At 68.4% G+C, this 55,748-nt stretch carries 53 protein-coding genes, 2 pseudogenes and 1 riboswitch (2 of these 56 cut by a window edge); of the genes and pseudogenes, 32 read left to right on the top strand and 23 right to left on the bottom strand.

Going from position 1 to position 55,748, the window contains the following annotated elements; genetic code table 11:
- Positions 1-262, top strand: partial view of an RNA-binding protein gene (locus tag K5880_RS17380; protein ID WP_297655165.1) — the 3' portion only. Its footprint begins 71 nt before the window's first position; only the last 262 of its 333 coding nucleotides appear in the window; its start codon lies beyond the left edge, outside the window; its stop codon occupies positions 260-262.
- 58 nt (positions 263-320) lie between these two features.
- Here K5880_RS17380 and K5880_RS17375 read toward each other — a convergent pair whose 3' ends face one another.
- From K5880_RS17375 to K5880_RS17355, 5 genes are all read right to left on the bottom strand, one after another.
- Entirely contained in the window at positions 321-785 is a 465-nt protein-coding gene (locus tag K5880_RS17375) for a DUF1801 domain-containing protein (protein ID WP_297655162.1), read from the bottom strand.
- A complete protein-coding gene (locus K5880_RS17370) occupies positions 782-2,095 on the bottom strand; it encodes a DUF2254 family protein (RefSeq protein WP_297655159.1) in 1,314 nt (437 codons plus the stop codon). Before K5880_RS17370 ends, K5880_RS17375 begins: the two co-directional genes overlap by 4 nt.
- A gap of 74 nt (positions 2,096-2,169) precedes the next feature.
- Positions 2,170-3,144, bottom strand: coding sequence for a tripartite tricarboxylate transporter substrate binding protein (locus tag K5880_RS17365; protein ID WP_297655156.1), 975 nt, complete (start codon positions 3,142-3,144; stop codon positions 2,170-2,172).
- A 42-nt stretch (positions 3,145-3,186) separates the two neighbouring features.
- The gene (locus K5880_RS17360) at positions 3,187-3,549 is read right to left on the bottom strand and encodes a hypothetical protein (RefSeq protein WP_297655153.1); all 363 of its coding nucleotides are present in this window, start codon (positions 3,547-3,549) and stop codon (positions 3,187-3,189) included.
- Positions 3,546-4,910, bottom strand: a complete 1,365-nt coding sequence (locus K5880_RS17355; RefSeq protein ID WP_297655150.1) for an acyclic terpene utilization AtuA family protein — start codon at positions 4,908-4,910, stop codon at positions 3,546-3,548. The genes K5880_RS17360 and K5880_RS17355 overlap by 4 nt, the downstream gene beginning before the upstream one ends.
- Positions 4,911-4,974: 64 nt before the next feature.
- On the opposite strand from K5880_RS17355, the gene K5880_RS17350 reads away from it, so the two are divergent.
- The gene (locus K5880_RS17350) at positions 4,975-5,865 is read left to right on the top strand and encodes a LysR family transcriptional regulator (RefSeq protein WP_297655147.1); all 891 of its coding nucleotides are present in this window, start codon (positions 4,975-4,977) and stop codon (positions 5,863-5,865) included.
- A gap of 46 nt (positions 5,866-5,911) precedes the next feature.
- On the opposite strand, the pseudogene K5880_RS17345 reads toward K5880_RS17350, so the two are convergent.
- The 3 genes and pseudogenes from K5880_RS17345 to K5880_RS17335 all read right to left on the bottom strand — a co-directional run.
- A pseudogene (locus K5880_RS17345) lies at positions 5,912-6,052 on the bottom strand (VOC family protein); the annotation flags it as partial.
- 19 nt (positions 6,053-6,071) lie between these two features.
- Positions 6,072-6,842, bottom strand: coding sequence for an ABC transporter permease (locus K5880_RS17340; RefSeq protein WP_297655144.1), 771 nt, complete (start codon positions 6,840-6,842; stop codon positions 6,072-6,074).
- Entirely contained in the window at positions 6,839-7,807 is a 969-nt protein-coding gene (locus K5880_RS17335) for an ABC transporter ATP-binding protein (protein ID WP_297655141.1), read from the bottom strand. Before K5880_RS17335 ends, K5880_RS17340 begins: the two co-directional genes overlap by 4 nt.
- A gap of 55 nt (positions 7,808-7,862) precedes the next feature.
- On the opposite strand from K5880_RS17335, the gene K5880_RS17330 reads away from it, so the two are divergent.
- The gene (locus K5880_RS17330) at positions 7,863-8,957 is read left to right on the top strand and encodes a PA0069 family radical SAM protein (protein WP_297655138.1); all 1,095 of its coding nucleotides are present in this window, start codon (positions 7,863-7,865) and stop codon (positions 8,955-8,957) included.
- Positions 8,958-8,961: 4 nt separating this feature from the next.
- Here the strand turns inward: K5880_RS17330 and K5880_RS17325 are convergent, their stop codons facing one another.
- The 3 genes and pseudogenes from K5880_RS17325 to thiC form a co-directional block, all read right to left on the bottom strand.
- The gene (locus K5880_RS17325; RefSeq protein ID WP_297655203.1) at positions 8,962-9,153 is read right to left on the bottom strand and encodes an oxidoreductase-like domain-containing protein; all 192 of its coding nucleotides are present in this window, start codon (positions 9,151-9,153) and stop codon (positions 8,962-8,964) included.
- A 54-nt stretch (positions 9,154-9,207) separates the two neighbouring features.
- Positions 9,208-9,429 (bottom strand): annotated as a pseudogene (locus tag K5880_RS17320) (DUF1653 domain-containing protein); the annotation flags it as partial.
- A gap of 19 nt (positions 9,430-9,448) precedes the next feature.
- Positions 9,449-11,359 (bottom strand): phosphomethylpyrimidine synthase ThiC, encoded by a 1,911-nt coding sequence (gene thiC, locus K5880_RS17315; protein WP_297655135.1) that lies wholly within the window; start codon positions 11,357-11,359, stop codon positions 9,449-9,451.
- 108 nt (positions 11,360-11,467) lie between these two features.
- Positions 11,468-11,579, bottom strand: a riboswitch (TPP riboswitch).
- A 110-nt stretch (positions 11,580-11,689) separates the two neighbouring features.
- Here thiC and K5880_RS17310 point away from each other — a divergent pair.
- The 6 genes from K5880_RS17310 to K5880_RS17285 all read left to right on the top strand — a co-directional run bounded on the left by K5880_RS17310 (position 11,690) and on the right by K5880_RS17285 (position 17,108).
- Positions 11,690-12,991 (top strand): GTP cyclohydrolase II, encoded by a 1,302-nt coding sequence (locus K5880_RS17310; RefSeq protein ID WP_297655132.1) that lies wholly within the window; start codon positions 11,690-11,692, stop codon positions 12,989-12,991.
- On the top strand, positions 12,988-14,265 hold the full coding sequence (locus K5880_RS17305; protein WP_297655128.1) for a URC4/urg3 family protein: 1,278 nt from the start codon (positions 12,988-12,990) through the stop codon (positions 14,263-14,265). Before K5880_RS17310 ends, K5880_RS17305 begins: the two co-directional genes overlap by 4 nt.
- Positions 14,266-14,298: 33 nt before the next feature.
- Entirely contained in the window at positions 14,299-14,934 is a 636-nt protein-coding gene (gene upp / locus K5880_RS17300; protein WP_297655125.1) for a uracil phosphoribosyltransferase, read from the top strand.
- Positions 14,935-14,947: 13 nt separating this feature from the next.
- Positions 14,948-16,069, top strand: coding sequence for an MBL fold metallo-hydrolase (locus K5880_RS17295; protein WP_297655122.1), 1,122 nt, complete (start codon positions 14,948-14,950; stop codon positions 16,067-16,069).
- Between the two features lie 272 nt (positions 16,070-16,341).
- On the top strand, positions 16,342-16,578 hold the full coding sequence (gene dfrB / locus K5880_RS17290; protein ID WP_297655119.1) for a trimethoprim-resistant dihydrofolate reductase DfrB: 237 nt from the start codon (positions 16,342-16,344) through the stop codon (positions 16,576-16,578).
- Positions 16,579-16,637: 59 nt separating this feature from the next.
- Positions 16,638-17,108 (top strand): MAPEG family protein, encoded by a 471-nt coding sequence (locus tag K5880_RS17285; RefSeq protein WP_297655116.1) that lies wholly within the window; start codon positions 16,638-16,640, stop codon positions 17,106-17,108.
- A gap of 51 nt (positions 17,109-17,159) precedes the next feature.
- Here the strand turns inward: K5880_RS17285 and K5880_RS17280 are convergent, their stop codons facing one another.
- Both K5880_RS17280 and K5880_RS17275 read right to left on the bottom strand, forming a co-directional pair.
- Positions 17,160-17,459 carry a hypothetical protein gene (locus K5880_RS17280; protein ID WP_297655113.1) on the bottom strand — a complete coding sequence of 100 codons (300 nt, stop codon included), beginning with the start codon at positions 17,457-17,459 and terminating at the stop codon, positions 17,160-17,162.
- Between the two features lie 68 nt (positions 17,460-17,527).
- Complete coding sequence (locus K5880_RS17275) at positions 17,528-17,728, bottom strand: hypothetical protein (protein ID WP_297655209.1); 201 nt, start codon at positions 17,726-17,728, stop codon at positions 17,528-17,530.
- 373 nt (positions 17,729-18,101) lie between these two features.
- Here K5880_RS17275 and K5880_RS17270 point away from each other — a divergent pair, with 373 nt between their 5' ends.
- Positions 18,102-18,320, top strand: coding sequence for a YdcH family protein (locus K5880_RS17270; protein ID WP_297655110.1), 219 nt, complete (start codon positions 18,102-18,104; stop codon positions 18,318-18,320).
- A gap of 28 nt (positions 18,321-18,348) precedes the next feature.
- Here K5880_RS17270 and K5880_RS17265 read toward each other — a convergent pair whose 3' ends face one another.
- Entirely contained in the window at positions 18,349-18,930 is a 582-nt protein-coding gene (locus K5880_RS17265; RefSeq protein WP_297655109.1) for a TetR/AcrR family transcriptional regulator, read from the bottom strand.
- 103 nt (positions 18,931-19,033) lie between these two features.
- Between K5880_RS17265 and K5880_RS17260 the strand changes: the two genes are divergently transcribed.
- Positions 19,034-19,621: an NAD(P)H-dependent oxidoreductase gene (locus K5880_RS17260; RefSeq protein WP_297655106.1), complete on the top strand. Its 588-nt coding sequence runs from the start codon at positions 19,034-19,036 to the stop codon at positions 19,619-19,621.
- A 14-nt stretch (positions 19,622-19,635) separates the two neighbouring features.
- On the opposite strand, the gene K5880_RS17255 is transcribed toward K5880_RS17260, so the two are convergent.
- Positions 19,636-20,979, bottom strand: coding sequence for a YihY/virulence factor BrkB family protein (locus tag K5880_RS17255; protein ID WP_297655103.1), 1,344 nt, complete (start codon positions 20,977-20,979; stop codon positions 19,636-19,638).
- A 224-nt stretch (positions 20,980-21,203) separates the two neighbouring features.
- On the opposite strand from K5880_RS17255, the gene K5880_RS17250 reads away from it, so the two are divergent.
- Entirely contained in the window at positions 21,204-22,025 is an 822-nt protein-coding gene (locus K5880_RS17250) for a DUF72 domain-containing protein (protein ID WP_297655101.1), read from the top strand.
- A 57-nt stretch (positions 22,026-22,082) separates the two neighbouring features.
- Here the strand turns inward: K5880_RS17250 and xdhB are convergent, their stop codons facing one another.
- Positions 22,083-24,467, bottom strand: a complete 2,385-nt coding sequence (xdhB, locus tag K5880_RS17245; RefSeq protein ID WP_297655099.1) for a xanthine dehydrogenase molybdopterin binding subunit — start codon at positions 24,465-24,467, stop codon at positions 22,083-22,085.
- Positions 24,464-25,957, bottom strand: coding sequence for a xanthine dehydrogenase small subunit (gene xdhA / locus K5880_RS17240; RefSeq protein ID WP_297655097.1), 1,494 nt, complete (start codon positions 25,955-25,957; stop codon positions 24,464-24,466). The genes xdhB and xdhA overlap by 4 nt, the downstream gene beginning before the upstream one ends.
- Positions 25,958-26,051: 94 nt before the next feature.
- On the opposite strand from xdhA, the gene K5880_RS17235 reads away from it, so the two are divergent.
- The 9 genes from K5880_RS17235 (at position 26,052) to guaD (ending at position 36,521) form a co-directional block, all read left to right on the top strand.
- A complete protein-coding gene (locus K5880_RS17235) occupies positions 26,052-26,996 on the top strand; it encodes a LysR family transcriptional regulator (RefSeq protein ID WP_297655095.1) in 945 nt (314 codons plus the stop codon).
- A 37-nt stretch (positions 26,997-27,033) separates the two neighbouring features.
- Entirely contained in the window at positions 27,034-28,575 is a 1,542-nt protein-coding gene (locus K5880_RS17230) for an ABC transporter ATP-binding protein (protein WP_297655092.1), read from the top strand.
- On the top strand, positions 28,562-29,617 hold the full coding sequence (locus K5880_RS17225) for an ABC transporter permease (RefSeq protein ID WP_297655089.1): 1,056 nt from the start codon (positions 28,562-28,564) through the stop codon (positions 29,615-29,617). The genes K5880_RS17230 and K5880_RS17225 overlap by 14 nt, the downstream gene beginning before the upstream one ends.
- A gap of 1 nt (position 29,618) precedes the next feature.
- Entirely contained in the window at positions 29,619-30,539 is a 921-nt protein-coding gene (locus K5880_RS17220; protein ID WP_297655086.1) for an ABC transporter permease, read from the top strand.
- Between the two features lie 74 nt (positions 30,540-30,613).
- On the top strand, positions 30,614-31,768 hold the full coding sequence (locus tag K5880_RS17215) for a BMP family ABC transporter substrate-binding protein (RefSeq protein WP_297655084.1): 1,155 nt from the start codon (positions 30,614-30,616) through the stop codon (positions 31,766-31,768).
- Positions 31,769-31,898: 130 nt separating this feature from the next.
- Entirely contained in the window at positions 31,899-32,924 is a 1,026-nt protein-coding gene (locus K5880_RS17210) for an aromatic ring-hydroxylating dioxygenase subunit alpha (protein WP_297655081.1), read from the top strand.
- A gap of 29 nt (positions 32,925-32,953) precedes the next feature.
- Positions 32,954-33,958: an adenosine deaminase gene (locus tag K5880_RS17205; RefSeq protein WP_297655200.1), complete on the top strand. Its 1,005-nt coding sequence runs from the start codon at positions 32,954-32,956 to the stop codon at positions 33,956-33,958.
- 119 nt (positions 33,959-34,077) lie between these two features.
- Positions 34,078-35,166, top strand: coding sequence for a BMP family ABC transporter substrate-binding protein (locus tag K5880_RS17200; protein WP_297655078.1), 1,089 nt, complete (start codon positions 34,078-34,080; stop codon positions 35,164-35,166).
- A gap of 74 nt (positions 35,167-35,240) precedes the next feature.
- A complete protein-coding gene (gene guaD, locus K5880_RS17195) occupies positions 35,241-36,521 on the top strand; it encodes a guanine deaminase (RefSeq protein ID WP_297655073.1) in 1,281 nt (426 codons plus the stop codon).
- 139 nt (positions 36,522-36,660) lie between these two features.
- Here the strand turns inward: guaD and K5880_RS17190 are convergent, their stop codons facing one another.
- From K5880_RS17190 to K5880_RS17180, 3 genes are read right to left on the bottom strand one after another with little or no spacing between them, the layout of a single operon-like run.
- On the bottom strand, positions 36,661-37,665 hold the full coding sequence (locus K5880_RS17190; protein WP_297655070.1) for a cytochrome d ubiquinol oxidase subunit II: 1,005 nt from the start codon (positions 37,663-37,665) through the stop codon (positions 36,661-36,663).
- A 19-nt stretch (positions 37,666-37,684) separates the two neighbouring features.
- Entirely contained in the window at positions 37,685-39,049 is a 1,365-nt protein-coding gene (locus K5880_RS17185) for a cytochrome ubiquinol oxidase subunit I (protein ID WP_297655067.1), read from the bottom strand.
- 19 nt (positions 39,050-39,068) lie between these two features.
- Positions 39,069-39,659, bottom strand: a complete 591-nt coding sequence (locus K5880_RS17180; protein ID WP_297655064.1) for a GbsR/MarR family transcriptional regulator — start codon at positions 39,657-39,659, stop codon at positions 39,069-39,071.
- 115 nt (positions 39,660-39,774) lie between these two features.
- Between K5880_RS17180 and dcd the strand changes: the two genes are divergently transcribed.
- The 3 genes from dcd to K5880_RS17165 all read left to right on the top strand — a co-directional run bounded on the left by dcd (position 39,775) and on the right by K5880_RS17165 (position 42,842).
- Positions 39,775-40,341 (top strand): dCTP deaminase, encoded by a 567-nt coding sequence (dcd, locus tag K5880_RS17175; RefSeq protein WP_297655062.1) that lies wholly within the window; start codon positions 39,775-39,777, stop codon positions 40,339-40,341.
- 69 nt (positions 40,342-40,410) lie between these two features.
- A complete protein-coding gene (locus tag K5880_RS17170) occupies positions 40,411-41,298 on the top strand; it encodes a neutral zinc metallopeptidase (protein WP_297655060.1) in 888 nt (295 codons plus the stop codon).
- 68 nt (positions 41,299-41,366) lie between these two features.
- On the top strand, positions 41,367-42,842 hold the full coding sequence (locus K5880_RS17165; RefSeq protein ID WP_297655058.1) for a DEAD/DEAH box helicase: 1,476 nt from the start codon (positions 41,367-41,369) through the stop codon (positions 42,840-42,842).
- A 49-nt stretch (positions 42,843-42,891) separates the two neighbouring features.
- On the opposite strand, the gene K5880_RS17160 is transcribed toward K5880_RS17165, so the two are convergent.
- Positions 42,892-43,728: a symmetrical bis(5'-nucleosyl)-tetraphosphatase gene (locus tag K5880_RS17160; RefSeq protein ID WP_297655056.1), complete on the bottom strand. Its 837-nt coding sequence runs from the start codon at positions 43,726-43,728 to the stop codon at positions 42,892-42,894.
- Positions 43,729-43,737: 9 nt separating this feature from the next.
- Here K5880_RS17160 and K5880_RS17155 point away from each other — a divergent pair, with 9 nt between their 5' ends.
- Entirely contained in the window at positions 43,738-45,051 is a 1,314-nt protein-coding gene (locus K5880_RS17155; RefSeq protein ID WP_297655054.1) for a hemolysin family protein, read from the top strand.
- 217 nt (positions 45,052-45,268) lie between these two features.
- On the top strand, positions 45,269-46,681 hold the full coding sequence (locus K5880_RS17150; protein WP_297655052.1) for an FG-GAP repeat protein: 1,413 nt from the start codon (positions 45,269-45,271) through the stop codon (positions 46,679-46,681).
- Positions 46,682-46,685: 4 nt separating this feature from the next.
- Here the strand turns inward: K5880_RS17150 and K5880_RS17145 are convergent, their stop codons facing one another.
- Positions 46,686-48,971, bottom strand: a complete 2,286-nt coding sequence (locus K5880_RS17145; protein ID WP_297655049.1) for an ATP-dependent DNA helicase — start codon at positions 48,969-48,971, stop codon at positions 46,686-46,688.
- A gap of 33 nt (positions 48,972-49,004) precedes the next feature.
- On the opposite strand from K5880_RS17145, the gene K5880_RS17140 reads away from it, so the two are divergent.
- The 6 genes from K5880_RS17140 to K5880_RS17115 all read left to right on the top strand — a co-directional run bounded on the left by K5880_RS17140 (position 49,005) and on the right by K5880_RS17115 (position 53,526).
- Positions 49,005-49,796, top strand: a complete 792-nt coding sequence (locus K5880_RS17140) for a hypothetical protein (RefSeq protein ID WP_297655046.1) — start codon at positions 49,005-49,007, stop codon at positions 49,794-49,796.
- Between the two features lie 82 nt (positions 49,797-49,878).
- Positions 49,879-50,400, top strand: coding sequence for an Mpo1-like protein (locus K5880_RS17135; RefSeq protein ID WP_297655043.1), 522 nt, complete (start codon positions 49,879-49,881; stop codon positions 50,398-50,400).
- Positions 50,397-50,927: an N-acetyltransferase gene (locus tag K5880_RS17130; protein ID WP_297655040.1), complete on the top strand. Its 531-nt coding sequence runs from the start codon at positions 50,397-50,399 to the stop codon at positions 50,925-50,927. Before K5880_RS17135 ends, K5880_RS17130 begins: the two co-directional genes overlap by 4 nt.
- A gap of 49 nt (positions 50,928-50,976) precedes the next feature.
- Complete coding sequence (locus K5880_RS17125) at positions 50,977-51,456, top strand: Rrf2 family transcriptional regulator (RefSeq protein ID WP_297655037.1); 480 nt, start codon at positions 50,977-50,979, stop codon at positions 51,454-51,456.
- Complete coding sequence (locus tag K5880_RS17120) at positions 51,422-52,330, top strand: NAD(P)/FAD-dependent oxidoreductase (protein WP_297655034.1); 909 nt, start codon at positions 51,422-51,424, stop codon at positions 52,328-52,330. Before K5880_RS17125 ends, K5880_RS17120 begins: the two co-directional genes overlap by 35 nt.
- A 47-nt stretch (positions 52,331-52,377) precedes the next feature.
- Positions 52,378-53,526 (top strand): aromatic ring-hydroxylating dioxygenase subunit alpha, encoded by a 1,149-nt coding sequence (locus tag K5880_RS17115; protein ID WP_297655032.1) that lies wholly within the window; start codon positions 52,378-52,380, stop codon positions 53,524-53,526.
- 22 nt (positions 53,527-53,548) lie between these two features.
- On the opposite strand, the gene K5880_RS17110 is transcribed toward K5880_RS17115, so the two are convergent.
- Positions 53,549-55,748: the 3' portion of a transglycosylase domain-containing protein gene (locus K5880_RS17110; protein ID WP_297655029.1), read on the bottom strand. Its footprint extends 683 nt past the window's final position; 2,200 of the gene's 2,883 nt are visible here — the last part of the coding sequence; its start codon lies beyond the right edge, outside the window; it ends in the stop codon at positions 53,549-53,551.

Raw genomic sequence — 55,748 nt, 5'->3', positions numbered from 1 at the left:
CGAATTCGGTTCCGTCACCAGCGCCAAGGTGATGATGGAACGCGACACCGGTCGTTCCAAGGGCTTCGGCTTTGTCGAAATGGGCAGCGATGCCGAGGCGCAAGCCGCCATTTCCGGCATGAACGGCCAGTCCCTGGGTGGCCGCAGCGTCACCGTGAACGAAGCCCGTCCGATGGAGGCCCGTCCTCCCCGCACCGGCGGCTACGGTGGTGGCGACCGCTCCGGCGGTGGCGGCTACGGCGGCGGCCGCGGCAACTACTGAGCCACGCCCGGCTCGGCGGACCCGGTTTCGCGCCAGGTCCCGCAAAGGTGAAAAGGCTTCAGCGCTTCGGTGCTGAGGCCTTTTTCTTTGCTGCTGCCTGCGGTGCGGCGCGCGCGCGCCGCTTCTGCAGGTGGTAGGTGAGCGAGGCGGCAATGCACAGCGCCAGCGCGTCTTGCGGCATCCTGCCCTGGACCGGGAGCAGCAGGGCCCGGTTGCCTTCGAAACGGAATTCCTGCGGAAACAGGGTCCTGAACGTGTCCACCAGCGTGGTCTGGCAGTTGAAGTACATCGCGCAGTGCCCGGGGTCGTTCGGCTTCCAGTCCAGGCGAACGGTGCTGCCGGCCTTGCTCCGGGAGACATAGGCCGGTTCGCCCCATTTGAGTGTCTCCTCGATCTCGCCCACCCCCTCGGTGTCCGCGGCGGTGCGGAAAATCAGTTCCCTCAGTGCCATGAGTTGGCGGCGTGCCGGGTGCGGGTAGTTGGCGAACCGGGCCTCGACGCCTGCGTGGGCAAAAGGCGTCATGGGCATCCTGTCGCAGTGCGATCCGGTGTTTCCATCGGCACCTGCTGGTCCAGCTCGCGCGCCAGTTTCCGCCAGCCCTGCAGGTCGACCGCATCGGCGCCAGCGCGTTCGGCCCGGGCCAGGGTGTTGCGCACCAGCGCCCGCGCCTGGTCGATCACCCCGGGAGGCGCGTTGAGCATGAGCGCTTCCAGATGCCGGAGCAACTGGTGGATGACTTCGTCGTGGTCCAGGCCGTTGCGCGCAATCGGTTCGTAGGCCAGCACCACCAAGGCTTCGAGAGGCGCGGCCACGGCGCTGACGCGGTGGAACCGGTCGGCATCCGGATCGGGCGGCGTGGCCAGGGTGCGCACGAGCAGCCGGGTCTGGCTGCCCAGGACCGCGATGGCGGTGCCGGGGTCGTTGACCGCGGGCGAGAGCGCGCGCTGCGCGATCTCGGCCAGCACGATCAGGCCGTAGCCGGCGTCCTGCTCGATGGTGCGTTCCGGCCCGACGACGAAGGCGTCGCGCACCGCGCTGGCCAGCGGCTCGCCGGGTGGTCCGGGCGCGTCCGGGGATGCGCTCAGCCACGCCAGTGCCGCAGCCGGGTGGACAAGATCGCCCGGGCGGGCGGACACGTGCACGCGGGCCTCGTGTGCCTCTGCCAGGGTCTGCAGGGCCTGGACGTCGACGAACTGCACGTGGCCGGTGCGCGTGGCATGCACGGGCCACGCACCCTGCGGCGGGCCTTCGGCCGCCAGCGCGCCGGACAGCGGTTGCCGGGCATGCTGCTCCAGCGCCTGCCAGGCCGCGCGTTCCACCGTGGCGATGGTGTGCGCCACCTGCCCGATGCGCGAGAGCACGTCGATGTAGCTCATGAAGGAGACGATCACCCAGGCCAGCACGCCAAGCGCGCTGGCGAACAGCACGAGCCGGCCGGCCGGACCGTACTGCCCCACACCCATGGCGATCACGCCCACCATCGAGAAGATGAAAGCCGCCAGGAACACCGCCACCGCCTTCTGCGAACGCGGCTCGGCCACCACGAGGCGGGTGGCGCGCGGCGTGCCGGCGTTCGCGGCCGAGGCGTAGGCGCTGGCCAGCACCGACAGGGCGAAGGTGCTTACCACCAGCATGCTCGACGCCATGATGCGCAGCAGATCGTCCACCACGTCGGCGTTCACCCGGGGCAGCCAGTCCACGGGCACCCACTGGTCGGCAATGGCCGACGCGACGGCCACCGCCACGGCTCCCACGCTCCACAGCGCGGGTCGCCACCACAGGGTCTGGTGCAGACGCCCCCAGAGAAGGCGCAGTCGGTCAAGGTCGGGCATGCGGCAAGCGTACCCGAAGGGTGGCGGGCGAGGGCGCGACGCCCGCCGCCGTCAGGCCATGTCGGCCTGCACCGTCATTCGGCCTCGATGCCTGCGGCCTTGATCACCCGGCCCCACATTTCGGTCTCGCTGGCCTGGAATTTCGCCAGGTCGGCGGAGGATGTCGGGAACACCTCGCCACCGCTGCTGGCGAAGAACTGTCGCACCGGCTGGCTGTCGATGGCCTTGTGCAGCAGGCCGTTGAGCCGGGCCACCACGGGAGCCGGCGTGCCGGCCGGCGTGTAGGCCGCGAACCAGTAGCCCATCTCGTAGCCTTTGACCCCGGCTTCGCTGATCGTGGGCACGTCGGGCAGCGCGGCCATGCGCCGGGCCGAGGTCACACCCAGCGCGCGCACCTTGCCGGTGGTGATCTGCGGCATGCCGGTGGAGGCGTCGGTGAACATCATGGTGATCTGGCCGCCCAGCAGGTCGGTGATGGCCATCGGGTTGCTGCGGTAGGGCACATGCAGGATCCTGACGTCGGCCATCTGCTGGAACAGCTCGCCAGCGACGCGGCTGGACGAACTGCCGCTGCCGAACGACAGCTTGCCGGGCGACTGTTTCGCGGCGGCCAGCACGTCGGCCACGCTCTTGTACGGCGCGTCGGCCCGCACGACCATGATCTGACCGCCCTTGCCGATGCCGGTGATGGGCGTGAAGTCCTTCACCGCGTCGTACGGCAGCTTCTTGTAGAGGTGCTGATTGGCCGCGTGCGTGGTGTTGGTGGTGATCATCACCGTGTGGCCGTCGTTGGCCGCCTTGGCCACCGCCTGCGCGGCGATCATGCCGCTGGCGCCGGCCTTGTTGTCCACCACCACGGCCTGCCCGGTCTGCTCGCTGACCGACTGGCCCAGCGCGCGCGCCAGAATGTCGGTGGCGCTGCCGGCGGCGAACGGCACCACGAAGGTGATGGGCTGGGTTGACGACGTGGCCTGGGCCATGGCGCCCGGCAAGGCGAGTGCCGAGGCGATGGCGACCGCGGCGTGGCGGCGGGTGAATCTGTGTGTCATGTCTGTCTCCTTGTTGGATGGGGATGGGAAACGGAAACTGCCTCAGTCCGAGGGACCGCGCAGATGGGAAACCAGGTGGGCGGGAATCTCGAGCTCGAGTTCCAGCAAATGGAATGACAGCGCCTTGCCGTGGCTGTCCAGGTTCAGCGCGTCGTTCACGCCGCCGTCGAGCACGTCGTCCAGCACGAAGTTCATCGCATGCAGGTTGGGCAAGAGGTGGCGCACCACCTGGGTGGGGGCGCGGTGACGGAAGTGCGCGGCCACGCGCTCGGGCGTGATCTGCGCTTCGATGAGGGGGTAGAGCGCATCGCTCCAGGCGATCACGCTGATGTTGGAGCGGTCGCCCTTGTCGCCGGTGCGGCCGTGCGCGGCGCGCCAGAGGGGGACGGTGAGGGCGGTGCTCATGGTGCCGTGTCCTCCAGCAGGTCAAACCCCGTGGGCGCGTGCTCGCGGTCCAGCGGGCAGGAAATGGTGCCCAGCGTGGGGCGCAGGGCCGTTCGAACACCGCCTCCACCGGCCGGTCCGCAGGTGTAGAGCGCATTCACCTCGCGCATCAGGCGTGTGGCCATTCCCTTGTCGGCATGGCGCGTGGCCACGCGCAGGCGCACATCGGTGGCCGATCCGGCCGGGGTGTTGTGCAGCCAGCGGCCTCGGTCGTCGGCCAGCACGCTGGCCACGCCGATGAGGTCGATGCGCAGCGGGCCGATGCCATGCAGGCGCTGGGTCAGGATGTCGGCGGCCAGGCGCGCGCGGTGTTCCGCGCGTGCGCCGGCGTAGGAGATCTCGCCCTCGGCCAGCCAGCCGGTTTCAAAGCACACGTTCACCTTCAACGCGTCCGGCCTGCCATGGCCACGCACCCCGGAGAGGCGAACGCGGCCCGGGCCGACCTGCCCGACGCGGGCCTGGGTGATGTCGGCCACCACGTCCGGTGTGAGGTAGGCGGCGGGGTCGTGCACTTCGTAGAGCAGCTGTTCCTTGACCGTGTGCTCGTCGACCACGCCACCGGTGTCATCGGGCTTGAAGACCGTGCAGCTGCCGTCGTGTTCGATGGCAGCGATCGGGTAGCCCACGCGTGCGAGGTCGGGCACGTCCTTCACACCGGGGTCGGCGTAGTAGCCACCGGTGACTTGTGCGCCGCATTCCAGCAGATGCCCGGCCATGGTGGCGCCGGCGATGCGGTCCCAGTCGTCCATCGGCCAGCCGTGGTGCGCCAGCGCCGGCCCGAGCACGAGGGAAGGGTCGGCCACCCGGCCCGTCACCACCACGTCCGCGCCGGCCCGCAGCGCATCGGCGATCGCCTGCGCGCCGATGTAGGCGTTGGCGCTGATGATGGCGCGGCCGGCGAGCTGCGACCGCAGTGCGGGTGTCATCAGCGTGCCCGCCAACCGCTGCGCCACGTCGTCGCCATGCACGACAGCGACCCGTGGCGCGCGCAGACCGAGTTCCCGTGCGATCGCCTGGATGCGCAGGCCCGCGCCTCGCGGGTTGGCGGCGCCGAAGTTGCTCACGATCGGAATGCGGTGCGCCAGGCAGCGCTCGAGGATCGGCCGGATCAGATCGTCCAGCAGCGGTTCGTAGCCACCCTCCGGGTCCTGCAGGCGTGCCAGCTGGGCCAGCGCCAGCGTGCGTTCGGCCAGGGTTTCGAAGATGAGGCAGGCCGGCCCGCCGATGCGGATCAGGGCATCGACAACCGCACTCGCGGCGTCGGTTCGGTCGCCGGAGAAGCCGGCGGCCGAACCCACATGAATCACTGTTGTACTTGCCATGCCGCGCACTGTAGGCGCCGCTCAATCATCTGTGAAACTCAAATATCATATATATTGATCCGCAATGCAGATCAATCTGTCCACCCGCGAACTGCGCGCCTTCGTCGCCCTGGCAGAACACCGGAACTTCACACGCGCCGCCGCGCTGTGCCACCTGTCGCAACCCGCTTTCTCCGCGCTGATCCGTTCTCTGGAGGACAACCTGGGCGGGCGCCTGTTCGAGCGCACCACCCGGCATGTGGAGCTCACCGCGGAGGGCGAAGCGTTTCTGGATGCCGCCCTTCGCCTGATCAAGGACACGGACGTGGCCATCGATGGCGTGCGCGATCACGTGGCACGCCGGCGGGGCCGCGTGGCCCTGGCCGTGCTGCCGTCGCTGGCCGCGGGCTGGCTGCCGCCCTTGCTCGCGCGCTTTCATCGGGACTACCCGGGCATCGAACTCGACGTGGCCGACGTGCTGTCCGACGAATGCCTGGAGCGGGTGCGCTCGGGCCGGGCCGACTTCGCGCTCGCCTCTTCCCGTACCGAGGCGGCCGAGCTTCGTGCCGAACGCTTCTGTTCGGATGACTTTCACGTCGTGTTCCCCGAGGGGCATGCGCTGGCCGCTGCCAATGGCCCTGTTCGCCTGGGCGAACTGCATGCCTTTCCCGTTGTCCAGCTGGCGCGGTCGAGCAGCGTGCGGCAGTATGTCGAGGCGGCGATCTATCCCAATCGCATGCGCACGGTGCTCGAGCTGGAGCAGCTCAGCACGGTGGCGTGCATGGTGCAGGCGGGCCTGGGTATCACCATCGTGCCCTCACTGACCCTGTTCCACTTCCGCCTGCCCGGCCTGCTGGCGCGCAAGGTGCGCTCCGCGGGGCTCAGGCGGCAGGTGTTCATGGTGCGCCGCTCGGACCGCTCGCTGTCGTCGGCCGCTCAGGGCCTGCATGCCCTGTTGATGCAAAATCGGCCATGAGAAGCCACGGCCCTGCGCGCGCTCAGCCCAGTGCGGCCAGCCCCGGGTTGAAGAAGGCGACCGCGCCGTTCTCGAATTCGGCGCCGATGATGCCCTGCGTGGGCCAGCCCAGGCCATCGCGGTAGAAGGCGATGGCGCGCTCGAGGTCGTCCACGCCGAGGGTGATGACGGTGATGCGGGGTTGCATGGCGCGTCCTTTCCGTGGTTCAGCGCCGCAGCTTGTACCCGGTCTTGAACACCCACCAGATGAAGCCCAGGCAAGCCGCCATGAACACCAGCGTCATGCCGGTGCTAACGGCAATGTGCACATCGGCCACGCCGTAGAAGGCCCAGCGGAAGCCGCTGATGAGGTAGACCACCGGGTTGACGAGCGAGACCGTCTGCCACAGCGGCGGCAGCATGTTGATGGAGTAGAACGCGCCGCCCAGAAAGGTCAGGGGCGTGACCACCAGCAGCGGGATCACCTGCAGTTTCTGGAAGTTGTCGGCCCACAAGCCGATGATGAAACCGAACAGGCTGAAGGTGACTGCGGTGAGCAGCAGGAAGCCCACCATCCAGACCGGGTGTTCGATGTGGTACGGCACGAAGAAGCGAGCGGTCAGCAGGATGAGCAGGCCGAGCATGACCGACTTGGTGGCCGCCGCGCCGACATAGCCCAGCAGCACCTCGATCCAGGACACCGGCGCCGACAGCAGTTCGTAGATCGTGCCCGACCACTTGGGCATGTAGATGCCGAACGAGGCGTTGGAGATGCTTTCGCTCAGCAGCGAGAGCATGACCAGGCCGGGGATGATGAAGGCGCCGTAGGTCACGCCGTCGATGTTGCCCATGCGCGAGCCGATCGCGGTGCCGAAGACGATGAAATACAGGGAGGTGGTGAGCACCGGTGCGACGATGCTCTGGGTGATGGTGCGGAAGGTGCGCGCCATCTCGAAGCGGTAGATGGCCCTGATGCCATGGATGTTGAGCCGGCTCATGCGCGTGCCTCCTGGGGTTTGCGCACGAGGCTGACGAAGATGTCCTCGAGCGAGCTTTCGCTGGACTGCAGGTCCTTGAAGGCGATGTTGTGTTCGGCGAGTTCGCGCAGCAGGTCGGGAATGCCGCTGTCGTCCTCCTGCGAGTCGAAGGTGTAGGTGAGGGTGTGGCCACCGCCCGAGAGTTCCAGCGGCCAGCGCGCGAGCGCCTCGGGCACGCGCTCCATGGGTTGCTGCAGGCTGAGTGCGAGCTGCTTCTTGCCGAGCTTGCGCATCAGCACGTTCTTGTCTTCCACCAGGATCAGTTCGCCGTGGTTGATGACGCCGATGCGGTCGGCCATGTCCTCGGCCTCCTCGATGTAGTGGGTGGTGAGGATGATGGTGGTGCCGTTCTCGCGCAGCTCGCGCACCATGCGCCACATGTCGTGCCGCAGCTCCACATCCACGCCCGCGCTGGGTTCGTCCAGGAACAGGATCTTCGGTTCGTGCGACAAGGCCTTGGCGATCAGCACGCGCCGCTTCATGCCGCCCGAGAGCGTCATGATCTTGTTGTCCTTCTTGTCCCAGAGCGAGAGGTCGCGCAGCACCTTTTCGATGTAGGCCGGGTCGGGCGCCTTGCCGAACAGGCCGCGGCTGAAGCTGACCGTGGCCCACACGGACTCGAAGGCGTCGGTGTGCAGTTCCTGCGGCACCAGGCCAATGGCCGCGCGCGCGGCGCGGTAGTCGCGCACCGTATCAAAGCCGTCGGCGGTCACCACGCCTTCGGTGGCGTTGGAGATGCCGCAGACGATGCTGATGAGGGTGGTCTTGCCCGCGCCATTGGGGCCGAGCAGGGCGAAGATCTCGCCGCGGCGTATGTCGAGATCGACGCTTTTGAGCGCCTGGAAACCGCCCGCGTAGGTCTTGCTCACGCCACGCACGGACACGATGGGGTCGACGGTGCTGGCCGCCGCTGAAGAAATAGCCATGGAGCCTCCTGAAGCGCTGCACTCTAGCACTGTTTTTGTGTACAGTGATCGATCCATGCCGAACGTCCACATTCCCATTCAGGCCATCAAGGGCCGGGGCATCAGCCACGCGCAGCCGCACCGCTTTCTGCGCGACGCGCGCGAAGCTTTCGACGACGGCTGGGGCGCGCTTGATCAAAGGGCCCTCGCGCAGGGCGAGGCGCCGCCCCCGGCCACCGAGGTCACCTGGGAAGACTGCAGGAGCGCGATCACGAAGAACGACTCGCCCGACATCGGCTTCCACCTCGGGCTCAACCCTTACCGGGGCTGCGAGCACGGGTGTGTGTACTGCTACGCGCGACCCACGCACAGCTACCTCAACCTCTCACCGGGGCTGGACTTCGAGACGAAACTGATCGCCAAGCGCAACATCGCCGCGGTGCTCATGCGCGAACTCGCCAGCCCGCGCCATGTGCCCGGCCTGCTGGCCATCGGCACCGTGACCGATGCCTACCAGCCCGTCGAGCGCGAGCTGCGGCTCATGCGCGACGTGCTCCAGGTGCTGGCCGAGGCGCGGCACCCGCTGGCCATCGTCACCAAGGGAAGCGGCGTGGAACGCGACATCGACCTGCTCGCGCCGATGGCGGCGCAAGGCCTGGCGGCGGTGTACGTCACCGTCACCACGCTGGACGCGAAGCTCGCGCGCATCCTGGAGCCGCGCGCCGCAGCGCCGCACCGACGCCTGCGCACCATCCGCACCCTGGCCGAGGCCGGCATCCCGGTGGGTGTGAGCGTGGCGCCGCAGATTCCCTTCATCAACGAAGACATGGAACAGGTGCTCGAAGCCGCATGGGAAGCCGGCGCGAGCCGCGCCTTCTACACCGTGTTGCGCCTGCCCTGGGAACTCGGCCCGATGTTCCGCCAGTGGCTGGACCTGCACTACCCGGACCGCGCGGCACGCGTGATGGCGCGCGTGCAGGAGATGCGCGGCGGCAAGGACTACGACGCAGACTTCGCGCAGCGCATGAAGGGCGCCGGCATCTGGGCCGACCTGATCCGGCAGCGCTTCGACAAGGCCTGCCGGCGGCTTGGCTACAACCAGGAACGCGAGCCGCTGGACACTTCGCAGTTCAAGCCGCAGGCTTTGCGCGCGCAGCAGGAACTGTTCTGAGCGCTCAACGCGAAGCTGCCAACACCCGCTCCAGCGCATCCTCGCGCCAGTGGTGCAGCGCGGTGTAGTAGCCCTCCCACACGCAGCCGTTGCAGCCACGCCCGCAACAGGTCTCGGGTTCGGGTGGCGGCGGGCGCAGGGCGGCATCCAGATCGATGCCGCGCCGTTGTGCCAGGCCGCGCAGGTGCACGATCAGCGCCTGCGCGGTGGCCAGGTCGGCCAGTGGCACCTGCGCCGGGTCGTGTGGCGTGAAGCGCGGCTGCTCGCAACCCTCGAACACACCTACCTCGGCGAACATCGCCGCCGGCCGCACCCACAGGCCCCAGCCGCCGTACAGCGCGCGGTACAGCGTCATGCCCTGCAGGGTTTCGCTGCAGCGCACGGTGTCCAGCACTTCATACCAGCCACCCTTGTAGTGGCGGTACAGGCCGGGTGGCGTGGGGTGCAGCAGGGGCAGGTCGTCGTCGTTCATGGCGGCGAGTGTAGAAGGCTCAGGTTTTCCTCAAGAGCGACTCCACGGGCACATAGAACTCTCCGCCCGCGGCCTTGAACTCGGCCGATTTTTCCTCCATGCCACGGGCGAGGGCTTCGGCCTCGCTCAAGCCCTGCTTTTCGGCGAAGTCCCGCACGTCCTGCGTGATCTTCATCGAGCAGAACTTCGGCCCGCACATGCTGCAGAAGTGCGCCTCCTTGCTGCTGTCCTTGGGCAGGGTTTCGTCGTGGAAGTCGCGTGCGGTGTCCGGGTCCAGGCCGAGGTTGAACTGGTCGTGCCAGCGGAATTCGAAGCGCGCCTTGCTCATGGCGTCGTCGCGCGCGCGGGCACCCGGGTGGCCCTTGGCGATGTCGGCCGCGTGCGCAGCGATCTTGTACGCGATCAGGCCCTGCTTCACGTCGTCGCGGTCGGGCAGGCCCAGGTGTTCCTTGGGCGTCACGTAGCACAGCATGGCCGTGCCCATCCAGCCGATCATGGCCGCGCCGATGGCGCTGGCGATGTGGTCGTAGCCCGGCGCGATGTCGATGGTGAGCGGCCCCAGCGTGTAGAACGGTGCCTCGTGGCAGTGCTTGAGCTGCTCGTCCATGTTGGCCTGGATCAGGTGCATGGGCACGTGGCCCGGCCCTTCGATCATGGTCTGCACGTCGTGCTTCCACGCGGTCTGCGTGAGTTCGCCCAGCGTCCTGAGTTCGGCGAACTGCGCTTCGTCGTTCGCGTCGGCAGCGCTGCCGGGGCGCAGGCCGTCGCCGAGCGAGAAGCTCACGTCATAGGCCTTCATGATTTCGCAGATCTCGTCGAAGTGCGTGTACAGAAAGCTCTCCTGGTGGTGGGTGATGCACCACTTGGCCATGATCGAGCCGCCGCGCGAGACGATGCCGGTGCGCCGGTGGGCCGTGAGGTGGATGAAGGCCAGGCGCACGCCGGCGTGGATGGTGAAGTAGTCCACGCCTTGTTCGGCCTGCTCGATCAGCGTGTCGCGGTAGATCGCCCAGGTGAGGTCTTCGGCCGCGCCGCCCACTTTTTCCAGTGCTTGGTAGATCGGCACCGTGCCGATGGGCACCGGGCTGTTGCGCACGATCCAGTCGCGCGTCGTGTGGATGTTGCGGCCGGTGGAGAGGTCCATCACGTTGTCCGCGCCCCAGCGGATCGCCCACACCAGCTTGTCCACTTCCTCCTCGATGCTGGAGGTGACCGCCGAGTTGCCGATGTTGGCGTTGATCTTCACCAGGAAGTTGCGCCCGATCGCCATGGGCTCGACCTCGGGGTGGTTGATGTTGGCCGGGATGATGGCGCGCCCGCGCGCCACCTCGTCGCGCACGAACTCGGGTGTGATCACGTCCGGGATGCGCGCGCCCATGGGGTTGCCGCGCAGGCGCGCCTCGCGAGCGGTGTCGCCCAGGTACTCGTCCATCCACTCGCGTTGGCCGTTCTCGCGCACGGCCACGTACTCCATCTCGGGCGTGACGATGCCGCGGCGCGCGTAGTGCATCTGCGTCACGTTGGCGCCTGACCTGGCGCGGCGTGGCGCGCGCTGCAGGCCGGCGGCCTGTGCGCGCAGCGCTTCGATGCGCTCGATGGTGGTGTCGTTCTGGCGGGCTTCGTTCTTCACGCCGTCGTCCAGTGCCTGCCGCGCGCGGCCGGCGTAGGTTTCGGTGTCGCGGCGCGCCGCGATCCACGCGCCGCGCACATCGGGCAGCCCGCGCGTCACGTCGATACTGGCCGACGGTTCGGAATAGGGGCCCGAGGTGTCGTACACCACGACGCGCTCGCCGTTGGTGAGTGCGATCTCGCGCATGGGCACGCGCACGCCGGACTGCTGGCCGGGCACATGGATCTTGCGGGAGGCGGGGAAGGGCTCGCGGCTGCGGGCGAACTGGGCGGCGAAGGGGATCTTGTCGGGGGCGTTCATGGCGGGGTCTCCGGTTGGGGGGCTGCGTCAAGCTCCGGAGACCGCCCGCCAGACCACGCGCCCCGCGCGACTCACCCCTGGGCGGGGTGGTGCGGGAGGTGTGCATGCCCTGGTGGCGTGCGCTCTTCTTTCGCCGGTACTAACCGGATCAAGTTCGCGGGTTTGGCCTTGCGGCCATCTCAGCGCGGGTCTTTCGACCCGTGCACCCCGGAGCAGCGGCCAGTATAGCCAGCGGCATGCGGACACAGACACGCGCGGGGCTTGGCATCCAACTTGCTCACGCGTATCGTGAGCCCCATGCCCGCCGCATGGCGCAATACAAGGTGTCTCATGTCCGACGACTCTTCCACTCCCGCAGCCGGCATCGACGCGGTCCCCGCGTCGCCCCGATCGCCGCATCCGCGCCACATCCGCCTGACCTCGCATTCGGGCGGCTTCGGCGGCCTGCCCATCCAGTGGGGCGCGGCCACGGCGCGCGAGCGCGGGCCGGTGGTGGGCACCACGCTCACCATCGGCAACCGCAACGTGATCGGCACGCACAGCGGCAGCTACAGCGTGTACCGCGCGCTGGCCGTGGCCGCGGGCGCGCTCAAGCGCGAGCACCGCGCCGACCTGACCAACACCGCGCCCACCGACATCATTGGCCCCTATCCGCAGTGGGCCGACCCGGAGAAGATCGTCAGCCTCGACCCCTGGGGCGCGGTGATCGCCGACGTGTATTCGAACGAACTGGAAGCCGGCTACGACATCCGGCCCACCATTGCCGTGACCAAGGCGCACGTGATCCTGCCCGAGGTGATCGAGGCGCTGCAGAAGGGCCGGCTCCAGCCCGATGGCAAGTTCCTCACGCCGGGTGGAGCGGCGGTGGTGACCAAGGTGGCGGTCGAGCCCGTGTGGTACCTGCCCGGCGTGGCCAGGCGCTTCGGCTGCACAGAGGCCGAGTTGCGCCGCGTGCTGTTCGAGGAAACCGGCGGCATGTACCCCGAGCTGGTCACCCGCTCTGACCTGGAGGTGTTCCTGCCGCCCATTGGCGGGCAGACGGTCTACATCTTCGGCAACCCGCGCGACCTGGCCAACCGCGACGTGGAGCTGACCGCGCGCGTGCACGACGAGTGCAACGGCTCGGACGTGTTCGGCTCGGACATCTGCACCTGCCGGCCCTATCTGACGCACGCGATCGAGGAATGCATCCAGGGCGCGCAGCGCGGCGGCGTGGGCCTGGTGGCCTATTCGCGCAAGGAAGGCCGCGCGCTGGGCGAGGTGACCAAGTTCCTGGTCTACAACGCGCGCAAGCGCCAGGTGGGCGGTGACACGGCCGACCAGTACTTCGCGCGCACCGAGTGCGTGGCCGGCGTGCAGGACATGCGCTTCCAGGAGCTGATGCCCGACGTGCTGCACTGGCTCGGCGTGACGAAGATCCACCGCCTCGTTTCCATGAGCAACATGAAATACGACGCCATCACCGGCTCGGGCATCGAGGTGGGCGTGCGCGTCAACATTCCGGACGAACTCATTCCCGCCGACGCGCGCGTGGAGATGGACGCCAAGATGGCGGCGGGCTACTTCACGCCCGGCGCCGTGCCCGACGCCGAGGAACTCAAGCTCGCCAAGGGGCGGGCGCTCAACGGATGACCCGCTTCGCCGAATCCGTGCCCGCAGGCACGCCCGACACCTCCACACCGGCCGGTGCCGCGCAGGCGCTGCGCAGCACCGTGGCGGTGCGCGAACGCGCGCGTTTCCTGCTGGCGCGTGCCCGCGCGGGCCGCTCGCGGCACTTCGCGGTGAACGACGGCGCGCTGGCGGGCGCGGCGCGCACGGTGGCCGAACTCACGCGCGCGCGCTTCCCGGACCTGCGCATCCCGTACCACAGCCGCTGGCGCCACTTCGAGGCCGGGCAGGTGGACCGCGCGGGCCAGCTGGACGCGCTGCTGGGCCCGGTGGACGCGGCCGCGCGCGCTCGGGCGCAGATCGACCTGGCGCTGGTGAGCGTGCTGCTCGACGCCGGCGCGGGCGCCGACTGGCGCTACGCCGAAGCGGCCAGCGCGCAAACCTTCTCGCGCTCCGAAGGCCTGGGCGTGGCGAGCTTCCATGCCTTCACCAGCGGCCTGTTCTCCAGCGACCCGCAGCAGCCCCTGCAGGTGGACGCGGCCGGCCTGAGCGCGCTGACCACGGCGCAGCTGGGCGAGGCCTTCCAGGTGAGCGAGGCCAACCCGCTGGTGGGGCTGGAGGGGCGCGCCGACCTGTTGCGCCGCCTGGGCGCGGTGCTCGCGCGCCAGCCCGGCACCTACGGCCCGCTGGGCCGGCCCGGCGGCCTGTTCGACGCGCTGCTGCACCCGCTGGGCGGCGGGCCCGTGCCCTCCGTGGAGGTGCACGAGCTGCTGGACCTGCTGCTGACCACGCTCTCGGACATCTGGCCGGCGCAGAACGCGATCGACAGCGAAGCCCTGGGCGACTGCTGGCGCCACCTGGACGTGCCGGGCGAAGGCCTCACGCACGGCTGGATGCCGTTCCACAAGCTGTCGCAGTGGCTCACCTACTCGCTGCTGGAGCCCTTCGAGTGGGCGGGCGTGGCCGTGCGCGGCCCGGACGCGCTCACCGGCCTGCCCGAGTACCGCAACGGTGGCCTGCTGATCGACGCCGGTGTGCTGCGCCCGCTGCCGCCCGACCACGCCACCCGCGTCTGGACGGCGGGCGACGTCTTCATCGTCGAATGGCGCGCGCTCACCGTGGCCCTGCTCGACGAACTCGCGCCGCTGGTGCGCGCCGAACTGGGCCTGCCACCCGAGCGCATGCCGCTGGCCTGCGTGCTAGAAGGCGGCACCTGGGCCGCCGGCCGCCTGCTCGCGCAGCGCCTGCGCGGCGGCGCGCCCCCGCTGCACATCGCCAGCGACGGCACGGTGTTCTGACCTCTCCCGCTTCTTCGCCACCACCCACCCACCATGACCTCCAACGACGTCCATCTGATCGACCACCCGCTGGTGCAGCACAAGCTCACCCTCATGCGCCGCAAGGACGCCAGCACCAACAGCTTCCGCCGCCTGCTCAATGAAATGGCCATGCTCATGACCTACGAGGTCACGCGCGACATGCCGATGCAGGACATCGAGGTGGAGACGCCGCTGGAGACCACCACCTGCAAGGTGATCGACGGCAAGAAGCTGGTGTTCGTCTCCATCCTGCGCGCGGGCAACGGCATCCTGGACGGCATGCTCAGCGTGGTGCCCGGCGCGCGCGTGGGCCACATCGGCCTGTACCGCGACCCCAAGACGCTCACCGCGGTGGAGTACTACTTCAAGATGCCCAAGGACATGCACGAGCGCGACGTGATCGTGGTCGACCCGATGCTGGCCACCGGCAACTCCGCCATCGCGGCGGTGGACCGCCTGAAGGAATGCCGGCCCAAGTCGATCAAGTTCGTTTGCCTGCTCACCTGCCCCGAGGGCATTGCCGCGCTGCACAAGGCGCACCCGGACGTGCCGATCTACACCGCCGCCATCGATCGCGAGCTCAACAGCCACGGCTACATCCTGCCCGGCCTGGGCGACGCGGGCGACCGCATCTTCGGCACGCAGTGAGGCGCGCCGCCGCATGAACAGCTTCGGCAAGCGCGCGCAGGGCGAACGGCTCGAACGCATGCGCGCGTCCCCGTTGTGGAACGGCACGGGTTTTCGCAACATCCACCCGATCACGCCCGGCCTGCGCGACCCCACGGTGCCCCGGCCCACGCTCAAGGAATTCCTGAGTTCCGGCGGGCGGCGCACCCCGGACGGCCCGCTGCCCGCGCTGGACCCGCGCGAGCGCTGGAGCCGGCCCGTGCAAAGCGGCCTGCGCGCCACCTGGCTGGGGCATTCCACCGTGCTCATCGAGATCGACGGCCACCGCGTGCTGACCGACCCGGTCTGGGGCACACGCGCATCGCCGTTCCGCCTGCTCGGGCCCCGGCGCTTCCAGCCCGTGCCGCTGCGCCTGCGGCAGATGCCCGAGGTGGACGTGGTGGTGATCTCGCACGACCACTACGACCACCTGGACTACCCCACCATCCGCGCGCTGGCGCGGCACAGCGCGGTGCCCTTCGTCACTTCCCTCGGCGTGGGCGCCCACCTGCAGGCCTGGGGCGTGGCGGCCGAGCGCATCACCGAGCTGGACTGGTGGGAAAGCCATCGCGTGCCCGGCACAGGCCTCACCATCACCGCCGCGCCGTCGCAGCATTTTTCAGGGCGCGGCTTCAAGGACCGCAACGCCACGCTGTGGTCGTCCATGGTGATGGGCACCGACCGCCACCGCGTGTTCTTCAGCGGCGACACCGGGCTGACCACCGAATACGCCACGATCCGCGAGCGCCTCGGCCCGTTCGATCTCATCATGCTCGAAGTCGGCGCGTTCCACCCCGCCTGGGGCGACATCCACCTGGGGCCCGCCAATGCGCTGAAGGCCCACGCGCTGCTGGGCGGCGGCGCCTTGCTGCCGGTGCACTGGGGCACCTTCAGCCTGGCGATGCACGAATGGGACGAACCGGCGGAGACCCTGCTGCGGCTGGCGCCCGCCCAAGGTGTGCCACTGCTCATGCCGCGCCTGGGCGAAGCGGTGGAGCCCGCCCATGCAGATGCCGTGGTGATGCCCTGGTGGCGCGGGCTGGACCAGGGGGTACCGCCGGCGCGCCCGGTTGAAGTGCCGGCGCTTCAGCGCGAGTTGCCGTGGCCGCTGGATTGAGCCCTTGAAGTTTCAACGTTTCAGGGGGAAGACGTGACCAGAATATCCCGCACCGTCCAGCTTATCCCGCAGGTTCTGCGAGATACAGTGCGTTTGGCCCCGCAGGGGAGAGTTGGCGCTTTGAGCGTCTTAGCCTGCCAAGAAAGTTTTGGTTCCAACGCCTAGCGGCGCAGTTCCTGGCAGCTCACTGCAGACAAAACCCACGTTCGCCCAAACAAGTGGTAGATGTGGATCACCAGATACCCTTGAGGCATTCACAAGAAAGGTTGGAGATGGATCAAAGCGATAAGGAAATCAGTCCTCCAGCAGCTGACCAGTTTGCGCTCCCATTTCGCGCCACGTTTAGCCTGGGAGATCGCGTACGCAAGAAGTCAGGCGCCTCTTGGCAGGGTCACGTTGTCGGCTGGTATTGCACAAAACTGACCCCTGAAGGCTATGCCGTCGAATCAGAGTCTCACCCAGGCTCAGTACAAATCTATCCTGTTGCCGCGCTTGAACGCGTGGCCTAACCCGTCAATCGGCCGGCAGGCGGCACAGTGCCGCTTCCCAACTCACTGGAGATGTCTGTATGGCGTCAGCGCTAAGCCTTGAGAATCCGGTTTTCTGGACCTATGCATTGGCCGCTTCCATCATGCTGCTGAAGCTGCTTCTTCAGCCGTGGATGACGGTCGTTCGCATGATGAAGGTCAACGCGGGCTTTCGCAATCCTGAAGATGCGAAGAAGAGCCCGATGAATCCTTCGCCGAGCCTTGCACAGCTGGAGCCGAACGAGTACGTCGAGCGGTCTCGTCGATTGAATCTCAATGACCTGGAGAGCATCCCTGCCTTCCTGGTCGCCGGGCTCCTCTTCGTGATGGCTGCTCCGCCGCTGCTTCTGGCGCAGATACTCATCTGGGGATACGTCGCCGCAAGGGCGGCACATTTCCTGGCGTATGCGACGGCGCAGCTTCACGAAGTCCGCGCCACGTTCTGGAGCATCGGTTCCATCGCGGTGCTGGTCATGGTGGGTTACACCATCGTCAAGCTGCTCGCTGGATAAGGGCCCGAAGTCTCTGGCGGCATTCGCCTGTAACGGCGGGCACGCTTACCCTCAGATCGGATCCGCCAGCAGCTTGCACAACGCCGCAATGTTCGCCGCGCTGGGCACCTGCGGTTTCATTTCGTCTTCTTCGGCCGTGGCGTTCTCGTGCGCCTGGATGGCGTTGACCAGCGCGTACTGGTTGTCCCAGGAGAGCGTCTTGCCCTCCGGGCACATGTCGCGCACGGTGCCGAACCAGTAGTAGCCGTCCTTGCCGCCGAACAGCGTGTCGATGCCGCCGGCGTCGCCCGGCTTGAGGCCGTGGGCGGCCAGGATGAGTTTGAGTTTGTGGTGGGAGACGGAGTACTGCATGGTGGCACGTGGGAAGGGATGCGCCCGCGAAGGGCGCGCCAAGTGTGCCACGGACGCGCGGGGCGCCGTCAGGCCATGAACACGGCGATGAAGGCCAGCATGAAGATGAGGATGGCTGCCATGAGGGGCAGGGCCAGCGGCATGTACTGGACGATCGATTCGAGGATGTCCTCGGCCTGTTCGTCGGCGTATTCCTTGAGTTCCGGGTCCGAATAGGTCTTGGGATGGTCGGCCAGGGCCAGGTCGGGTGGCATGGCGTGGTGTTGCATGGTGATCTCCTTGAAAAAGTGGATCCCTCGCCTCCGGGCCCGATTGTCTTCCTGTTCGCGCCCTGATGCCAGTTGCTGCGACGTCGATGCAGTGGCTCGGTCCGGAAACCGTTCGACGTGGGTCTCTCTGCCCGGCAGACAGCAGGTGAAGCGGCCCGCCCGGCAGTCGACGTGGCAGGCTCGGTCTGCACGGTCATGAGTTCCCGACAGGATCAAAAAATGACCCGAAATGGGTCCATTTGATCGGAAAGCACTTGTTTGCGCGGGGTGGCTGCGCGCAACATGTCCCTGGGGGCGCCATGGAACGCTGGAGCCTGCACAGCATCCCACGCCTTCGCAAGTCCCGCAGCCACCCACGGAGAAAGGCATTCCCATGTTTCCAGAGTACCGAGACCTCATCACCCGCCTGAAGCACAAGGACCACCACTTCACGCGCCTGTTCGACAAACACAACGAACTCGATCAGAAGATCTGGAACATGGAGGAAGGTACCGAGGTGGCCACCCAGCTCGAGATTGAAGCGCTCAAGCGCGAGAAGCTGCAGATCAAGGACGAGCTGTACGCCGTGCTGAAGAAGGCCAGCGGCGCCTGAGCACTGCTGGCGGCGCGAACGCCGCGCCTCAGCGGCCCACCGGCGCCAGCCAGGCGCGCAGGTAGGGCAGCAGCCGGTCCTTCATGCGCTTGTCGCGGTGCAGGGCGCAGAAGTTCAGCGCCAGGGTCTGCACCAGGAAGGCTTCCACCCCCTCGACCAGGATGTCGTTCGGCACATCCTTGCGGAACGCGCCCTGTTCCAGCCACTGGCCCACGATCTCTTCCAGCCGGCCGAAGGTGAGGGCGATGGGGCCGATCTCTTCCAGGGCGGCCGCGCCCGAGCGGCGCAGGATCACGTCGAACACATAGCGCTCGGACGCCATCAGGTCCACCACCGGCAGCAGGCGCTTGACCAGCTGGTCCACGTCGCGCGGGGCGGGCCGCGTGGCCATCTGGTCGAGCAGGGCGCTGATGCGCTCGCCGATGAGCAGGTCCATCAGCTCGTCCTTGTCCTTGAAATGGGCAAAGAAGGTGCCCTTGGCCACCCCCGCGCCCAGCACCACCTCTTCGATGCGCAGGGCCTCGAAGCCCTTCTGGGTGACGAGTTCGTGCGCCACGGCCGTGAGGCGGGCGCGGGTGTCAAGGGTGCGTTGCTGAACGGCTTTTTTCATCGGGCGTGCTGCACAAGAAAAGTGACCGAAGTCAAAATAAATTGACCATGGTCAAAATAAGCGCTATAAATTTGACTCCGGTCAATTTTACAGGAGCAACCCCATGAAGCGCATCTTCATCCTCAATGGCCACCCGGCCGAACGTTCGCTCTCGCGAACCCTGGTCGAAGCCTACGCCGACGCCGCGCGCCAGGCCGGGCACGAAGTCCGCCTCACCCACCTGCACGATCTGCACTTCGACACCGACTATGGCCGGGGCAACTTCGACGACCCCAAGCCGCTGGAACCCGCGCTGGAACAGCTGCTGCAGGACCTGTCGTGGAGCGAGCATTTCATGATGTCCACGCCCATGTGGTGGGGCGGCCTGCCCGCCAAGCTCAAGGGCCTGTTCGACCGGACGCTGCTGCCCGGGCGCGCCTTCGACACCCGCAGCAAGACCCTCATCGGGCTGCCCAGGCCCATGCTCACCGGCCGCACCGCGCGGGTGGTCGTCACGTCCGACACGCCCGGCTGGTTCATGCGGCTGGCCTACAAGAACGCACTGATCTGGCAACTGCGCCGGCAGATCCTGGAGTTCGTCGGCCTCAAGCCGGCGCGGCTGACCCACCTGGGGCCGGCGAGCGAGCCCAAGGCGGGTGAAGTGCAGCGCTGGGTGGCGCAGGTGCGGCGGCTGGGCAGCCAGGCGGCGTGAGCCCGTGTGCGCGCTCAAGCCTGAGTCGCTGACGAAGGGCTCGCCTGCGCGCCGTCGCCTTGCTGGACGAGGTCGTGCAGGCTCATGCCGGCCAGCGAGCTGGCCGCCGCCTGCTGCAGCTGCGTGACCAGCCCGTCCACCGCGGCCGGCGTCGGCACCACCGAGGGTGACAGGAAGCCGTCTTCGTCGGCGGCGCGCACCGCGTCCAGCACTTCGGCCAGCAGGATGCGGGCCGGGCTGCGCGCCGGCAGGTACACGCACGGCTCATCGGCTGTTGCGACCACCAGCGCCTTGCGCTCAAGCTCGTCGAGCACCACCATCAGCACATGCCCCGGCACCTTCAGGTGCTGGGTGAGTGCTTCCTGCGACGGAGCGGCCTCACCGTGAATGAAGCGCCTGGCCACCCGTTCCATGATCGCCAGGGCCAGCAGCTCGCGCATGCGGTTGCTCAGGCGCGGCTCGCCGCCGCGCAGGTACAGGTACTCCGGGTGCTGCACGTAGAACGCCACGCTGGCACCGAACAGCAGCACCAGCCAGCTCAGGTAAAGCCAGATCATGAACAGGATCAGGATCGCGAAGCTGGCATAGATGGCCGCGTAGTTGTTCGAGGTGGCGATGAACAGCGCGAAGGCCCAGCCTGCCGTCTGCCACGCGATACCGCCCACGGCACCACCCACCAGGGCCGGCCACAGGCGCACGCGCGTGTTGGGCATGAACAGGTAGATGAAGGTGAAGGCCGCGGTGATCAGCAGGTAGGGCACCAGCCGGCTGAGCGCCTGCGCCAGCTGGCTCAACACGTCGAGCTCCATGAGCCCCTGCACCAGTTCGATGCTCATCAGCGTCGCGGTGGCGCCCAGCGCGGAAAACACCAGGATGGGGCCGACCATCAGCACCGTCAGGTACCGCGTGAACCGTTCGCCCAGCGGGCGCGTGCGCGGCGCGTGCCAGATGAAGTTCAGCGACTCCTCGATCTTCTGGATCAGCGAGATCGAGGTGTACAGCAGCAGCGCAAGGCCGACCGCGCCGAGCACGCCGACGTTCATGTTCTCGATGAACCCGGTGATGCGCAGTGCGATCTCGCCGCCCTTCTCGCCCAGCGGCGCGAGCAGGTTCAGCAACATCGGCTGGATCTGGTTCGTGACGCCAAATGCCTTGAGCACCGAAAAGCTCAGCGCCAGCAGCGGCACGATGGACAGCAGCGTGGTATAGACCAGGCCCATCGCACGCAGCGTGAGCTGCCCGAAGGCCAGGTCCCGGCCCAGGATCAGGACGGTGCGCGCCAGCCGCAGCAAGCCGGTGTCGCGGGCAGGTGTCCAGACCAGCGATTCAATGCGGTCCTTCAGCGAGGCAAGGGGCATGTACGTCGGTTCATCATGTTGAATACGGCTTCAAACGGTACCACGCCCTTCAGCCGGTCCCAAGCCTGTACGGCGCAGGACGAAGCCGGGCACGGCAATCGGCACACCCGACACCGCGCCCGCCACGAAGGCAGACATGATTCCGCCACCCAAACGACCAGACTGCGCGTGGGGCGCAGAATCCGGCGGAGTCGGTGGTGTAAACCTGTTCAAGGAGAGCGCAAATGGCCAGGAAGGCAGCGGTGTCGGGCACGATCAGGTCGGGTGTCGGCGGGTGGACGTACGAACCCTGGCGCAACAACTTCTACCCCAGGGGTCTCGCGCACAGCAAGGAGCTGGCCTACGCCAGCACGCAACTGACGGCCATCGAAGTCAACGGCACCTACTACAGCACCTTCAAGCCGCCGACCTTCGCGAAGTGGCGCGACGAGACGCCGGACGGCTTCGTGTTCTCGCTCAAGGCCAACCGCTTCACCACCAACCGCCGGGTGCTGGCCGAGGCGGGCGGGTCGATCGAGCGCTTCATCGGCAGCGGCCTGAGCGAGCTCGGACCCAAACTGGGACCGATCGTGTGGCAGTTCGCGCCGACCAAGCTGTTCGACCCGTCGGACTTCGAGGCCTTCCTGGAATTGCTGCCCGACCAGGTGGATGGCCTGCCGTTGCGCCATGCGCTGGACGTGCGGCACCCCAGCTTCATGGACCCGGCCTACCTCGCGCTCGCGCGCAAGCACCGCTGCGCCACGGTGTTCACCGATTCGGATGACTACCCCTCGTTTGCCGACCTGACCGGCGACTTCGTCTACGCGCGCATGATGCGCACCGACCCGAAGGTGAAAACCGGTTATGCGCCGAAAGCGCTGGACCGCTGGGCCGAGGCCGCCAGGACCTGGGCCTCCGGTGGCGAGCCCGCCGACGTACCGCGCGTGGACAAGCCAGGCACAAAGGTGGGTGCCCGCGACGTGTTCATGTTCTTCATCAGCGGCGCGAAGGAGCGCGCGCCGGCCGCGGCGGTGGCGCTGATCGAGCGGTTGAAGGCGCTCCCCTGACCCGTGCGGCCGGGCCTCGGACGCCTCCATCGGGTCGTTCGATTCCCGTGATCCGCCTCAACCCAGGGCCTTCAGCACCTCTTCCGCCGTTGCCGGCGCATGCATCCCCTCGGGCTGGCCGCCCGCCTGGGCCACCGCGTCGCGCAGCGCCTCGAACACGCTGATCGCCAGCATGAACGGGGGCTCGCCCACGGCCTTGCTGCCGTGCACGTTGTCTTCGCGGTTGGGCTCGGGCCAGAGCTCGACCTTGAAGTGTTCGGGCACGTCGCCGGTGGCGGGGATCTTGTAGGTGCTGGGGGCGTGGGTCTGCAGGTAGCCTTTGTCGTTCCAGACGAGTTGCTCGGTGGTGAGCCAGCCCATGCCCTGCACGAAGCCGCCTTCGATCTGGCCGATGTCGATGGCCGGGTTGATGCTGTGGCCCACGTCGTGAAGGATGTCGACCTTGAGCACGCGGTTTTCGCCGGTGAGGGTGTCGATGGCGACCTCGGTAACCGCCGCGCCGTAGGCGAAGTAGTAGAACGGCCGGCCGGTGAGGGTGGTCTTGTCGTAATGGATCTTGGGCGTGCGGTAGAAGCCGTCGCTCCAGAGCTGGATGCGGTTGGCGTACGCGGCGCTCACCACGTCATTGAATGCACGGGTGGTCCTGGGTGAGATCACCTGGCCGCCTTCGAAGCGCACCGCACCCGCGCCGCAGCCGTCCAGGCCGGCGACGAAGGCGGCGAGGTTGTCGCGCACATGGCGGGCGGCGAACTGCGCGGCGCGGCCGTTCAGGTCGGTGCCGCTGCTGGCGGCGGTGGCGCTGGCGTTGGGCACCTTGCTGGTGTCGGACGCGGTGGACAGTACGCGCTCGAACGGCACGCCGAGTTCGTCGGCCACGATGGCGGCCACCTTGGTGTTGAGGCCCTGGCCCATTTCTGTGCCGCCGTGGTTCACCTGCACGCTGCCGTCGGTGTAGACGTGCACCAGCGCGCCGGCCTGGTTGAACAGCGTGGCGGTGAAGCTGATGCCGAACTTCACCGGCGTGAGCGCGATGCCCTTGCGGATGACCGGGCTCTGCGCGTTCCAGGCCGCGATCTCGCCGCGGCGCTCGCGGTAGCGGCTGGTCTGCGCCAGCGTGGTCATGAGCGGTTCGAGGATGTTGTCCTCCACCTGCATCTGGTAGTGCGTGACGTTGCGTCGCGCAAGGGCTTCGACAGGCTCAGCCCGAACGGCTACCCCCCGTTCGCCCTGAGCTTGTCGAAGGGCCCCCGAGGTGGGTTCATCGCTGTACACATTGCGCAGGCGCACGTCCAGCGGGTCCATGCCGAGCTGGCGCGCGATGTCGCTCAGGATGCGCTCGATCACGATCACACCCTGCGGGCCGCCAAAGCCGCGAAACGCGGTGTGGCTCTGGGTGTTCGTCTTGCAGCGGTAGGAGCTGATCGCCACGTCTTCCAGGAAGTAGGCGTTGTCGGCATGGAAGATCGCGCGGTCGGCCACCGGGCCCGACAGGTCGGCAGAAAAGCCGCAATTGGCCAGCATCTCCAGCTCCAGCCCGCAGAGCAGACCGGTCTCGTCGTAACCGGCGCGGTAGTGGTAGGCGAAGGGGTGGCGCTTGCCGGTGATCATGAAGTCGTCGTCGCGGTCCAGCCGCAGCTTGACCGCGCAGCCCAGCTGGCGCGCGGCCACGGCGGCCCACACGGCCAGGTGGCCGGCCTGCGTTTCCTTGCCGCCGAAGCCACCGCCCATGCGCCGGCACTCCACCGTGACGGCGTGGTTGTGAATGCCCAGCGCGTGCGACACCCAGTGCTGCACCTCGCCCGGGTGCTGGGTGCTGGAGTACACCCACCACTGGTCCTGCTCCAGTGGCAGCACGTAGGCGACCTGGCCTTCGAGGTAGAAGTGTTCCTGGCCACCGATCTCGAAGCGACCCTCCAGCACGTGCGGTGCGCGTGCCAGCGCGGCCTGCGCGTCGCCGCGGTTCACGTGCACCGGTGGCAGCACGTAGCTTTGCCGCGCGTGCGCGTCGTGCACCGTGAGCACGGCGGGCAGGGGTTCGATGTCGAGCTGGACGAGGCGCGCGGCGCGGCGCGCGGTCATCACGTCGTCGGCCACGACCACGGCCACCACCTGGCCGATGAACTGCACGGTCTCGCTGGCGAACACGGGCTCGTCGTGCGCGAAGGCGGCCAGGGTCTTGTCGCCGGGGATGTCGGCCGCGCCGAAGAGGCCACGCACACCGGGCAGCGCCAGCGCGGCGGTGGCGTCCACGCCGCGCAGCCTGCCGTGCGCGACGGGCGAGCACACCGGGGCGGCGTGCAGCGTGCCCCGCACCTCGGGGATGTCGTCGATGTAGGTGGCACCACCGGCCACCTGGGCGCGCGCGCTTTCGTGGAAGCGCGAGACGCCGGCGGCGCGCGGGCTCGGGCTGGTCAGGGCCGTGATCTTGTCGGGCGCGTTCATGCCAGTGCCTCCAGCGTCGCCGCGTTGAGGGTGTCCAGGTTGATGTGCTGCAGGCCCTGGCTCTCCAGCCAGAAACGCTGCAGCAGGTTGCCCAGCACGGTCTGGCGGTAGGCGGCGCTGGCGCGCATGTCGGAAATGGGCTGGAACTCGGCGCGCAGGGCGGCGGTGGCGGCACGCACCGTCTCGGCCGTCCAGGGCTGGCCGAGCAGGGCGGCTTCGGTCTGGCGCGCGCGCGCCGGCGTGGCGGCCACGCCGCCGGCGCCGATGGACACCGCGGTCACCACACCGTCCTCCACCACCATGCGGATGGCCAGGCAGACGGCGGAGATGTCGTCGTCGAAGCGCTTGCTGATCTTGTAGACGCGCATGAATTCGCCATCCTGCGGCCGAGGCACCTTGATCCAGCACAGCAGCTCGTCCGGCTTCATCACGTTCTGCCGGTAGCCGGTGTACAGATCCTCCAGCGGCATCTCCCGGTGGGCGAGTTGCCCACGCTTCGCGTCCCGGCGCATCAGTACCACGTTGGCCCCCAGCGCGATCAGCAGCGGCATGCTGTCGCCGATGGGTGAGCCGTTGGCGACGTTGCCACCCAGCGTGCCCGAGTTGCGCACCGGCAGGCCGGCGAAGCGCTGGGCGAAGGTCTTGAGTTGCGGGCGGTCCTGCACCAGCGCGGCATAGGCCTCGGCCAGCGAGACGGCCGCACCGATGGCGATGTGGTGCGGGTAGGTTTCCACGCGGCGCAGTTCGCTGGCAGCGGTCACGTCCAGCACGCGCGGGAAGCGCTTGTGCATCTTGGTGACCCACAGGCCCACGTCGGTGCAGCCGGCCACCACCTGGGCCGTCGGGTGCGCGGCGCGGGCCTGCAGCAGGGCGGCCAGGGTGGTGGGGCGCAGGTAGTGGTCCGCCTGCGCGGGCCGGAGTTTTTTCAGGGCGGCCACGGTGGCGGCCTCGTTCACGCCGCAGCCAGCGGGCAGGGGCAGGCCGCCCATCTGCTGCGCCGCATCCAGGATGGGGCGGTAGCCGGTGCAGCGGCACAGGTTGCCGGAGAGCTCGGCCTGTGCCTGCGCGCGGTCAATGCTTTTGCCGCCGCCGCTGTTCTGGTACATGCCGAACAGGCTCATGACGAAACCGGGCGTGCAGAAGCCGCACTGGCTGCCATGGCACTGCATCATGGCCTCCTGCGCCGGGTGCAGTTCGCCAGCGGGGGATGCCAGGTCTTCCGCGGTCCACACTGCCATGCCGTCGACCGAGTGCGCCAGCCGGATGCAGCTGTTGATGGCCTTGTATTCCAGCCGTCCGTTTACCGCCTCGCCCAGCACCACGGTGCAGGCGCCGCAGTCGCCTTCGCCGCAGCCCTCCTTGGTGCCGGTGCAGTGCAGGTCCTCGCGCAGTACCTCCAGCAGGGTGCGGTCGGGCGCGACGTGGTGCAGCGTCACGGGCCGGCCGCGCCGCAGGAAGCTCAGGGTTTGTGCGGATATTTCGGTGGTCATGCGTGCCAGCATAGCGCTGCACCCATGGCACAACATATGCTCAGCCATATGTCCGGAATGCCCAAAAGACCATTCAACCGCATACGACAAGGGTATGAAATACGTCTCCATGTTCGACAAGATTGACCTGCACCTGATCCGCGTGCTCCACACCGTGCTCACCGAGCGCAGCGTGTCGCGCGCGGCGCTGCGCCTGGGCATGTACCAGCCAGCGGTCAGTGCGGCGCTCAAGCGCCTGCGCGAACTCGCCGGAGACCCCCTTCTGGTGCGCTCGGGCTCGGGCATGGTGCCCACGGTGGCGGGTTTGCGCATGATCGAGCCGGCGGCCGACATCCTGCGCAGCGCCGAGGTGCTGTTCTCCGACGCGCGCAGTTTCGACCCCGCCACCGCGCACCACAGCTTCAGCCTGGCCGCCAGCGACTACATGGACCCGCTGTTCCTGCCGCAGCTGGTGAGTCAGATCAAGAGCCAGGCGCCGAACTGCACCATCGACATCCATCCGCTCTCGCGCGATTCCGACTACCGCAACCACCTGGCGCAGGGCGATGTGGACGTGGTGATCGGCAACTGGTCGCAGCCGCCGGACGACCTGCACCTGGGCCGCCTGTTCGGCGACGAGGTGGTGTGCCTGGTGTCCAGCCAGCACCCGGCCGTGCGGCGCGGCTGGGACGTGGAGGCCTGGCTGGGTGCCGAGCACATCGCGCCCACGCCCACCCACCCCGGGGCGCGCGGCTTCATCGACGAGCACCTGGCCACGCTGGGCCTGACGCGCAACCTCACCGCGCGCTGCCCGCATTTCGGGCTGATTCCGGCCATGGTGGCGGGCACCCTGCTGGTGCTGACCACCGGGCGCCAGTACTGCGACCGTTTCACCGGCGTGCTGCCGGTGCAGGTGCTGCCTTGCCCGGTGGAGTTCCCGCGAATGATGTACTACCAGCTCTGGCACGAGCGCACCCACGCCTCCAAGGCCGGGCGCTGGCTGCGCGAGCAGGTCAAGAGCGTGGCCGCGGCGCTCAAGCGCCCCGACGCCGAGCACTGAGCGCACGAACCCGAAAGACGAAGAAAGAAGGAGACCCATGACAACCACACGATTGCAGCTCAGCGGCATCACCAAGCGCTATCCGGGCGTGGTGGCCAACAGCGGCGTCTCGCTCACCGTGCAACCCGGCGAGGTGCATGCCGTGCTGGGCGAGAACGGCGCGGGCAAGTCCACGCTGATGAAGATCATCTATGGCTCGGTCAAGCCCGACGAGGGCTCGGTGATGTTCAACGGCAAGCCGGTGCACATCCGAAACCCGCAGGAGGCGCGCGCGCTGGGCATCAGCATGGTGTTCCAGCACTTCAGCCTGTTCGACACCCTCACCGTGGCCGAGAACGTGTGGCTGGGGCTGGACAAGTCGCTCACGCTGCCCGAGGTGAGCGCGAGCATCACCGCCAAGGCGGCCGAATACGGGCTGGACATCGACCCTTCGCGCCCGGTGCACACGCTCTCGGTGGGCGAGATGCAGCGGGTGGAGATCATCCGCGCGCTGCTGACCAACCCGCAGCTGCTGATCCTGGACGAACCCACCTCGGTGCTCACGCCCCAGGCGGTCGAGAAGCTCTTCATCGTGCTGAAGAAGCTGGCCTCGGAGGGCTGCAGCATCCTCTACATCAGCCACAAGCTGCACGAGATCCGCGAGCTGTGCACCGCCTGCACCGTGCTGCGTGGCGGCCAGGTCACGGGCGTGTGCGACCCGCGCCAGGAAAGCAACGCCTCGCTCTCGCGTCTGATGATCGGCGCCGAACCGCCGGCGCTGGAGGTTCGCGAACTGCACGCCGGCGCGGCCGTGCTGGAGGTCAGCGGCCTCACGCTGCAGAGCGACGACCCGTTCGGCACGCACCTGAGCGGCATCGCGCTGCACGTGCGCGCGGGCGAGGTGGTGGGCATCGCGGGTGTTTCGGGCAATGGCCAGAGCGAGCTGCTGTTCTGCCTCTCGGGCGAGGACACACGCGCGCCGGCTGGCAGCATCCGCATGGGCGGGCAGGACGCGTCGCGCCAGGGCCCGGCCCGGCGGCGCTGGCTCGGCCTGCATTTCGTGCCCGAGGAGCGCCTGGGGCGCGGTGCGGTGCCCACGCTCTCGCTGGCGCACAACCTGCTGCTCTCGCGCGGCGACGCGCTGGGCGCGGGCGGCTGGATCCACACCGGCGTGCTCAAGGCCCAGGCGGAAGACATCATTGCGCGCTACAAGGTCAAGGCCAACGGGCCGGACGCGGCGGCCAAGTCGCTCTCGGGTGGCAACCTGCAGAAATTCATCGTCGGCCGCGAGATCGAGGCGAAGCCGAAGCTGCTGATCGTGAGCCAGCCCACCTGGGGCGTGGACGTGGGCGCGGCCGCGCAGATCCGTGGCGAAATTCTGAAACTGCGCGACGCGGGCTGCGCGGTGCTGGTGGTGAGCGAGGAGCTCGACGAGCTGTTCGAGATCAGCGACCGCCTGCACGTGATCGCCAAGGGGCGGCTCTCGCCCAGCCTGGACCGCAAGGACGCCACCATCGAACGCATCGGCGAATGGATGTCGGGGCTCTGGGACACCGCGCACCACAACAAGAACGAGGAGAGCGCCCATGCTGCGGCTTGAAGTCCGTCCCCAGCCCTCGGCGCGCTGGGGCTATGCCTCGCCGTTGCTGGCGCTGGCCATCACTGTGGTGATCGGCGTCATCCTGTTCGCCGTGCTCGGCAAGGACCCGGTGCGCGGCCTGCAGGTGTTCTTCTGGGAACCGATCAAGAACACCTACGCGCTGTCGGAGCTGATGGTCAAGGCCACGCCGCTGCTCATCATCGCGCTGGGCCTGGCGGTGTGTTTCCGCTCCAACGTGTGGAACATCGGTGCCGAAGGCCAGTACATCATCGGCGCGGTGTTCGCCGCCGGTGTCGCGCTCATGGCCGACAAGACCACCGGGGGCTGGATCGTGCTGGCGGTGCTGGCCGCCGGTGTGTTCGGCGGCATGGTCTGGGCCGGCATCACGGCGCTGCTGCGCGACCGCTTCAATGCCAATGAAATCCTGGTCAGCCTGATGCTGGTGTACGTGGCCATCCAGGTATTGAACTTCCTGGTCTATGGCCCCTGGAAAGACCCGCAGGGCTACAACTTCCCGCAGACCAAGACCTTCGAGGCGGCCACGCAGATGCCGCGGCTGATGCAGGGTTCGCGCGTGACCATCGGCCTGCTGCTGGCGTTGGCCGGCGTGGCGGCGGTGTGGGTGTTCCTGTTCCGCACCTACGCGGGCTACGCCCAGCTGGTGGGCGGCCTGGCGCCGGCGGCAGCGCGTTACGCGGGCTTCTCTTCGCGCAAGGCGCTGTGGGTCGCGCTGCTGACCTCGGGCGGGGCGGCGGGCCTGGCCGGTGCGCTGGAGGTGGCCGGCCCGATCGGCCAGCTCACGCCCTATGTGCCGGCGGGCTACGGCTTCGCCGCCATCATCGTCGCCTTCGTCGGGCGGCTGCACCCGGTGGGCATCGTGTTCTCGGCCATCCTGATGAGCATGTTCTACATCGGCGGCGAGCTCGCGCAGTCGCGCCTGGGCCTGCCCAAGTCGATCACGGGTGTGTTCCAGGGGCTGCTGCTGTTTGCGCTGCTGGCCTGCGACACGCTGATTGCCTACCGCCTCGTCTGGAGGAAATGACATGGAATCCATCGCACTGCTGATCGCCGCCTCGCTCAATGCGGGCACGGTGCTGGCCATCGCCTCGCTGGGCCTGCTCATCAACGAGAAGGCCGGCATCGTCAACCTGGGTGCCGAGGGCATGATGCTCTGCGCCGCGCTGGCCGGCTTCGCCACCGTGGTGCACACCGGCAGCACCACCCTGGGCTTTGCCGCCGGCATGGCCGCTGGCGCGCTGCTTGCCGCCATCTTCGGTGGCCTGGTGATCTGGCTCAACACCAACCAGTACGCCACCGGCCTGGCGCTGAGCCTGTTCGGCGCCGGTTTCTCTGCCTTTGCCGGCACCCGCTACGTGCAGGAGAAGCTGCCTGAGCAGGGTCAGTTCGCGATTCCCCTGCTGGGCGACATCCCGCTGATTGGCCCGGCGCTGTTCCGCCACCACCCCATGGTCTATGTCTGCGTGGCGCTGGTGATCTTCATGATCTGGTTCCTTTATCGCACGCGCGCCGGCCTGGTGCTGCGCAGCGTGGGCGAGAGCCCGGAGTCGTCGCACGCGCTGGGCTACCCGGTGCGGCGCATCCGGCTGGTGGCGGTGATGGCCGGTGGTGCGCTCTGCGGCCTGGCCGGGGCCTACGTGTCCACCGTATACACACCGCTGTGGGTGGAGGGCATGATCGCCGGCAAGGGCTGGATCGCGCTGGCGCTCACCACTTTTGCCACCTGGCGCCCGGCCCGTGTGTTGCTTGGGGCTTACCTGTTCGGTGGCGTGACCATGCTGCAGTTCCACCTGCAGGGCGTTGGCGTGAACGTGCCCAGCCAGTTCCTGACCATGATGCCCTACGTGGCCACCATCGTCGTGCTGGTGCTGATCTCGCGCAACCCCACCTGGATCCGCATCAACATGCCTACGTCGATCGGGAAACCGTTCTATCCGGGTTCATAATTTGCGTTCCACTTGAATACCCATCTGGGTACAGTTTTTCCGTTTTCTTCACCCCCTGAACTTCGAGGTTCTCCATGACAGACCTGAGCAAACGTTCCCTGATGAGAGTCGCCGCGCTGAGCGCGCTGGCTGGCGCCGTGCTGATCGGCTGCGGCAAGAAGGAAGAAGTCGCCGCGCCTGCTGCCGCACCGGCGCCCGCGCCCGCCGCAGCCGAGGCGCCCAAGGCCGAGCCGCTGAAGATCGCGTTTGCCTATGTCGGCCCGGTGGGCGACGGTGGCTGGACCTTTGCACACGACAACGGTCGCAAGGCGGTGGAGGCGGAATTCGGCGACAAGGTCGTCACCAGCTTCGTGGAGAACGTGCCCGAGAGCGCCGACGCCGAGCGCGTGCTGCGCGACCTGGCCAGCCAGGGCAACAAGCTCATCTTCGGCACCACCTTCGGCTACATGGAGCCCATGCTCAAGGTCGCGCCCGATTTCAAGGACGTGAAGTTCGAGCACGCCACCGGCTACAAGACAGCCGAGAACATGCGTACCTACGACAGCCGTACCTACGAAGGCGCGTACATGGCTGGCATCATCGCCGGTGGCATGACCAAGACCAACACGCTCGGCGTGGTGGCCTCCATCCCAATTCCTGAAGTCATCCGCAACATCAACAGCTTCACGCTGGGTGCGCAATCGGTGAACCCGAAGGTCAAGACCAAGGTGGTCTGGGTCAACGGCTGGTTCGACCCACCGAAGGAAACCGAGGCCGCGACCTCGCTGATCAACGGCGGCGCCGACGTGCTGATGCAGAACACCGACTCCTCGGCCGTGCTGCAGACCGCCGAGAAGCTGGGCAAGCGCGCCTTCGGCTGGGATTCGGACATGACCGCCTACGGCCCCAAGGCCCACCTGGGCTCGGCAGTGATCAACTGGGCGCCGTACTACATCAAGGCCACCAAGGACGCGCTGGAAGGCACCTGGACCACCGGTGGCGTGTGGTGGGGCGTCAAGGAAGGTGCGATCGACATGGTTTCGGTGGCCGAGGACGTGCCCGCCGAGATCAAGGCCAAGGTCGACGCCGTGCGCGCCGGCCTCAAGGACGGCAGCTACTCGATCTGGAAGGGCCCGATCGTGGGCCAGGACGGCAAGGAAGTGCTGGCCAAGGACGCCATCGCCGACGACGCGTTCCTGGGTGGCGTGAAGTTCTATGTGAAGGGTGTCGAAGGCAAAGTGCCTAATTGATCCACCCCCGCCGCGCTTCGCGCGACCCCCTCAAGGGGGCGGCACGGTGGGCCGGCGGAGCCGGACCCACCGTGCCCTGGAATCGAAAGCCGCCTCCTCCGGGCGGCTTTTCTGTTTGAATGACATCGCCATGATCGAACAGCAACTCTGGCATCCCGTGATCGCGTCGCACCAGGTGCGCGAGGCGCCTGTGGCGTGCACGCTGCTGGGGCAGTCGCTGGTGCTCTGGCGTGAGAGCGCGCACGATGGCAGCCGGGTGCACGTCTGGGCCGACCGCTGCCCGCACCGGGGTGCGAAGCTCTCGCAGGGGCGGGTGTTGATCGGTCTGCACGGTGCGCGTCTGGAGTGTCCATACCACGGCTGGCAGTTCGGCGGTGCGGGGCGTTGCCAGCACGTGCCCGCGGCACCCGATTTCGTGCCCCCGGCGGGTCACGTGGCAAAGGTGTTCGAAGCACGCGAGCAGCATGGCCTGGTGTGGGTGCGCCTGCGCGCGCCCGAGCAGACGCTGCACGCCAGCTTGCGGGATCCGCCCGCGTTCACGCCCGCTGGAGACCCCGCCTGGCGCGTGGTGCTGTGCGGGCCGTATGAGGTCAACACCAGTGCGCCACGGCTGGTGGAGAATTTTCTGGACCTGAGCCACTTCGGCTTTGTGCACGAGGGCTGGCTGGGTGAACGCGGCCATGCGCAGGTGCGACCCGGCACCGTGGAAGAGCCGGCCGAGCCGGGTGTCGGCCTGGTGGTGCGTGAGGCCCACGCCTGGCAGCCGCGCGCGTATGCGCAGGCGGACAAGGGCGCATGGATCGCCTACCGCTACGACGTTCCACACCCCTTTACTGCCATGTTGCGCAAGGAAGCCACCGCCGGCGATCCGGTGAGCAATGCCATCGCGCTGTTCATCCGGCCCGACGGACACGAACTCTGCACGGCCTGGTTCGTCATGGCCACGCAGGGCGACACCTCAACCGACCCGGAGTTGGTGGCATTCCAGGACGCGGTTTTCGCGCAGGATCGCCCTGTGGTGGAGTCGCAGTCGCCACGCGCCTTGCCGATTGGTCGCACCGCGCCCGTGACCGAGGTGCACGGACCGGCCGACCGCGTTTCGAGCGCCTATCGCCGCTACCTGATGCGCCTGGGCATTGCACTTGGCACCTGTTGACCACAAGATCGAGAATGCACCTCATGAGCATGACCGCCGCCCAACTCGCCGCCGCCATTCCAAAAACCGAGCTGCACATCCACATCGAAGGCTCTCTGGAGCCCGAGCTGATCTTCGCGCTGGCGCAGCGCAATGGCCTGAGCCTGCCCTACGACAGCGTGGACGCATTGCGCGCGGCCTACGCGTTCACGGACCTGCAGAGCTTCCTCGACATCTACTACGCCGGCGCCAGCGTGCTGCTGCGCGAGGCCGACTTCCACGACATGGCCTGGGCGTACTTCCTGCGCGCCAGGGCCGACAACGTGGTGCACTGCGAGATTTTCTTCGACCCGCAAACCCACACCGCGCGCGGTGTGCCCATGGCCACGGTGATCAACGGCCTGTCCAGCGCCTGCGACCGTGCGCAGGCCGAACTCGGCATCAGCACGGCGCTGATCCTGTGTTTCCTGCGCCACCTGAGCGAGGAGGACGCATTCGCCACGCTGGAGGCGGCCATGCCGTACCGCGCGCGCTTCATCGGCGTGGGGCTGGATTCGAGCGAGGTCGGGCACCCGCCCTCGAAGTTCTCGCGCGTGTTCGCGCGCTGCCGCGAGCTGGACCTGCGGATCGTGGCACACGCGGGCGAGGAAGGGCCGCCGGCCTATATCTGGGAAGCACTGAATGACCTGAAAACCGAGCGCATCGACCACGGCGTGCGATCACTCGAAGACCCGGCCCTGGTGGCCGAACTGGCGAAACGGCGCACGCCCCTCACCGTATGCCCGCTGTCCAACCTCAAGCTCTGCGTGGTGGACGATCTGAAACACCACCCGATGAAGCGCCTGCTCGACGCCGGCCTGTGCGCCACGGTCAACTCGGACGACCCGGCCTATTTCGGTGGCTACATGAACGCCAACTTCGTGCAGACCGTGGAGGCGCTCGGCCTCTCGCGGGAGGACGTGGTCACGCTCGCGCGCAACAGCATCGAGGCCAGCTTCGTGAACGAGGCGCGCCGCGGCGAGCTCATGGCCCTGCTCGACAGCGCCATCGACTGACGGCCCTTCGTCCATCCGTGGCGAGGGCTGCGGTCGCCGCGAGGCTAAAATCATGCCCAGCGAGCCCGGTGCTTCCCCGGCTCGCTTTTTCATTCACGGAAGCCATGTAGAGGAACACCATGTACAAAAACCTCGTGGCCCGGTGCGCCTGTTGCGCGCTCGCGGCCGCCAGCTTTTTCATCCCCTTCGCCGCCACTGCGCAGACGCCCCCGCTCAAGGCGGCGTTCGTCTACGTCGCGCCGCTCACGCCCGCCGGCTGGGTGCGGCAGCACGAACTGGGGCGCCAGGCCGTGCAGGCCGCGCTGGGCGATCGCGTCGAGACGCGCTACGTCGAGAACGTGCCCGAGGGGGCCGACGCCGAGCGCGTGATCCGCGACCTGGCGCAACAGGGCCACCGCATCATCTTCACGCCCAGTTTCGGCTACATGGAACCCACGCTGAAGGTGGCGCGCGAGTTCCCGGACGTGAAGTTCGAATCCATCACCGGCTACAAGACCGCGCCCAACGTGGCGACTGCCAACGCGCGTTATTACGAGGGCCGTTACCTTGCCGGCGTGGCGGCGGGTCGCATGGCCACGCAGGCGGGCTACGTCGCGGGTTTTCCGATTCCCGAGGTGATCCAGGGCGTCAACGCCTTCACGCTGGGCATGCGCTCGGTGAACCCGCGCGCGAGCGTGAAGGTGGTCTGGCTGGGCGAGTGGTTCAACCCGCCGCGCGAGCGCGAGGCGGCCATGACGCTGATGAACCAGGGCGCCGAGGTGCTGGCCTTCCACACCGGATCGACCGCCGTGATGGTGGCTGCGCAGGAACGCGGCAAGCTCGCCGTGGCTTATCACTCCGACATGCGCGCGGTCGCGCCGGATGCCCAGATCGCCGCGGTGACGCACCTCTGGGGCGACTACTACACGCGCCGCGTGAAGGCGGTGCTCGATGGCAACTGGCAGAGCGCCAGCGTGTGGGGCGGCGTGAAGGACGGCATGATCCGCGTCGACGGTTTCGGCAGCAAGGTGCCGGCGAAGGTGCGCGACGAGGTGCTGGCGCGCCAGGCCGACATGGCCGCTGGCAAGCTGGCCGTGTTCGCCGCGCGCGGCCCGGTGCGCGACAACCGGGGCGCCACGGTGATCGAGGCCGGCAAGGCCTTGAATGATGCGCAGATCCTGGGCATGAACTGGCTGGTCGAGGGTGTTCAGGGCAGCATCGAGCGTTGAGCTCGGAGCGCCGGTATGGGCGCTATCGGGCAGGCCGTATGCCCGGGCGAGCCGGGCGCGTTAAGCTGCGCGCCATGAAAGCCTACCGTGCCGCCCTGCTGCGTTTTGCCGATGACGACACCCCCGTGTACGACGCCGATGGCCTGCTGGTGGTTGGCCCCGATGCGCAGGGCCGCCGCGTGGTGCGCGCCGCGGGCGACCACGCCACGCTGATCGGCAACTACCCCGGCGTGGCGGTCGAGGACCTGCGCGGCAAGCTGATCGCGCCGGGCTTCGTCGACATGCACGTGCACTACCCGCAGACCGACGTGATCGGCGCGCCCGCCGCGGGCTTGCTGCCCTGGCTGGAGAACTACACCTTCCCGCACGAGTCGCGCTTTTACGAGCCGGCCCATGCGCGCGAGGTGGCCGACTTTTTCCTCGACGAACTCGCGCGCCAGGGCGTGACGACCGCGCTGACCTTTGCCACTTCGCATCCCGCCTCGGTGGATGCCGTCTTCGAAGCGGCGCGCTCGCGCGGTCTGCGCTTCATCACCGGCAAGGTGCTGCAGGACCGGCACAGTCCGGACGGTGTGCGCGACGAGACCGAGCAGAGCCTGATCGATACCGAGGCACTGATCCAGCGCTGGCACGGCGTGGACCGCCTGGGCTACGCGATCACGCCGCGCTTCGCACCCACGAGCACGCCGGCGCAGCTGCGCGGCGCGGGCGTGCTGGCCACGAAGTACCCGGACGTGTGGATCCAGTCGCATGTGGCCGAGAACCGCGACGAGGTGCGCTGGGCCGCCGAGCTGTTTCCGGATGCGCGCAGCTACCTCGGGGTGTACGGCGATTTCGGTCTGTTGCGCGAGCGCGCCGTGTACGCGCACTGCCTCCACCTGGACACGACCGACCGCGAGCTGATGGCATCCACCGGCACGGTGGCCGCCGTGAGCCCGACCAGCAACCTGTTCCTGGGCAGCGGATTTTTCGACTACATGGCGGCCGACGCGGCGGGCATGCGCTACGGCCTGGCCAGCGACGTGGGTGGCGGCACCAGCTTCTCGCCTTTCCACACCATGCTGGCGGCCTACTGCGTGGGCCGCGAGGGCCAGACCAAGACGGGCCTGAGCCTCACACCGGGCCAGCTCTGGTGGCAGCACACGGCGGGCGCTGCGCGTGCCCTTGGGCTGGAAGGCGTGGTGGGCAACCTGCAGCCCGGCCACGAGGCCGACTTCGTGGTGCTTGACCCGCAGGCCACGCCGCTTCTGGCTCGCAAGACTTCTCAGGCGAACAGTCTGGACGAGTTGCTGTTTGCTTTGATCGTGTTGGGCGATGACCGTGTTGTTGAACGCACGGTGGTGGCCGGCGGCTGACCGTTTGCGTTGCGTTTGTGCGAGGGCGGACGGGCCGGGTGCGCGTTCTCCGGTTCAGCTCGCGGCCGCCTTCCCGCGCGCGCTACCGTGATCTCATCAACACCTTGGTTGACGTGCCGCGTCAGCGGCGCAGGGGGGGTCAGTTGTACGTCAGCGCCCGCGCCTTGCCCCAGAACACGCGGTACATGTAGACCGTGTAGACGATGATCACCGGCAGCGTGATGGCCACTCCGATGAAGACCACGGTGAGCGAGCCGGTGGAGATTGCCGCTTCCCACACCGTCATGCGCCCGATCACGATGTCCGGGAAGATGCTGTAGGCCAGACCGAAGAACGCGAGCACGAAGATCAGCACGGTGGACGCGAACACCACCCAGCCATAGCCCGCCTTGACCACGTTCGGGTGCGTCACCACCCAGCGCACCGCGAAGAAGGCAATCGCGCAGCTCAGCGGAATCGGCATCAGGCCGAACACTTCGGGCACGCTGAACCATTTCTCGACCACGGCCGCATTCACCAGCGGCGTGGCCGCCGATATGGCCACCAGTGCGAAACCCATGGGCCAGAGCACGCGGCCCGCCCAGCGCACCGCGTGCGCCTGCAGTTCGCCCTCGGTCTTCATGATCAGCCAGCCCGAGCCGAGCAGCACGTAGGCGGCCGGCAGGGTGATCGCGATGCCCAGGCTGAACGCCAGGCCCAGCCAGCCACCCGCGAAACCGGTGATGTAGCTGCCCAGCATCCAGCCCTGCGAGGCACTGGCCAGCAGTGAGCCGGCAAAGAACGCGCCGTTCCAGAACGGCTTGTAGGCCGTGGGGGCCTTGACGCGGAAGTCGAACGCCACGCCGCGCAGGATCAGGCCGATCAGCATGATCGCCACCGGCAGGTACAGTGCCTGCAGCACCAGGCCGTGTGCCATCGGAAAGGCCACCAGCAGCACGCCGACCCCCAGCACCAGCCAGGTCTCGTTGGCGTCCCAGAACGGGCCGATGCTGGCGATCATGGTGTCTTTCTGCGCGTCGTCGGCCAGCGGCAGCAGCAGGCCCACGCCGAGGTCGTAGCCGTCGAGCACCACGTAGGCCAGCAGGGCCAGGCCCATCACGGCGAGAAAGATCAGCGGCAGCAGATTGGCCCAGCTCATGTCCATGATGCGTCTCCTTGGTGTGTCAGGCGCCGGCCTTGCCCAGCGTGGCCGGGGTGCTCTCGGGCGGATGTTTCACCGGGTGCTCCGCCATGTACTTGAGCACGCCGACGTAGGTGACCAGCAGCAGACCGTAGACGATCAGGTAGGCGGTCAGCGTGGCCGCGATCAGGGGCGAGGGCAGGCTGGTGGCCACCTCGGCGGTGCGCAGGTGGCCGTAGACGATGAAGGGCTGGCGGCCAATCTCGGTGACGTACCAGCCCGAGAGCGTGGCCAGCCAGCCCGAGAAGGTCATGCCCGCGAGCGTGTAGAGCATCGGGCGCGGCAGCACCACCTGGGCGCCAGAGCCCGCGCGGCGCTGGCGCCAGAGCAGCCATGCCGCCACCCAGGCCACCAGCAGCATCAGCGAGCCCACGCCCACCATCACGCGAAAGGCCCAGAAGATCGGTGCCACCGGCGGGTGCGCGCCGGGGAATTCGTTCAGACCCTTGAGCTCGGCGTCCATGTCGTGCGCCAGTATCAGGCTGGCCATCTTGGGGATCTTCACCGCGTAGTGCGTGGTGCCAGCGGCCTCGTCCGGCCAGCCGAACAGCGTGAGCGGCGCGCTCTTCTCGGTCTGCCAGATGCCTTCGAGCGCCGCGATCTTGGCGGGCTGGTGCTCCAGCGTGTTCAGCCCGTGCATGTCCCCGACCAGGAACTGCAGCGGCATGGCGACCGAGGCTGCAACGATGGCCGTGCGCAAGGCCTTGTGCGTGCCGCCGGTGGCACTGCCCTTGATGAGCTGCCAGGCACACAGGCCTGCGATGAGGAAGGAGGCGGTCAGTGTGGAGGCCAGCAGCTTGTGCGTGAAGCGGTAGGGAAACGAGGGGTTGAAGACCACGGACAGCCAGTCCACCGGGATGAATTTGCCGTCGACGATCTCGAAGCCCGCGGGCGTCTGCATCCACGAATTCAGGCTGAGGATCCAGAACGCCGACAACGTGGTGCCAGCGGCCACCAACATCGTGGCCATCAGGTGCACACGCTCGCTCACCCGGCCCCGTCCGAACAGCATGATGCCCAGGAAGCTGGCCTCCAGGAAGAAGGCGGTCAGCACCTCGTAGCCCAGCAAGGGGCCCGAGATGTCGCCGGTCTTCTCCATGAAGCCGGGCCAGTTGGTGCCGAACTGGAAGCTCATCACGATGCCCGAGACCACGCCCAAGGCGAAGGTCAGGGCGAACACCTTGGTCCAGAAGTAGTACGCCTCCTCCCAGGCCGGATCGCGCGTCTTGAGGAAGCGCAGACGGAAGAACAGCAGGAACCAGCACAGCGCGATGGTGATGGTCGGGAACAGGATGTGAAAGCTGATGTTGGCGGCGAACTGGATGCGCGAGAGGATGAGGGCGTCCATGCGGAATCTCCTGGCGGGTTCAGGTGGTCGATGCGGTTGGCGCGCCGCGCGGGGCCGACTTGCCGGTGAGCCGGTCCTTGAGTTCGAGCACGCGCGTCACCGTCGCGCCCATGCCCATGAGTTGCATGGCGGTCTCGGGTGCGAGCTTCTGCACATCGTCGAACCAGGTCATGAGCCGGTCGATCAGGTCGTGCATCTCGCGCATGCGCGCCTGGGCGTGACGCTCGGCATCGGTCCGGGGGGTTTCCAGCAGCGCGGTGCGCAGCATGGACAGCGTGGGTTCCACCTCGCGGCGGCGGCGTTCCTCCGCCAGTACACGGAAGATCTCCCACACATCGGCCGGCGCCTCGAAGTACTCGCGCCTGTCGCCCGGCTGGTGGCGCAGCCGCACCAGCCGCCAGGCCTGCAGCTCCTTCAGGCCCATGCTCACGTTGGAGCGCGAGAACTCCAGCGTCTCGGCGATCTCGTCGGCATTGAGCGCATGGGGAGAGATGAAGAGCAGCGCGTAGATCTGCCCCACGGTGCGGTTGATGCCCCATCGGCTGCCCATTTCCCCGAAGTGGGCAACGAACTCGCGGTTGAGCGGCGGGAGGTGGTCTTGCAGGGGCATGGGCGCGACTGTAGCGGCTTCGGCCTGAATTTTCAGTAATTACTGAAATTCCCAGAAGTTGCTGGGGAATTGCATGGGTCAGATGCCGACGGGTGGCCCCCTACAATCGCGCCCCATGAGCATCAAAAGCGACAAGTGGATCCGCCGCATGGCCGAGCAGCACGGCCTGATCGAACCCTTCGAACCCGGCCAGGTGCGAGCCGTGGACGGCAAGAAGGTGATCAGCTACGGCACCTCCAGTTACGGCTACGACATCCGCTGCGCGCCCGAATTCAAGGTGTTCACCAACATCCACAGCACGGTGGTGGACCCGAAGAACTTCGACGAGAAGAGCTTCGTGGACTTCCATGGCGACCACTGCATCATCCCGCCCAACAGCTTCGCGCTGGCGCGCACGGTGGAGTACTTCCGCATCCCGCGCAACGTGCTCACCATCTGCCTGGGCAAGAGCACCTATGCCCGCTGCGGCATCATCGTCAACGTCACGCCCTTCGAACCCGAGTGGGAAGGCTATGTGACGCTGGAGTTCAGCAACACCACGCCGCTGCCGGCCAAGATCTACGCGGGCGAGGGCTGCGCGCAGGTGCTGTTCTTCGAGAGCGACGAGGTCTGCGAGACCAGCTACAAGGACCGCGGCGGCAAGTACCAGGGGCAGGTTGGCGTGACCCTGCCCAAGGCCTGACGCGCGACGCGCTGCCCCCCCCCCGATAATGGCGTGCGGCAACCACCCGTGTTGCCCAGGAGGCTCGCCATGAAGTGGGAAAACAACCGCCAGTCCGACCAGGTCGAAGACCGCCGATCGCAAACCGGCGGCGGCGGCCGGCGTGTCGGGGGTCGCGGCATTGGCCTGGGCACCATCGCCATCGCGCTGGTCGCAGGCTGGGTCTTCGGCATCAACCCCATGACCATCCTGGGTGTGCTCGGCGGCGTCGGCGACATGGGCACTCCCACCGAACAGGTGCAGACCACTTCGCAGGGCCCGGCGACTGCGCCCACCGACGACATGGGCCGATTCGTGGCGGCCGTGCTGGGCGGTACCGAAGACGTGTGGGGCCAGGTGTTCCAGCAAGGCGGTGCGCAGTACAAGAAGCCGCGTCTGGTGCTGTTCCGCGGCGCCACGCCCACGGCTTGCGGCACCGGACAGTCCGCCATGGGCCCGTTCTACTGCCCTGGCGATCAGAAGGTCTACATCGACCTGAGCTTCTACGACACGCTGCGCCGCCAGCTCGGCGCGCCGGGCGACTTCGCGCAGGCCTACGTGATCGCGCACGAGGTGGGCCACCACGTGCAGAACCTCATGGGCATCACCGACCAGATGGAGCAGGCGCGCCGCCGGGTGAGCGAGCGCGAGTACAACGCGCTGTCGGTGCGGCTGGAGCTGCAGGCCGACTGTTTTGCCGGCATCTGGGCGCACCACAACCACAAGAGCCAGGCCATCCTGGAACCGGGTGACGTGGAGGAGGCCTTGAACGCGGCGGCCGCCATCGGCGACGACGCCCTGCAGCGCAAGAGCCAGGGCCATGTGGTGCCCGACAGCTTCACCCACGGCACCAGCGCGCAGCGCCAGCGCTGGTTCAACGCCGGCCTGCAAAGCGGCAACATCCAGAGCTGCGATACCTTCAAAGCAGCGGCGCTTTGACACACCGGGGGCGGGTTTTGGGCGAAAAGTCGTCAAAGTGAGACAATACCCGGCTAACTTTGAAGTCCATGACCCAATCCTTTTCCGAACTTTCCCTCTCTCCCACCATCGAGCGTGCCGTGGCCGAAATGGGCTACGAGACCATGACGCCGATCCAGGCGCAGGCCATTCCCGTGGTGCTGCAGGGCCGTGACGTGATGGGTGCCGCCCAGACCGGCACCGGCAAGACCGCCGCCTTCACGCTGCCGCTGCTGCAGCGCATGCTCAAGCACGAGAACGCATCGACTTCGCCCGCGCGGCACCCGGTGCGCGCCCTGGTGCTGCTGCCTACGCGCGAACTGGCCGACCAGGTGGCCGAGCAGGTCAAGCTCTACGCCAAGTACACCAACCTGCGCAGCACGGTCGTGTTCGGCGGCATCGACATGAAGCCGCAGACGGCCGAACTGAAGAAGGGCGTTGAAGTCCTGGTGGCCACGCCCGGGCGCCTGCTCGATCACATCGAGGCGAAGAACTGCGTGCTCAACCAGGTCGAGTACGTGGTGCTCGACGAGGCCGACCGCATGCTCGACATCGGCTTCCTGCCCGACCTGCAGCGCATCCTGTCGTTCCTGCCCAAGCAGCGCACCACGCTGCTGTTCTCGGCGACGTTCTCTCCCGAGATCAAGCGCCTGGCCAACAGCTACCTGCAGGACCCGGTGACGATCGAGGTGGCGCGCTCCAATGCCACCGCCTCCACCGTCGAGCAGCACTTTTACCGCGTCGAGGACGACGACAAGCGCGGCACCTTGAAGCAGATCCTGCGCGAGCGCGGCCTCAAGCAGGCCTTCGTGTTCGTCAACAGCAAGCTCGGTTGCGCGCGGCTGGCGCGCTCACTGGAGCGCGAGGGGCTCAACACCACGGCGCTGCATGGCGACAAGAGCCAGGACGAGCGCCTCAAGGCGCTGGCCGCGTTCAAGGCCGGCGAGGTCGACCTGCTGGTCTGTACCGACGTGGCCGCGCGCGGCCTGGACATCAAGGACGTGCCGGCGGTGTTCAACTTCGACATCCCGTTCAATGCCGAGGACTACGTGCACCGCATCGGCCGCACCGGCCGTGCCGGCGCTTCCGGTCTGGCGGTGTCGTTCGTGAGCGGGCGAGACACGCGCCTCATGGGCGATCTGGAAAAACTGCTGGGCAAGAAGCTCGAACTCGAAGCGCTGGAGTTCGAAGCCGACCGCCGCCCGGCTGGCCGCTTCAACGATGGTCAGCGCGCCTGGCAGCAGCCGGAGGACGGTGAACGGCGCGAGAGCAGGGCCATTCGTGAGAGCCGCGACAGCCGGCCTCCGCGCGAGGGACGTGCCGACCAGCGTCCGGCCCGGGCGCCCCGCCCGCCGGCCGATCCGCTGTTCGACAAGCCCTACGAGCCCAGCGCAGCCAGTGACGCGCCGCCCGCGTGGGAGGTTGCGCAGCGCCCCGCGGCGCGCGCTGCTTCGCCCAACATCAAGACGCGCCGCAAGGTGGCGGCCCTGTTCAAGAGCGCGCCGGCGCCGGTGCAGGAAAGCTGAGGGGTCGGCCCTTGCCCGAGCCTGCCAGGCGGCTCCTGCCGCCACCGTTTCATTTTTTCCCCGGTTTGCGAGCCTGTTCGCAGCGCACCGCCAGCCGCTCCACCTGCCCAGGCACGCCGGTGATGCGCGCCGCCGTGAGGCAACCGCCCCAGACACAACCGGTGTCCAGCGCCTGGAGGTCGGCGCGGTTCACCGTGCCCAGCGTGGACCAGTGGCCGAATGCCATCGGCACGCCCTCGGTGCGCCGCCCCGGCACGTCGAACCAGGGCATGAAGCCTTCGGGGGCGGCGCCCGCGCTGTCCTTGGTGGCGAACTCCATCACACCCTGCGCGGTGCAGAAGCGCAGCCGGGTGAAGGCGTTCACGATCACGCGCAGGCGGTCCGCGCCCCGCAGTGAATCGCTCCACAAGGGGGGCTCGTTGCCGTACATGGCGTGCAGAAAATCCGTCCAGTCCGGCCCGCGCAGCGCGGCCTGCAGCTCGCCCGCGAGTGCCAGTGTGTCGGCAGCACTCCACTGCGGCAACACGCCCGCGTGCACCATCAGCCAGCCGTGTTCGTGCAGGGCCATGGGCCGCGCGCGCAGCCAGTCGAGCAGCGCCTCGCGGTCGGGCGCACGCAGGATCTCGTCCAGCGTGTCGCTGCGGTTCGGTTTGCGCACGCCGTGCGCGGTGGCCAGCAGGTGCAGGTCGTGGTTGCCGAGCAGGCAGTGCGCCGCGCCCTCCAGCGCGATGAGCCGCCGCAGGACGGCGAGCGAGCAAGGCCCTCGGTTCACCAGATCCCCCAGCAGATACAAGGTGTCGCGGCTGGGAGAGAAGCCGATGTGGTCGAGCAGGCGGCCAAGCGCTTCGTCGCAGCCCTGCACGTCCCCGATCATGTAAATTGCCATCCGCCGATTATGGATACGCTCCTGATTGTTTTTCTGACGCTGCTCAACGGCGCGTTCGCCATGTCCGAACTGGCGCTGGCGTCCAGCCGCAAGGCGCGACTGGCGGCCATGGCCGAGGCCGGCGACAAGGGTTCGATCACCGCGCTCAAGCTGCTGGAGAATCCCACCCAGTTTCTGTCCTCGGTGCAGGTCGGCATCACCTCCATCGGCATGCTCAACGGCATCGTGGGCGAAGCCGCGTTCAGTGGCGACCTGGGCCTGTGGTTCGAGTCCAAGGGGCTGACGGAAGCCAGCGCCAACGTGTTGTCCACCGGCATCGTGGTGGTGGTCATCACCTTCATCACCATCGTGTTCGGTGAACTGGTGCCCAAGCGCATCGGCCAGTTGTACCCGGAAGCGGTCTCGCGCTGGGTCTCACGTCCCATGGCATTCGTTGCCCAGGCGGCCAAGCCCTTTGTGTGGCTGCTCACGCACACCACGCAATGGGTGCTCAAGCTGCTGCGCATCGACAGCAACGCCGTGCAGCACGTCACCGAGGAAGAAATCAACGCCAGCCTGGAAGAAGGTGTCGACGCCGGCATCATCGAGGAGCACGAGCACCAGATGGTGCGCAACGTGTTCCTGCTCGACGACCGCCAGCTCACCTCCATCATGGTGCCGCATTCGGAAATCGAGTGGCTCGATGCCGAGGACAGCATCGACATGGCGGTGCAGAAGGCCTGGACCACCGGACACTCGTGGTACCCGGTGTGCCGGGGTGGCCTGGACGACGTGGTCGGCGTGATCCACCTGCCGCGCATGCTCGCGCTGCAGTCCGAGGGCAACAACGAGCCGCTGCTGCGCCATGTGCAGCCGGCTGTGTTCGTGCCCGAGACACTCAGTGGCATGGAATTGCTGGAACAGTTTCGCGAACGTGCCACGCGCATGGTGTTCGTGGTGGACGAATACGGCGTGGTGCAGGGCCTGCTCACGCCGCTGGACATGCTCGAAGCCATCACCGGTGAGCTCTCGCCTCGCGTCGCGGTGGACGCCTGGGCCACGCTGCGCGAGGACGGCGCCTGGCTGGTGGACGGCGCGATGCCGGTCGCCGAACTCAAGTCGCGCCTGGCCATCGACGAACTGCCCGACGAGGACAAGGGCCGCTACAACACCGTGGCCGGCCTGATGCAGACGGTGGCCGGCGACCTGCTCGAGAAGGCCGACAGCGTCGACTGCGCGGGCTGGCGCTTCGAGGTGCTGGTCCTTGAAGGCCGGCGCATTGATCAGGTGCTCATCATGCGCCTGCCCGAATCCGGCGAGGACGCTGACCGCAGCGACGCCTGAGGCCCGGGCGGGGAGGGTGCTCCGGTGGGCCGGGGGCGGTCGTTCGGGCGAGAACTCCGTCATGAATGCGTCCACTACCCGAAAAATATAGTACTTAGGCAGCATTCTTCTGTTGCGATGGTTTGCAGACCATCGGCGCACCGCAGCACCTGCGGGCGCAGGAGTCCCTGGCCAAGGTGGTGCGCAGCCCGACCACCCTTGACCGACTGGATGTCCCTTGAACCGCCGTTGCTTCCCCTTCCTTGCCGCCGCCCCCGTGCTGTGTGTGATTCCGCTGCTCGTGGCCTGCCTGGGCGGTACCGTCCCCCTGGATGACCCGGCGCCCGCCGCCACCGCACCGATGCCGTCACGACCGGGTCTGGCCACGCTGCACAGCGGCGCGCTGCAAGCCGTTGCCCACCTCACGGCTCCGCAGGCCGAGGCGTCGGCCCTGTTTGGCGCAGCGGTGGCCCTTTCGGGCGATGGCAGCACCCTGGCCGTGGGGTCCGATCTGAAATCGCTGGGCCGCGGTGGCTGGCTCGCGCCGTGGTCCGGCGATGAAGTGCCGCGGGCTGGCGCGGTGTACCTCTATGCGCGCACGCCACAGGGCTGGGTGCCGCAGGCACAACTGGTGGCGCAGGTGCCCGTGGCGGGCGCCGGTTTCGGCTTCAGCCTGGCCCTGTCCGATGACGGCCGCACGCTTGCGGTGGGCGCACCTTTCGAATCCGAATCGGCAGACGCGGGCGCCGAAGACGTGGCGCTCGGCGCGGTGCACGTGTACCGGCGCGACGGCCGCAACTGGTCGACTCAGGCGCGGCTGGCTGCACCGCCGGGGGCCAGTGGATTCGGTGCGGCGGTGTCGATGGCCGGGCAGGGCAGACTGCTGGCGGTGGCGATGCTGCACTCCCATGGCGGCGGTGGCGCGCGCGCCGATACCAGGCAGGGCCCGGTGCACGTGTTCGGTCTCGACGGAACGGTCTGGTCGCACCGCGCCGAACTTCGGCCCGCTGATCTCGCCTCCGCTGGCGGATTCGGTGCCAGCGTGGCGCTGTCGGCCGATGGCGGCACCATCGCCATCGGGGCACCTGAGGCGCCGCGCGCAGCCGTGCACCTGTTCCGGGACGACGGCCAGGGCCGGCATGCGACAGAGCAGGTGCTGGTGGATCCAGGATCCGCGCTCCAGGGGTTCGGTGCCCGTCTGGGCCTGTCGGCCGACGGGGATACCCTGGTGGTCGGGGCGCCCGGCGTGGTCACACGTGCTGGTGTTCCACCGGCTGCGCAGGGCGCCGCGCACGTCTACGCGCGACAGGCCGGCGTGTGGCGCCGGCAGGCGGTTTTGCAGGCATCGCAGAGCGCACCCGGAGATGGCTTCGGTGGCGAACTGGCGCTCTCGGCCGATGCGCGGGTTCTCGCCGTGGGCACTCAGCGCGGAGCAGGCGCGGTGCATCTGTATGCGCGCGACGCGCAATCGTGGCATCCGCGCTGGCCCGTGACGTCGGATCGGATCGCGCGCGGGCATCCCTTCGGTGCCGCCCTCGCGCTCTCGGGGGACGGCCGCACGCTCGCGGTGGGGGCCCGGCTGGAGGACAGTGGCGCCCCTGGTGCGCAACGGCGTCACAGCGGCGCGGTGCGGCTGTACGCCGCGCGCTGAATCTTCAAGTCCGTTCGATGCGCCACCAGGACGGCAACAGGCGCCGCACCTCGGCGTGGGCAAAACGTTCGTCCATCAGCACCACCACGCCTTCATCGTCCGGCCCGCGGATCACGCGGCCGGCCGCCTGCACCACCTTCTGCAGTCCGGGGAACAGGTAGGCGTAGTCGTAACCCCGGCCAAAGCGCGCCTGCAACCGCGCGCGCAGGCGCTCGTTCACCGCGTTCACCTGCGGCAGGCCCAGCGTGGCGATGAAGGCGCCAATGAGGCGCCTGCCAGGCAGGTCGATGCCTTCGCCGAACGCACCCCCGAGCACCGCGAAGCCGATGCCCTGGCTGTCTTCGGTGAAGCGCGCCACGAAGGCCTCGCGCTCGGGTTCACCCATGCCGCGCGACTGCGCCCACACGGGCACCGCGGCGTGCCTGAGTTGCAGCCGCTGCAACGCCTGTTGCAGGTAGTCGAAGCTGCTGAAGAAGGCCAGGTAGTTGCCCGGGCGCGCGGTGTACTGCGTGGCCATCACGTCCACCAGGCGGTCGAGTGAATCCGCGCGGTCGCCGAAACGGGTCGAGATGTACGGCGTGACGCGCACCTGCAACCGGGCAGGGTCGAAGGGCGAGGGCACGTCCAGCCGCGCGGTGTCCTCGGGCAGGCCGAGCAGGGCGCTCATGTAGTCCATCGGACTGAGCGTGGCCGAGAACAGCGTGGCGCTGCGCGCCGCCTGCCAGCGGGGCTGCAGCAGCGGCCCGGGGTCGAGGTTGCGGATGTGGACCGCCGGGTGGCGCGCGCGGCGTGGTGCCTGCGGTGTCCGCATGATCTCCACCAGCGAATGCGCATCGAACACCTCGGCCACGCGCAGGAATTGCAGCACCTCGAACAGCCAGGCCTGCAGCGCGGAGCCCGCGGCAGGGGGCTCGTGCGCGAAGTGGTCCGACAGCGCGGCAGTGTGGCGCTGCAGTGCGTCGATGAAGGCGCCGGGCAGATCCGGCAGCAGGGCATGGTCCTGCGTCTGCGCGCGAGCGAGTGCGCTCCACTGGCGATGCAGACGGTCCATGGGTTTCTTCAGGGCGGCGGGCGCGGCCTGGCGCGCGGCGTGGAAGGCCGCCGGGCGCAGCTCGGCGCTGTACATCGAGCGCGCGCGTTCGATCAGGTTGTGCGCTTCGTCCACCAGCAGGCCCGCGCGCAACTCCTCGTTCACGGTGAGCGCCCAGGCGCCAGCGCCGAGGTCGAAGAAGTGGTTGAAATCGCCCACGACCACGTCGCTCCAGCGCAGCAGGTCCTGGCCGAGGTAGTAGGGGCAGAGGCTGTGGCGCAGCGCGATGTCGCGCAGCGCGGCCTTGTCGAGCCAGCCGGCCCGCGCGGCTTCCTCGCGCGCCACCGGCAGGCGGTCGTAGAAGCCGCGCGCGAGGGGGCATGACGCGCCGTGGCAGGCCTTGTCGGGGTGCTCGCAGGCCTTGTCGCGCGCCACCAGTTCGAGCACGCGCAGCGGCTTTGTCCGCAGCCGTTGCAGCGCATGCAGCGCGAGCTGGCGGCCTGGCGTCCTGGCCGTGAGGTAGAACAGTTTGTCGATGCCGCGCGCGGGCGCGGCGCGCAACGCGGCGAACAGCGTGGCCATGGTCTTGCCGATACCGGTGGGGGCCTGCGCGAGCAGGTGGCGCCCGGCGCCCTGGGCGCGGTACACGGCAGCGGCCAGTTCGCGTTGCCCGGGGCGGAAGGCCTCGAACGGGAAGGCCAGCGCCTGCAGCGCGGCATCGCGCTCCGTGCGGTGGGCCTGCTCGGCACGCGCCCAGGCGGCGTAGCGCGCGCAGAGCGACTCGAAGAAGGCCTTGAGCTCGGCAGCGCCGTGCCACACAGGCAGCACCGTCTCGTGCCCGGTGTCGATGTTGAAGTAGACCAGCGCGAGTTCGATGCGCTCGAGCCCGAGCTGCTCGCACAGCATCCAGCCGTAGACGCGCGCCTGTGCCCAGTGCAGGGCACGGTGGTTGTCGGGAATCAGGGCCGCGTCGCCGCGGTGGGTCTTGATTTCCTCCAGCCGGGGCACGGCCGGGTCGAAACCGTCGGCGCGGCCCTGCACCCGCAGCCCGTCGCAATGGGTGGCGAGCGAGACCTCGCGCTGGTAGCCCGCGCCGCGCCGCGCGGTCACCGCTCCATGGCCGGCCACGCCTTCCAGCGCGCTCGGTGACGGTGTGAAACGCAGGTCGAGGTCGCCGGTTCTGGCGGCGAACGCGCACAGCGCGCGCACCGCCACCGCAAGCGGGGCGGCCGGCTCGTCGGACAGGCGTGCGGTCGGCATCGAAGGGCATGGTACTGGATATATAGTCAGTCCATGGAGCCGACCGCCCCCCCTTTGACGCGCCGCCATCACCAGCGCCTGCGCGAGATCTACCGCTCGGCCGGCTGGCCGTGTCACGACACGGTGGAGGTCGAGCTGCTCGCCGCCGGCCTGCTGGAGCGGCGCCCTTCGCCCGAAGGCTTCGAGAACCTGCGCGTGACCGACGCAGGCATCCAGCGCCTGGCCGAGGTGTTCGCGCACAACAAGGCGGTGCGCACGCCGCACGAGGCGCTGGTGGAACGCGTGGCCATCGCCATGGCGCAGGCCGGGCGCATCACCTGGCGTGGCCTGGCGCTGCGCGTGCCGCTGCCGCGCGCGCTGCTCGGCGGCGAGCCCGACGCGGTCGCACCCGCGCAGGCCGCGGTGTTCGACGCCGAGGCGCCGGCGCTGGTGCCCGAACACGGCTGGTGCATGGCCTGCCCGGACGTTTTCTCGGTGCGGCACACCACGGTGGAGGCCTACCTGGAGCCCGTTGTGCACGAGATCAAGGTCAGCCGCGCCGACCTGCTGGGCGACCTGCGCAAACCCGCCAAGCGCGCGGCCTACCTGGGGCTGGCCGGTGCCTGCTGGTACGTGCTGGGGCAGGACGCCCGGGGTCGGCCGATCGCCCGGCCCGACGAGATACCGCCCGAGTGCGGCGTGATGCAGCTCGAGGGGGAGCGCCTGGTGGTGGCGCGCGAGGCGCCACGCCGCGCTATCGAGCACCTGCCGTTCCATGTCTGGATGGCGCTGGCGCGCACCGGGCCCGCCGTGCGGCTGGAGGACGACGCGCAGTCGCTGTTGTGACGGCCTGCGCGAAACCCCGCTGGCGCGCGCGCGCCAGGCTGGCGATGATGTGCGCCTGTGCAGCGTTTCAAGGAGACACGCCATGAAGACACTCAACGACCACCTGAGCCAGTACGCGGCCTACCACCGCGACCGCCGCAACATCCTCACGCACTTCGTCGGCATCCCCATGATCGTGCTGGCCGTCGTGGTGCTGCTCGCGCGCCCGGTGTTCGATATCGCGGGCATCGCCCTGTCGCCCGCGACGCTGGCGGTCATCGCCGCCACGCTCTACTACCTGCGGCTGGACCTGCGCTTCGGCATCGTGATGGGCTTGCTGCTGGCGCTGTGCCTGGCGGTGGCGCATGCCACGGCGCCCTGGTCCACCGGCGCCTGGGCCGGCCTCGGCCTGGGGCTGTTCGTCGTGGGCTGGGTGATCCAGTTCGTGGGCCACATCTTCGAGGGCCGCAAGCCCGCTTTCGTCGACGACGTGATGGGCCTGATCATCGGCCCGCTGTTCGTGGTGGCCGAACTGGCCTTCCTGATGGGCCTGCGCCGCGAGGTCGAGGCGGTGGTCGAATCGCGCGCGGGGCCGGTGCATTCGGGCCGCGCGCTCGCGAAGTGATTCGTTTCGAGTCGCCGGCCGACGTCGAGACCATCCACGCGCTCACTGCGGCGGCGTTTCAGCACGCGCCCCACACCAGCCACACCGAACACCTTGTTGTCGACGCGCTGCGCGCCAGGGAGCAGCTGACGATCTCGCTGGTGGACGAGCGTGATGGCGAGATCCTGGGACATGTGGCGGTCTCGCCGGTGGTGGTGTCGAACGTCTGCCACGGCTGGTTCGGCCTGGGGCCTGTCTCGGTGCTGCCCGGCCACCAGGGCCGGGGCGTGGGCAGTGGTCTCGTGCGTGCGGCGCTGCGGCATCTGCGCGAACAGGGCGCGGCCGGATGCGTGGTGCTGGGTGAGCCGGCTTACTACGCCCGATTCGGTTTTCGCGCCGAGCCTGACCTGGTGCTGCAGGGTGTGCCACCCGGGTATTTCCAGGCACTGGCATTCGACGCGCCCATGGCCCATGGCGCAGTGACGTATGACGCGGCCTTTGACGTGCGACCACCCGATTCAGAAAACCCCGCCGCGTTGCAGGGTTGAATGTCGCGATGGCTCGGTTCGCTGATTTTCATGTAACCATACAAGTTACATGAAACTCGACAGCAAACTTTCGTCGATCCTGCACCTGCTGCTGCACATGGCGCACAGCGAGCGGCCCATGACGTCCGAGGCGCTGGCTGCCTGCCTGCAGGGCAGCCCCGTGGTCGTGCGCCGCACGCTGGCCGGCCTGCGCGAGGCCGGTTTCGTGAGTTCCGAGAAGGGCCACGGCGGCGGCTGGGTGCTGGCCTGCAACCTGAAGACCGTGACGCTGCGCGACGTGTACGACGCGGTCGGTGCGCCCACGGTGTTCGCCATGGGCCACCGCTCGGACAACCCCGAATGCCTGGTCGAACAGGCGGTCAACGGAGCCCTTTCGGGTGCCTTGCAGGATGCCCAGGCCCTGCTGGTGCAGCGCCTGGGCCGCGTGACGCTGGCCGACCTCGCGGCCGATTTCAACCGGCGCTTTGCCGCCCACCCCCATGCCAGGAGCCACCTTGAGCACATCCACCTCCGCCACCACCCTGAATGACGCCATCGTCATCGGCGGCAGCTACGCCGGCATGTCCGCCGCGCTGCAGCTCGCGCGGGCGCGCCGCCGCGTGCTCGTGATCGACGCGGGTGTGCGGCGCAACCGCTTTGCCAGCGCGTCGCACGGTTTCCTGGGTCACGACCGGCGCGCGCCCGGTGCGATCGCTGCCGAGGGCAAGGCCCAACTGCTGGCCTATCCCAGCGTGCGCTGGCTGGAAGCCACGGTGTCGCAGGCCGAACCGTGCGACGACGGTTTTCGCGTCGCCATCGCCGACGGCCATGTCGAACGGGCACGCAAGCTGGTGATCGCCAGCGGCGTGGTCGACGAGCTGCCGGCCATCGAAGGCCTGGCGCAGCGCTGGGGCCAGGGTGTCTTCCACTGCCCGTACTGCCACGGCTACGAAATCGGCAGCGGCCGCATCGGCGTGCTGGCCAGCAGCGCGCTGTCGATGCACCACGCGCTGATGCTGCCCGACTGGGGGCCGACGACGCTGTTCCTCAACGACGCCTTCGAGCCCGACGACGCGCAGCGCGCCGCGCTGGCCGCACGCGGTGTCACCGTGCAGGCCGGGCCGATTGCGCGGCTGGTGGACGCAGCCACGGTCGAGCTGCGCGATGGCCGTCGCTTTGCCATGGACGGCCTGTTCACGATCACCCGCACCCACCTGGCCAGCCCGGTGGCGGACCAGCTCGGCTGTGCGCTGGAGGAGGGGCCCACGGGCGCCTACATCCACACCGACGCCATGCAGGCCACCAGCGTGCCGGGCGTGTTCGCCTGCGGCGACGCCGCGCGCGCTGCAGGCAATGTGGCGATCTCGGTGGGCGCGGGTGCCATGGCCGGGGCCTCAGCGCACCGCTCGCTGATGTTCGACTGAGCGAAATCCCCATGGCCGGCGCGCGCGCGGCTGGCGATGATGGCGGCATGAACGCCGCCTTGCCCACCCCCGCCGCCGCCGCCCTGTTCGATCGCATCAAGGCCACGCTGGCCGGCGAGCAGCGGCAGCGCCAGCCCGGCACCTGGTCGCCGGTGGCGCGCTACCTGGACCCGTCGCGCCACCTGAGCGAGCTCGCGGCGCTGCGCCGCCTGCCCCAGGCCGTGGCCGATGCCGCCACCCTGCAGGCGGTAGGAGACTGGCGGGCCTGCAGCGTGCACGGCGTGCCGGTGCTGCTCACGCGCGGTGCCGACGACCGCCTGCGCGCCTTCATCAACGTGTGCCGCCACCGCGGCGCGGCGCTGGTGCCCGAGGGCGCCAGTGGCCAGGGCCGCGAGCGCTTCGTCTGCCCGTACCACAGCTGGACGTACGGCAGCCACGGTGCCTGCGTGGGCCGGCCGCACGACGGCGACTTCCCGCATGCGCCCCGGGACCGCACGGGCCTGGTGGAACTGCCCTGCGCGCAGCGCTTCGGACTGGTGTGGGTGGTGGCCACCGCCACGCCCGGCTTCGACTGGGCCGCGTACTTCGGTCCGTTGGGCGATGAAATCGAGGAACTCGGCTTCGATGCCGCAGCGCGCGTGCAGCGCGAACGCCACTTCACCCAGGCTTCGAACTGGAAGCTGGTGCTCGACGGCAACCTGGAGAGCTACCACTTCGCCTACGCGCACCGCGAGACCATCGCCCACCTGTTCCACGACAACCTGGTGGTGCACGACCAGGTCGGCGATCACCAGCGCATCGTGCTGCCCAAGCGCAGCTTCGCCGAACTGGCCGAACCGCCGGCCCGGCTGGCGGACTTCGCCAGGACCCTCAACATCATCTACTTCCTGTTCCCGTCCACGCTGCTGCTGTGGGAAGGCGATCACATCAACGCCATCGCGCTCTCGCCCGCCGACGGCGCCTCGACCCGGGTGGACGGCTGGCTGGTGGCTCCGCAGCGGTACCTGTCCGTCCGCAGCGACGGGCACTGGCAGCGCAATTTCGACATGTTCTGGCAGGCGATCGACGAAGACCTCGCCCTGGCCGCGAGCATGCAGCGCGGCCTGACCAGCGGCGCGAACCAGGCCCTGTGCTTCGGCGAAAACGAGTTCGCCTGCGCGGCGTTTCACGACGCCGTGCAGCGCATGCTGGATTGACCGGCGCGGCGCGGGTGCCGCCTCACGGTTCGCGCGGGCAGCCGCTGCCGGGTTCGCCGTCGAGTTGGGCCATCAGCACCGGCGCCATGGATCGCAGGATCTGCACCGGCAGGCCCGAGGTGAAGCGGTGGTTGGCCGCGTTCGGCCCGACCACGTAGGCGGTGACGCTGCCGAAATGCTTCGGTCCGAGATAAAACACGAAGGTGGCGGTGCGGTTCAGGGCCAGGCCGCCGCGCCCGTTCACCACCACGCGGTTGTCGCCCGTGCCGGTCTTGCCACCGGGGGCGAAGTCTGCGCCGGAGGTGGACTCGAAGCTGCCGGCCAGTCGCCGGGCGGTGCCCGCTTCCACCACGTCCGACAAGGCCTTCTTCAGCGCCCTGGCCACCTCGGGGACCATGACGCGTTCGCCCGTTGCCGGCGTGGGCCGCAGCACCGTTTCCCATGGGGTGTCCGCCGCGAAGCGCAGGTTGGCGATGCGGTAGGTCGGCAGTCGCACGCCGCCATGGACGATGATGCCCATCAGCTCGGCCAGCGCGGCGGGCCGGTCGCCCGAGCTGCCCAGGGCGGTGGCGAGCGAAGGCACAAGCTGGCCGAAGGGATAACCGAGCCGGCTCCAGCGGCGCTGGATGTCCATGAACGCTTCCACCTCCAGCATGGTGTGGATGCGCGCGTCCTGTGCGTCCTTGGCGCGGGTGCGGAACAGCCATTGGTAGGCCTCCTGGCGTTCGGCGGTGCTCGCGGCGATGGCATCGGCCAGCGTGGCCTGGGGGTTCTGCTGCCGGTACGCCACCAGCCAGAGCTCCAGCGGGTGCATGCGGGCCGCATCGGCCCCCTCCGGCAGGGTGTGCGGCTCGTCGGCGCTGCGCGGGTCGGTCTTGCGCCAGAAGCGGCGCAGGAAGATCTGACCCTCCTGGTCGGCAAAGCGGGCGAGGTAGGCCTCGCGGCGCGGGTCGAGCGGGTCCTGCAGCAAGCGCGCGCTGCTGCCGGTTGCGCGGTCCATGGTGTGGTGCACGACTTCCTGCAGCAGGCGCACGAAGGGCAGGTTGATCGACGCCTGCATGGCTTCGCGCAGGGTCGGTTCGCGCGTGTCGTCCTTGGGGTTGAAGTTGTGGAAGCTGTGCAGGCCACCCCCGGTGAAAAACTGTTCATGCGGGCTGGCGGAGAAGCGGCGCTCCATGGCGGCGTCCAGCATCGTGTCCAGGCTGCGGTCTTTCGCGCCCGACAGGTACCGCACCGCCCAGCGGCTCAGGCTGTCCTGCGGGTCGGGCCCGGTGGCCCGCAGCGCCGCAGGCTCCAGTGGCGCCAGCCGGCCGTGCAGCTCGGCGACCAGCTCCAGGTAGGTCGCCAGCACGCGCAGCTTGGCCGTGGAGCCCAGTTCGAGCTTGCTGCCTTCGTTGATGTCCAGCGGCTGCTGGGTGGTGTCGGTCTGGACCCGCACCAGGTTGCCCTGCGGCGTGCTCTCCAGCAGGGTGAAGCTGTAACGCACCTCGCCCAGCGTGTCGGCCTGCAGCAGGCGCTCACCCAGCAGTGCCTGCGAGCGCGCGAAGTCCGGGTCCGCCAGGCGGCCGAGGTAGGCGCTCACCTCGTGCTGCAGCCTGCCGTTGAGCGTGGTGTCGGCCTGGGCGTCCAGCCGGTCCAGCCGGTAGAGCGAGGTGCCCAGCAGGCCGGCCAGTCGGGTGCGCACGGCGGTGATGCCTTTGCCGCCGGCTGCCGGCAACTGGGGCGGGTTGCGTGCCATGTCGCGAAACACCAGCGTCTGGCGCAGCGCGGCGTCGCGCCAGCCGGCGTCGATGATGCCCGCCTCGGCCAGCAGGCGCAGGTGGGCATCGGTCGCGCTGTCGAGTTCGGCGCGGCCCTGCGCCAGGTACCAAGAAGGCCTACGGTGGGCGATCATCAGCGCCACCGCCTGGCGCAACGCGAGCGCCCGCGCGGTGGGTTCCTGTACGGTGCCAGCGGCGGTCGACAGCGCTGCCATGGCACTGTCGAAGTCGGTGCCGAACCACACCCACAGGCCATCACCCAGGCCGTGCACCTCGCCGTGGCGCGGTGCTGCAGACAGCGGCACCGTGTTCAGGTAGTCCAGCACCAGTTGCCGGCGCACGGGCAGGGTATCGGCGCCATGCAGGTAGGCCCGCACCGAAGCCGACGCCATCTGCCGCAGCTTCTCGCGCGCGTCGTGCGTGATGCCGCCGGGCGAATGGCGGTACTTCTCGATCTGGGTG

It is taken from the genome of Hydrogenophaga sp., assembly GCF_025699295.1.
Classification (GTDB): domain Bacteria; phylum Pseudomonadota; class Gammaproteobacteria; order Burkholderiales; family Burkholderiaceae_C; genus Hydrogenophaga.
Note: the sequence above shows the minus strand (reverse complement) of the source record. Positions and strands in the feature narration are given on the sequence as shown.

Bases quoted from the DNA above. Each gene is read 5' to 3' on its own strand.
- K5880_RS17275 (WP_297655209.1), bottom strand. From the start codon at position 17,728: ATGCAACACCACGCCATGCCACCCGACCTGGCCCTGGCCGACCATCCC.
- K5880_RS17350 (WP_297655147.1), top strand. From the start codon at position 4,975: ATGCAGATCAATCTGTCCACCCGCGAACTGCGCGCCTTCGTCGCCCTG.
- K5880_RS17255 (WP_297655103.1), bottom strand. From the start codon at position 20,979: ATGCCCCTTGCCTCGCTGAAGGACCGCATTGAATCGCTGGTCTGGACA.
- K5880_RS17135 (WP_297655043.1), top strand. From the start codon at position 49,879: ATGAAGACACTCAACGACCACCTGAGCCAGTACGCGGCCTACCACCGC.
- K5880_RS17235 (WP_297655095.1), top strand. From the start codon at position 26,052: ATGAAATACGTCTCCATGTTCGACAAGATTGACCTGCACCTGATCCGC.
- K5880_RS17305 (WP_297655128.1), top strand. From the start codon at position 12,988: ATGACCCGCTTCGCCGAATCCGTGCCCGCAGGCACGCCCGACACCTCC.
- K5880_RS17185 (WP_297655067.1), bottom strand. From the start codon at position 39,049: ATGGACGCCCTCATCCTCTCGCGCATCCAGTTCGCCGCCAACATCAGC.
- K5880_RS17335 (WP_297655141.1), bottom strand. From the start codon at position 7,807: ATGGCTATTTCTTCAGCGGCGGCCAGCACCGTCGACCCCATCGTGTCC.
- K5880_RS17285 (WP_297655116.1), top strand. From the start codon at position 16,638: ATGGCGTCAGCGCTAAGCCTTGAGAATCCGGTTTTCTGGACCTATGCA.
- K5880_RS17365 (WP_297655156.1), bottom strand. From the start codon at position 3,144: ATGACACACAGATTCACCCGCCGCCACGCCGCGGTCGCCATCGCCTCG.
- K5880_RS17250 (WP_297655101.1), top strand. From the start codon at position 21,204: ATGGCCAGGAAGGCAGCGGTGTCGGGCACGATCAGGTCGGGTGTCGGC.
- K5880_RS17115 (WP_297655032.1), top strand. From the start codon at position 52,378: ATGAACGCCGCCTTGCCCACCCCCGCCGCCGCCGCCCTGTTCGATCGC.
- thiC (WP_297655135.1), bottom strand. From the start codon at position 11,359: ATGAACGCCCCCGACAAGATCCCCTTCGCCGCCCAGTTCGCCCGCAGC.
- K5880_RS17125 (WP_297655037.1), top strand. From the start codon at position 50,977: ATGAAACTCGACAGCAAACTTTCGTCGATCCTGCACCTGCTGCTGCAC.
- K5880_RS17220 (WP_297655086.1), top strand. From the start codon at position 29,619: ATGGAATCCATCGCACTGCTGATCGCCGCCTCGCTCAATGCGGGCACG.
- K5880_RS17280 (WP_297655113.1), bottom strand. From the start codon at position 17,459: ATGCAGTACTCCGTCTCCCACCACAAACTCAAACTCATCCTGGCCGCC.
- K5880_RS17295 (WP_297655122.1), top strand. From the start codon at position 14,948: ATGAACAGCTTCGGCAAGCGCGCGCAGGGCGAACGGCTCGAACGCATG.
- K5880_RS17215 (WP_297655084.1), top strand. From the start codon at position 30,614: ATGACAGACCTGAGCAAACGTTCCCTGATGAGAGTCGCCGCGCTGAGC.
- K5880_RS17155 (WP_297655054.1), top strand. From the start codon at position 43,738: ATGGATACGCTCCTGATTGTTTTTCTGACGCTGCTCAACGGCGCGTTC.
- xdhA (WP_297655097.1), bottom strand. From the start codon at position 25,957: ATGACCACCGAAATATCCGCACAAACCCTGAGCTTCCTGCGGCGCGGC.
- K5880_RS17340 (WP_297655144.1), bottom strand. From the start codon at position 6,842: ATGAGCCGGCTCAACATCCATGGCATCAGGGCCATCTACCGCTTCGAG.
- K5880_RS17180 (WP_297655064.1), bottom strand. From the start codon at position 39,659: ATGCCCCTGCAAGACCACCTCCCGCCGCTCAACCGCGAGTTCGTTGCC.
- K5880_RS17190 (WP_297655070.1), bottom strand. From the start codon at position 37,665: ATGGACATGAGCTGGGCCAATCTGCTGCCGCTGATCTTTCTCGCCGTG.
- upp (WP_297655125.1), top strand. From the start codon at position 14,299: ATGACCTCCAACGACGTCCATCTGATCGACCACCCGCTGGTGCAGCAC.
- K5880_RS17140 (WP_297655046.1), top strand. From the start codon at position 49,005: ATGGAGCCGACCGCCCCCCCTTTGACGCGCCGCCATCACCAGCGCCTG.
- xdhB (WP_297655099.1), bottom strand. From the start codon at position 24,467: ATGAACGCGCCCGACAAGATCACGGCCCTGACCAGCCCGAGCCCGCGC.
- K5880_RS17330 (WP_297655138.1), top strand. From the start codon at position 7,863: ATGCCGAACGTCCACATTCCCATTCAGGCCATCAAGGGCCGGGGCATC.
- K5880_RS17200 (WP_297655078.1), top strand. From the start codon at position 34,078: ATGTACAAAAACCTCGTGGCCCGGTGCGCCTGTTGCGCGCTCGCGGCC.
- K5880_RS17270 (WP_297655110.1), top strand. From the start codon at position 18,102: ATGTTTCCAGAGTACCGAGACCTCATCACCCGCCTGAAGCACAAGGAC.
- dfrB (WP_297655119.1), top strand. From the start codon at position 16,342: ATGGATCAAAGCGATAAGGAAATCAGTCCTCCAGCAGCTGACCAGTTT.
- K5880_RS17260 (WP_297655106.1), top strand. From the start codon at position 19,034: ATGAAGCGCATCTTCATCCTCAATGGCCACCCGGCCGAACGTTCGCTC.
- K5880_RS17355 (WP_297655150.1), bottom strand. From the start codon at position 4,910: ATGGCAAGTACAACAGTGATTCATGTGGGTTCGGCCGCCGGCTTCTCC.
- K5880_RS17370 (WP_297655159.1), bottom strand. From the start codon at position 2,095: ATGCCCGACCTTGACCGACTGCGCCTTCTCTGGGGGCGTCTGCACCAG.
- K5880_RS17375 (WP_297655162.1), bottom strand. From the start codon at position 785: ATGACGCCTTTTGCCCACGCAGGCGTCGAGGCCCGGTTCGCCAACTAC.
- K5880_RS17205 (WP_297655200.1), top strand. From the start codon at position 32,954: ATGACCGCCGCCCAACTCGCCGCCGCCATTCCAAAAACCGAGCTGCAC.
- K5880_RS17165 (WP_297655058.1), top strand. From the start codon at position 41,367: ATGACCCAATCCTTTTCCGAACTTTCCCTCTCTCCCACCATCGAGCGT.
- K5880_RS17145 (WP_297655049.1), bottom strand. From the start codon at position 48,971: ATGCCGACCGCACGCCTGTCCGACGAGCCGGCCGCCCCGCTTGCGGTG.
- K5880_RS17265 (WP_297655109.1), bottom strand. From the start codon at position 18,930: ATGAAAAAAGCCGTTCAGCAACGCACCCTTGACACCCGCGCCCGCCTC.
- K5880_RS17230 (WP_297655092.1), top strand. From the start codon at position 27,034: ATGACAACCACACGATTGCAGCTCAGCGGCATCACCAAGCGCTATCCG.
- K5880_RS17210 (WP_297655081.1), top strand. From the start codon at position 31,899: ATGATCGAACAGCAACTCTGGCATCCCGTGATCGCGTCGCACCAGGTG.
- dcd (WP_297655062.1), top strand. From the start codon at position 39,775: ATGAGCATCAAAAGCGACAAGTGGATCCGCCGCATGGCCGAGCAGCAC.
- K5880_RS17360 (WP_297655153.1), bottom strand. From the start codon at position 3,549: ATGAGCACCGCCCTCACCGTCCCCCTCTGGCGCGCCGCGCACGGCCGC.
- K5880_RS17170 (WP_297655060.1), top strand. From the start codon at position 40,411: ATGAAGTGGGAAAACAACCGCCAGTCCGACCAGGTCGAAGACCGCCGA.
- guaD (WP_297655073.1), top strand. From the start codon at position 35,241: ATGAAAGCCTACCGTGCCGCCCTGCTGCGTTTTGCCGATGACGACACC.
- K5880_RS17225 (WP_297655089.1), top strand. From the start codon at position 28,562: ATGCTGCGGCTTGAAGTCCGTCCCCAGCCCTCGGCGCGCTGGGGCTAT.
- K5880_RS17310 (WP_297655132.1), top strand. From the start codon at position 11,690: ATGTCCGACGACTCTTCCACTCCCGCAGCCGGCATCGACGCGGTCCCC.
- K5880_RS17160 (WP_297655056.1), bottom strand. From the start codon at position 43,728: ATGGCAATTTACATGATCGGGGACGTGCAGGGCTGCGACGAAGCGCTT.